The sequence below is a fragment of the Chryseobacterium sp. PTM-20240506 genome (assembly GCF_048296755.1).
Lineage (GTDB): Bacteria > Bacteroidota > Bacteroidia > Flavobacteriales > Weeksellaceae > Chryseobacterium > Chryseobacterium proteolyticum.
The window spans coordinates 1,727,314-1,784,984 of record NZ_CP182581.1; the positions used below are offsets into that span (position 1 = coordinate 1,727,314).

Here is a 57,671-nt window from a genome sequence, read left to right on the forward strand (position 1 = left end):
CTTTTCTGTAACTTCACCTACCAACTTTGCGCAAAGAAATACAAACATAGGACGCATCTGCTTCCCCTTGGTCGTAACAATGAAACGTGTCACTTTATCCAGTAAAGGAACTTTACTTTGCATAGATTCATAAAACTTTTGTTCGAAAAGTTTCATTTCTTCATTGATCGGTTGCTTGATTTCTTCTACGATGTTTGCCACAATCTGTGAGTGATGGATAAATAATAATTAATATTCACAAAGATAATTTTTTTCAGGCAATTTTAGTAGAAAATTCAATCTTTGAATTCTTCTTTTGGAATAAAATACAGACTCTGCTTTACAGTTCCGAGTGGATAACGGAATTTCTCCCCGGAAATATAGACTCCTTTTTCATCTACGGCAATTCCTTCGATCTGCCCGATTGAGGTGGCACTTCCCAGATAATAGTGCTTTAATCTCTCTTTAAAAAAGATTCCCGGTTCAGTTTCATTAAAAATATCAAGGAAAACTTCTGTTTTTTTGGTGTATCCAACCAAATAGAGTTTATGATCAAAATAAGCAGCATCGGTTACTACAAAATCTGTTTTATAAGTTTCTATTTTTTCGGCTTTCTGCAATTCATCCGCTTTTGGATCGATGGTATAATGTGAGGTTGCTTTTGCGGACCATTCTTTGGTAAAAATATGCAGTTTACCATTCAAATAAATCATAGCTTCCGCATCGAAATCATTATTGGTGTTTTTGGGGACAAATTCTTTTTGTTCAGGATAATAAAAAGAAAGGGTTCTAATAGAGTCATTTTCCATCCTGCCATTAGAAAAAGGAACTTTATAAATTTCAAGGTCTTTTCTTGTTCCTGTATTATTTCCAAAATCTCCGATATAGAAATGAGAGTCATCATGAGTAAGCGCTTCCCAATCTTTATTTTTAGCTTTAATTTTCAGGATACTCAACACCTTTCCTGAGTCCTTGTCTATTTCAAAAAGCTCCGGGCTATTACCACTATCATTAAAAGTATAAAGTTGACCATTAAAGAAATCCAATCCCGATGTTTCTTTAACCTCATCTTCTAAAAAGGCTGTTCTGTACCTTTTTATTTTAAGAAAATCTGTCTGTTGGGAAAATGAAGTCTGAAAAAACAGAAATACAAAGATGAGGATAACCTTTTTCATTGAATAAAAATACTAATTTACCGGTTTAGCATAGCAAAATTGATGCTGTAAACGATGCACTTATCATATTGCTAAAATAAAACGGGCTTTTGGGCCCGTTTTACTGATTAAAAAAGTTGTTTGAAAAAATTTATGCTGACTTTTTATGTTGTTTGCGGATTTTCCTTGCAAAGTAATCTTTCTGATATTGCCTTACCGTCTTTCCTGTACCGTCATGTCTCCAGCCGGGAGAATTGAAAATATAATTGATCCTGTCTGAGAATTTCAATCCCGGTTGTTTGATATCTTTCCATATTTTTCGCCATTCATAGAACAGCACCGTATCAGGTCTGTCATCGGGCATTTTAGGGTATATCCCGTATTTCACAGGAATATTCGGATCCTCTTTTTCAAAAGTCCCGAACATTTTATCCCAGATGATCAGGCACATTCCCATATTTCTATCGAGATATTTGATGTTGCATGCATGATGTACACGGTGATGGGATGGAGTCACCAGAATATGTTCCAGGAAACCCATCTTTTTTACCGTTTGCGTATGAACCCATGTTCCATATACCTGTCCGATAGCGTACACTACCATAATATGCCATGGATTGAATCCTAAAAAGGCAAGCGGAGAAAAATAGAGGTACCGGTACAACGGTTGTAAAACAGGACTCCTGAATCCCGTTGTCAGGTTAAAGTATTCGGAATTGTGGTGGGTAATATGAACTGCCCAGAAAGCCCTGGAATGATGATCTACATAATGAAGCACATAATATGCAAAATCCGTGATAACAAAGCAGATCAGCCAGTACCAGATGGTGAAATCCCAAGAGAAAAGACGGTGATTGTAAAAGAAAAACATCACCCCCATTGCAAAAACCTTCATTACCAGATCCAAACCAAAATTCAGAAGAGCTAAAAAAACGCTTGTTGCTACATCTTTTTTATTATATAGTTTAGCCTCAGAAACGTGGCTATAAATCATTTCAGCTAAAATTACGGTGGCATGAAAGGGAATTGCCCAGGCATAGACATTTTCTAGTCCATCTTCGCCCAAAAAGTAATTCATCGTTACTAATTTTTGTACAAAGGTAGGACATTCTGAAAATCAGAGTCCCATTTTAGATAATTTTTTAAGGAAATTTTAATCGGTCGTCTTATTGGCCAATTGTCCGCATGCGGCATCAATATCTCCACCTCTGCTTTTTCTGATCATTACTGTAATACCCGCATTTTCAAGCTGACGAACATAATTTTCTTCTGCCTGTTTATTGCACTGGTCATATTTACCATCACCGATCGGATTGTACTGGATAAGATTAACTTTGGAAGGAACCTGCTTGCAATATTTGATCAGCGCTTTGATATCTTCATCACCATCATTAATGCCTTTCCACACACAATATTCAAAAGTGATCACGTTGCCGGTCTTTTTGTACCAGTATTGAAGAGCCTCCATAATATCAGTTAAAGGAAACTTATCTGAAAAAGGCATGATTTCGTTTCTCTTGGATTCTATCGCAGAGTGAAGCGATAATGCCAGTTTTACCCTAAGGTCATCATCGGCAAGCATCTTGATCATCTTTGGAATCCCGGAAGTAGAAACCGTAATTCTCCTTGGAGACATCCCCAAGCCTTCAGGCTGGGTAATTTTCCGGATCGCTTCTACCACATTTTTGTAATTCATCATTGGCTCTCCCATTCCCATAAAAACGATATTGGTAAGAGGGCGGTCGAAATACATTTTGCTTTGACTGTCAATAAGTGCAACCTGATCCACGATCTCGGCGACTTCAAGATTTCGCATTCTTTTTAGTCTTGCGGTAGCACAGAATTCACAGTTTAACGAACATCCTACCTGTGAGGAAACACAAGCGGTAGTTCTTGTTTCAGTAGGAATCAGAACAGATTCTACCATAAGACCATCGTGAAGTTTCACCCCATTTTTAATGGTTCCGTCCTTACTTTTCTGAAGCAGGTCCACAGATACCGGATTGATGGTATATTCTGCTGAAATTCTGTCACGAAGCTGTTTTGAAAGATTGGTCATCTCATCAATAGAATGGAGGTTTTTACTCCACAACCAGTCATAAACCTGTTTCGCGCGAAATGGTTTTTCTCCTAAAGTCAAAAAGTAGTCTTTAAGCTGGTCCAGTGATAAAGTTCGAATATCTTTCAAAATAGAGTTGAGTATAGATTTTAAATTATAAATTTTAGATTAAAATCCCCAAACGAAGTTAGGACTTAATCTAAAATTTACAATCTATCATTTAAAATTATTATAAAATAAGCATTGCGTCCCCGTAAGAATAGAACTTATACTTTTCTTTTACGGCTTCTTCATATGCATGCATTACAAAATCTCTTCCAGCAAATGCCGCAATCATCATAATTAATGTAGATTTTGGAGTGTGGAAGTTTGTAATCATTGAGTTGGCTACTCCGAATTCATGAGGCGGATAGATGAATTTATTTGTCCAACCGTTGAATGCAGAGATTTTTTTGTTGGAAGAAACAGAAGTTTCCAATGCTCTCATTGTTGTAGTTCCTACAGCACATACTCTTCTGTGTCCTTCTACTGCCCTGTTGATGATTGCAGCATTTTTCTCATCAATGATGATTTCTTCAGATTCCATTTTGTGCTTGGAAAGATCTTCAACCTCGATCGGATTAAATGTTCCCAGACCTACGTGAAGAGTTACTTCTGCAAAATCGATTCCTTTGATCTCCAATCTCTTCATCAGATGTTTGGAGAAGTGTAATCCTGCAGTCGGTGCTGCTACTGCTCCTTCTACTTTTGCATAGATCGTCTGGTATCTTTCAGCATCTTCAGGCTCTACAGCTCTTTTGATATATTTTGGAAGCGGAGTTTCTCCTAATTCTTTTAATTTTGTTCTGAACTCTTCATAAGAACCATCGAATAAGAATCTTAAAGTTCTTCCTCTTGAAGTGGTATTATCGATAACCTCAGCTACCAAAGATTCATCTTCTGTAAAGAACAATTTGTTTCCAATTCTGATTTTTCTTGCAGGATCTACCAATACGTCCCAAACACGTGTTTCTTTATCAAGCTCTCTTAAAAGGAATACCTCAATCTTAGCACCTGTCTTTTCTTTATTTCCATAAAGACGCGCAGGGAAAACTTTAGTATTATTGAAAATAAACAAGTCCTTCTCATCGAAATAATCCACTACATCTTTAAACAACTTGTGTTCTATAGTTTCGGTTTTTCTGTTAAGAACCATAAGTCTAGCATCATCTCTATGCTCGGACGGGTGTTCTGCCAATAGTTCATCAGGAAGGTCAAAATTAAAATCGGATGTTTTCATTTTTTTAAATTACGGTTTAAAAATTATTGAAATTACTGGTGTAATTTTCGGTGTGCAAATATACGACATTGAACACCCCTTTGTCAAGCTTTATTTGATAAAGCTGTCAAATGGTTAATAATTACTATGTATTTTGGTCTGAAAAAGATGTAATTTGGTCGCACAAAATTGATTAATTATGAGCAAATATTCGTTAGAATCATTCATTAAAGAAACCAAAGAAAATCCTGAAGAGCGGGACTATTTTGAACTTGAAAAGCCTCAGCTTTTAGAGATAAACCTTACCAATCAATCGGTTTGGACTAAAAGGGGAAGTATGGTGGGCTACATCGGAAATATAAATTTTGAAAGGCAAGGCATGCTTGCAGGAGGTATCGGAAATCTTCTGAAAAAAGCAATCAGTGGTGAAGGTACGAGATTAATGAAGGCAGAAGGCACAGGAAAACTGTATGTGGCTGATTCAGGAAAAAAAGTACGTATCCTTTACCTGAATAATGAAGCATTGTGTGTGAACGGCAACGATGTCCTGGCCCATGAACAAAGTATAAAAAGTGATATTACCATGCTTAAAAGTATTGCAGGAATGCTGTCGGGCGGATTATTTCAGGTAAAACTTTCCGGAACGGGACATGTGGCTATTACAACCCACGGAGAACCTTTAACGCTTATGGTAACTCCTGAAAACCCTGTTTTCACAGATCCTAATGCCACAGTTGCATGGTCCGGGAACTTAACTCCTGAACTTAAAACGAATGTTTCTTTTAAAAGCCTTATGGGTAGAGGAAGTGGTGAAGAATTTCAGATGAAGTTTTCAGGAAACGGATGGGTTCTTATCCAGCCCTATGAAGAAGTATATGCAATAGAAAAATAATAATACCTATAATGGGCTATTAACAAAATTAACTTCATATTTTTATTAAGCTTTAAAGCCGAAAATAAAATGAAAAATCTTTTAAAAATATTTTTTGCACTGATTCTTCTTCCCAATTTGGCAACTGCCCAATCGTCAAAGAAAAACTATCAATACAATATCGATCTTATTCATACGGATAATGACCAGGTGACGGTTTCTTTTACTCCACCCAAAAATAAGCTGGAAAAAGGTAAGTTTATTATACCCAAACTCGTTCCCGGATTTTATCAGCCCCTGAATTTCGGGCAATATGTTTCCGATGTTACAGCAATCGATAAAAAAGGGAAAAAAGTGGTTACGGAACGCTTAGATACCAACAGCTGGTTAATCCACGATCTCAGGCATGTAAAAAAGATATCCTATCGTGTTGCCGATGGCTGGGATTCCCTAAAGGAGCATACAGAAGGAGCAAAGTCAGCAGGAAGTACTTTTAAAAAAGACAGTGTTTTTGTGATCAATTATAATTCATTGGTAGGTTACTTTGAGGAAATAAAGGATAAACCATATGAAATCAGCATTAAGAAAAATAAAGATTTTTATGCTTCTTCTGCGTTGGATTATGAAAGAAAAAATGACAGTACAGACATCGTCCGGGCAAAAGATTACAGAAGCCTCGTAGATTCTCCTGTACTGTATTGCGTTCCTGATACGACCTGGTTAAAAATAGGTACCACTGAGGTGCTTGTATCATTTTACAATAAAAAGGAACGGCATTATTCCAAAAAAATAGCAGATCATATAAAGACGATTTTAGAAAATCAACAGGCCTACCTGGGTGGAAAATTGCCTGTCGAAAAGTATGCTTTTCTGATTTATTACGAATCTTCAGATAAAAAAGGGTTTATGGGAGATGGCCTCGAACACTCCAGGTCGACCGTATGTCTTTATCTTTCCGGGAATATCGGCTATCTGCCGGATGCATTGGACAGGGTTGCCTCCCATGAGTTTTTCCACATTATCACTCCGCTTCATATTCATTCAGGAGAAATCCAGCATTATGGTTTCTTAAATCCTTCGATGTCGAAACATCTCTGGCTGTATGAAGGTATGACGGAATACGCAACGATACACATGCCCATAAAGCAAAAGATGATCGGTATTCCTGAATTCGAAAAAAAGCTGGAAGAAAAGATAGCCGGTATGAAGGAGTTTGATCCTCATTTGTCCTTTACCGATCTGAGTAAAAACGCTATGGAAAAACAGGACCAGTACATGAACGTTTATCAGAAAGGCCCATTAATCGGGTTATGCCTGGACATCAGATTGCGTGAGCTTTCGGGTGGAAAAACGGGAACCCAGGATCTGATGCAACGCCTTATGCAAAAATATGGAGAGGATCGCTATTTCAATGACAATGATTTATTTGATGAAATTACAAAAATGACTTTTCCGGAAATCCGGGATTTTTTCAGGGATTATGTAGAAGGAACAAAACCACTTCCCTTAAAAGAATACCTTGCCAAAGCCGGTTTTGCCTATGATGACACTACGGGAAAGGTTACCGCCTTAGCTCATCCTGATCCGAAGCAAATTGCATTGAGAAAAGCCTGGATCGGCCAATAAGTTGTATGTAGGTAGCTCACTGAAAATACTTTTCCTCATGGATTAAAAATATTGAGTTTCAAAAATTGTTCTTTATTAAAACTGTTTACTATGAAAAAAACCTTTACCACATTTCTTTTATTAGCAATAAATGTGGTCTATTCTCAAATTTCAAATGTGGAAAAAGTAATTGATTCCAGTGTGAAGAATGATAATTTCAACGGAGCAGTTCTGATTGCCCAGAATGGCAGGACCGAATTACTTTCGTATAAAGGATTATCCAACAGACATTATAACATCAGCTTTTCAGACGAAACCAGATTTCATATATTTTCTCTCACCAAGTCATTTACTGCAGTCCTGATCATGCAGCTATATGAAAGAGGTAAAATCAACCTGGACGCTCCCATTGCAACTTATCTTCCGGATTACAAAGGGGAAGCCGCTAAAAAAGCAAGCGTAAGAAACCTTCTAACCTATAGCAGCGGGAGATTTAATAAGGACATCAGTTCTCCGGAACTCATTCACGAGGCATATGACAATACAATTTGGAACCTGGATGATTTTATCAAAACCTTTCTCTCTGAAAAACTGATCGATAAACCCGGAACAAAATTCAGCTATAACAATGGTGATTATATCCTGCTTGGAAAAATTATTGAAAATATATATGGTAAATCTTTTGAAGAAGTTCTGAAAGAGCAGATCCTGGTTCCTCTTAAAATGAATAATACAGGTCTTTTGCACCACAATGATATTATCCAGAATATAGATGACGGATATTCGGAAACAGATTCGGACCCATTTGCTCTTCATATCCCAACCAACACCTATATCGACAATTTTTATACGGCCGGGGGCATATACTCCACTCCCAAAGATCTTTTAACCTTTGACCAGGCCGTTTTCAATCATGTTTTATTAAAAAAATCAACTGTAGACACCATGCTTACTCCTTATAAGGAGCTTGGGGATACTGCTTTTAGCTTTTGGGTTTATCCTAAAAAATTCGGAAATATGACTACCCTATTTGTAGAACGTCAGGGTGAAGGTTACGGACATAGTGCGAACTGGGTGCATTTACCTGAAAAAAACCTGACGGTGATTATTCTGTCCAATACCAAAAACATCAACTACCTCAACAAAATGAGAGAGAGGCTAATAAGTGCATATTACGGACAATAAATAAAAATAAAATCAATTTTAAGAGTAAAATGATTCACTGGTTATTGATATTTTAATATCTTTAAATTTAAATAACATATTTAATCAAAAATATCATTTATGGATAATTCACGTAGAGACTTCATCAAAACAACTGCATTAGCTTCATTCGGAGCACTTGTTTTACCTCATTCTTTATTTGCCTATTCAAAAGGTTTTGTATCTGATAAAAAAGTAAGAGTTGGTTTTATAGGAGTCGGATTACGGGGACAGGAACATGTAAAGCTATTGGCTAAAAGGGACGATGTTGAGATCGTTGCTTTTGCAGACCCTAGTCCAATTATGTTATCTGCCAGCCAGAAAATCTTAAAAAGCAATGGTAAACCGGAAGCCCGTGAATTTTCAAATGGAGAATATGATTACAGAAATCTCCTGAAACTTGGCAACATCGATGCGGTTGTTATCGCTACTCCGTGGGAATGGCACCTTACACAGGGAGTTGAAGCGATGAAGGCTAAGAAAATTGTTGGAATGGAAGTATCCGGTGCCATTAAACTGGATGACTGCTGGGAATTCGTAAAAACTTATGAGGAAACAAAAGTTCCCATTTTTATGATGGAGAACGTATGTTACCGTAGAGATATCATGGCTATCCTGAATATGGTCCGTAAAGGAATGTTTGGAGAATTGGTCCACGGAAGAGGAGGTTATCAGCATGATCTTCGCGGGGTTTTATTTAATGACGGTGTTACGCCTTACAATTCCGGAGCCGAATTCGGGGAAAAGGGTTTTAGCGAAGCAAAATGGAGAACGGAACATTATGTAAAAAGAAATGGAGAACTTTATCCTACCCACGGCCTTGGTCCGGTTTCCGTTATGATGGATATTAATCGTGGAAACCGATTAACACGCTTATCTTCATTTTCTTCAAAATCCCTCGGCTTGCATCAGTATATTGTGGAACATCCGAAAGGTGGAGCCAACCATCCTAATGCCAAAGTGAAGTTTAACCAGGGTGATATCGTTACGACACAAATAGCTTGTGCTAACGGAGAAACTATTCTTCTGACACACGATACCAGCTTACAGAGACCTTATGATCTTGGATTCAGAGTGCAGGGAACTGACGGAATCTGGCAGGACTTCGGATCAGGAGGCGCAGATCAGGGACATATTTATTTTGAAAAGATAATGAATCACACCCATAAATGGGATAATACCGAGAAATGGATCAAAGATTACGACCATCCGATATGGAAGAAATTTGAAAGCAAAGCAACTGGCGCAGGACATGGTGGAATGGACTTTTTCGTTATGAACACCTTTATTGAATGTATAAAACGTAATATAGAATTCCCTATGGATGTATATGATCTTGCCACCTGGTATGCAATCACACCGCTCAGCGAAAAATCAATTGCTAAAGGAGGACAGGTTGTTGAGATCCCTGATTTCACAAAAGGACAATGGAAAAATCGTAAACCTATATTCGGAATGACAGATGAATTCTAAAAAAACACTTCTCATAGTAGCCGGAGGCTTAGGCACCCGCTATAAAGGCCTTAAACAAGTAGATGGAATATTGGGCAATGGCTCTCCTATTCTGGAATATTCTATTTATGATGCTCTAATGGTCGGCTTCAATAAAATTGTGATTATTATTAATCGTTTCATCCCTGAAAGCTATATAGAAAGGCTGGAAAACATTTCCAAAACCAACAACTTTGAGTTGCAATGGGTCTATCAGGATATGGATAAATACATTCCTTCAGGGTATGATTATTCGTCCCGGGAAAAACCTTGGGGAACAGGCCATGCCGTACTTTGTGCAAAAGAATATATTAGTGAACCTTTTGTAATGATCAATGCAGACGATTTTTACGGTAAAGAAGTTTATCAGTTAGCATCGAGTGAAATCGACAATCAAAATGTTTCTGATTCCCAATTTGAACTCATTGCCTATCCGCTTTCTACCACGTTAAGTAACAATGGTACGGTAGCCAGAGGTATTTGCACGGTGGATGATGATCATTTTTTGCTAAAAGTAGAAGAGCAGACTTCCATCCGAAAAGAAAATAATACTATTGTCTATACCGATGAAAACGGGAAAGACATAGAAGTAGCACCAGATACTTTGGTTTCTATGAATTATTTTATTTTCCATCCCATTATATTCGATTCATTAGAAATCTATTTTAAGGATTTTATTACATCCAATCCACAACCCAAAGAAGAATTTTATATTCCTACTGCTCTGCAGAAAATGAACGAGGAGAATACAATCAAAATTGCAGTCAGAACCTCGCCATCTCATTGGTTGGGAATGACCTATCCCGATGATAAAATTATTCTAAAAAGTTACCTTGAAAAAGAAATCCAAAACCAGCGATACCCTGAAGATCTATGGAGCTGAAGAATATTATCTCAAAATTTATAGGCACTGACAACTGTACAGTTACTCAGATCAATAACGGTTTGATCAATACTACCTATTGTGTAGAAAATAATCAAAACCGGGAAAAGTATATTTTACAGAAGATTAATACACAAGTCTTTAAAAGGCCGGAGCAGGTTATCAACAATCATTTGAAAATAAATAAGATTCTTAAAGAGGGTCAATATCATTTCAAAATGACACAACCGATTGCTTCGTCTTCAGAGGAGTTTTTAATCAGGGATGGAAATGGAGATTCATGGCGAATGACCAGCTTCATTGATAACAGCATTACCTTTCTTACTGTTCCTTCAGCAGAAACAGCTTCCAAGGCAGCAAGGGCTGTGGGTTATTTTCTTAGCATCATTAACACGCAAAGTCTTCCCATCATTGAAGATCCACTACCCGATTTTCTCAATTTTGAAAAGAGACTTACCGACTATAAAATTTCATTAGAAAGCGGATCATCTTCTTTAAAAGAAAATGCAAAAGCTGAAATAGAAATGATGAACCAATTGTTGTGGTTACCTGATCAATGGATCAAAATGCAAAATAATGGCCAACTTCCTAAAAGAATTGTTCATGCAGATGCGAAAATCAGTAATATTCTTTTTGATCAGAACCATGACCCGATGGCTATAATTGACCTGGACACAATCATGACTTCTACTATTCTCTATGATTTTGGAACCATGATCCAATCATACACCAATACCACTAATGAAGATGATGGAACAGCTCAAAATAATTTCAATTCAGAAATTTTCGAATCGGTAAAAGAGGGCTTTCTATTTCATCTTAAGGATCTATTGACTCCAGACGAGTTTGAAAATCTTGATTATTCCGCACAGGTGGCTATCTACATTCAGGGGCTTCGTTTTCTTACAGATTATTTAAATGGAAGCACTTATTATTCTACAACCTATCCGGAGCATAATCTCGACCGTACGAAGAACCAGCTGGAGCTTCTCAGGGGTTTACGCAGTTATTTAAAAGTAGATTAAAGTGCACATCTTATGATGATGTTGCTGGAGCATAAAGGAAATAAGGAAGGAGGTTATTTTAGAAATTCCATGATCTTTGACCATCCTTCTAATTTCTTTTCCAACGAAATGGTATGCAGCGGGCTTGTCGAAGGCAGCAGAATCACAGGAAGCCGATAACTTTTTCCTAAAACTTTCTGTAGGTTTTTATAAGATTTTCCTCCATTACAAAATATGGCAGTGATATTCGGATATTGTTCTAAAAGTTCTTCAATCTGATTGGCTTCTTCATTTCTGATCTCCGAATCAAGACTTCCTTTTCGCTCACAGGAATCAATCACATCCCAAAGTGCGATGTGATGTTTCTTCAATGTTTCAATCCTTACTGTATAATCTTCCGTAAATTTTTCATGAAGCAGCTCAAAAATAATCTTCCAGAATTTATTTTGAGGATGTGCATAATATTGTTGTTTTTCCAATGATTTGACCCCGGGAATAGAACCTAAAATTAAAATTCTGGAATGGACATCAATAATAGGAGGAAATGAAGAAATACGGTTTTGCATAATTCAAATATAAAAAAAACGGGCCAAAAGCCCGTTTTCGTTTTTATTGTTTGTTATAAAGTTTCTTTTAACCAGTCAAAGAATTCTCTTTGCCATACCAAACCATTTTGCGGGTGAAGCACCCAGTGGTTTTCGTTCGGGAAATACACTAATTTTGTTTTAAGGCCTCTTAATTTTGCTGCCTGGAAAGCCTCTTGTCCTTGCTCATAAGGCACACGGTAATCTATTCCTCCTTGGACAATCATGATCGGCTTATTCCATTTTTCAACAAAATTGCTAGGGTTAAATTCTGTATAAGCTTTTGGAAGCGGCTTCTCCCATGGAGACCCTAAATCCCAGTTGGCAAACCAGAGCTCTTCAGTGGTCAGATACCATGATTTCATATCAAATAGCCCGTCGTGAGCAATAAAGGTCTTGAATCTGTTATCGTGAATCCCCGCAAGCATAAATACACTGTATCCTCCATAACTTGCTCCTACTGCAGCTACTCTTTGTCCGTCCACATAAGGTAATGTCTTAGCATAATCTGTAGCGGCAAGATAATCCCTCATAGGTTGTCCACCCCAGTCTTTAGAGATTTCTTCATTCCACTTTGTTCCCCAGCCCGGCATTCCTCTACGGTTCGGCGCAACTACAATGTATCCGTTAGCCGTCATAAGAGCAAAATTCCATCGTACACTGAAAAACTGAGTCAATGCAGATTGAGGTCCACCCTGGCAATATACCAAAGTAGGATATTTTTTATTCGGATCAAAATTCGGCGGATAATGGAACCATACTCCCATTTCTTTTCCATCCGATGTTTTCACCATTTTTAGTTCAGATTTCCCTTGAGCCAGTTTGGAATAAGTATCTTTATTGGCTTCCGTAACCTGTTTCATTTCACCGTTTTTAATGTTTACAGAAAATAAATCTGTAGCATGGTTGACATCGGTTCTGCCTACCAATAAGGTGTTTTTATTATCAGCAAAGATTTCATTTACATCAAAATCTCCTTTTGTGATCTGTTGAACCTTTGCATTTTTAGGATCTAAGGAAAACAATTGTTTTGTTCCTCTGAATGCCGCTGTAAAATAGATGGTTTTGGAATCACCACTCCAGAAAACATCACCGGAAACACTTTCGTCCCAGCCTTTTGTTAGGTTCTCTGTTTTTCCGGACTTCCAGTCCATGATTTTCACATCATTTTTATCCGCTTCATAGCCATCTCTTTCCATGCTCTGCCATACCAGTGATTTTCCATCCGGACTGAATTTAGGATTGACATCGTAGCCTTTATTTGATTCTGTAAGGTTCTTTGTAGCACCGGAAGCAAGATCATAAGCAAAAATATCCGTATTTGTACTTGTAGCATACTCTTTCCCGCTTTTAGGCTTGGTAACATACAAAAGCTGAGAAGAATCAGGACTCCAGATGAAATCCTCAGCTCCACCAAACGGCCTCTGCGGAGAATCCCATGTCTTTCCTTCCAGTAAGTCTCTTGATGATTCCACTTTATCTGAAGTATTTACTACAAAAACATGATTGTATTTTCCCTCATTGAAATAATCCCAGTGTCTGTGGTTCAAGTCAGTATACACCTGTGCTGTTGTTTTAGGAGTATCGCTGTATTTATCTTTCCCCATTACCTTCTCCACTAAAACCTGCTTGCTGAAAGCGATTTTCTTTCCATCAGGGGAAATTACAATATTATCAACCTCACCGATGGTATAAAACTCCGCCCAGGTTTTTCCGTTATCTTTAGAAAGGAATATCTTATCTCCTTCCTGTGCGTAAATTCCATTCTTATCCCACTGAATAAGAGCTTTTTTACCTAAGTCTAATTTTGAAGACTGATTATTGATAACATTAAGGAAATAGTTTTCGTTTTTCGTTTTCTCTGTTTTCAGATCTACTTGTCCTACTTTATAAATAAGTGAAGACTGATCAGGTGAAACTGCCTGTACTCCCACTTTTTTCAAAGTCCAAAGAATTTCAGGCGTCATTAACTGTTGTGCATTCATTAAAAGTGGGGCTGCTAAAGCCAGCAGGCTGTACTTAAGTTTCATAAATTGCTTTTTAATTCAAAGATTGCCAAATTTAGTACTTAAAATAAAAATATGCGAAGGAATTAACAATTATCTTGTTTTTTGTTAAAGTGATGAATTGATTTACCTGTGATACATTTGATGATAAGACGCTTGTACAGTTGCTATTTATGTTATTTATATCCTTTTTGATGGACCCAATAAAAAATCCGCCAGCTCAACTGACGGATTTATATTGTTATGCTATACTTCTGTAAGCTTAGTCCCCATCTGAGAACATAGAATTGGCCAGTGAAGTGATCAATGATAAGGCGATACTAAAAATGAATGCCCACCAGAATCCATCTACAACCATACTGTCTATGAAATAATCTGCCAGAAGGATGATCAATGCATTAATGACTAAAGCAAATAATCCTAGGGTGATGATCGTTAAAGGAAGTCCCAAAAGACTTAAAACAGGTTTTACAATTAAATTCAAAAGTCCCAAAACAATCGCGAAAATAATCGCAGATGAAAAGCCTTCAAAATGTACTCCCGGTAAAATTTTCGTTAAAAGAAACGCAACAAGCGCAGTAATCAGTAAACGGATAATTAAGTTCATATGTTAATATTTTTAATAGTTTGTATACAAGTATCAAAACTCATTCCATCGGATCTCGGTTTGAATGATTAATAAAAGTCTTTATCCATCATGAATTGCTAAAGTTTATATTTTCAATACAATAAGGGAAAACACTGATTTTTCAAAAATGGGTATTTTCCCTTTGGGTTATGATCTTTTTATTCCTGAATTTTAAGTCTGCAAACCCCTTAAAAATTATGATCATGGACGCAACACACACAACCAATCTCACCAGAGTTGATGCAGGAAAAGATTCATCCTGGCATATTCACAAGGATCACCTGAAGTATTCCAATATTCAAAAAACAAGAGTGGACTTTAATGGACGGAGCCTTGAAAAAATTATGCAAAAAATTGCAGACAACGCATTTATTAATGCACCTTATCTACAATCTGATGAGCAAAACCGCTATTACCAGGAATGCCTTAGATGGATTGAAGAGAATTATGATTAATCATTTTTTTTAAATGGACAAATTGCCTAAGGTATCCTTAGGCATTTGTTTTTTTGGCAAGTAAGACGGCTGAAGTAAAAGTTACGTGTCTTTTTTTTAATTTTATAACAGCTAATAATCTTATATGAAAAAAGAATACACCCATTATTTCAGATATATTATGCTTGCTTCTATCCTACTATTAATCATATCAATGATAGTGCAGGTTAATCTGTTGGTCATTAGTGCTCTTTCTGTGGTTTTTATTTTATCTCTTATTCTTGTGCTTGACCAAAGCGAGTAGATTTAAATAACGGTGGATGCCCTGTAAATCAATTCGGTTTCCATAATAACCGTCTGATCCGGTGATGACGCATTTTGTATTTTTTCCAGCACGAGACGGGCAGCGGTTTCTCCCATTTTTTCTAATGGCTGCTGTACTGTTGTCAGCTGCGGATGCACAATAGTTGCTAGTTCTGTTCCTGAAAAACTTGCAATCGCTATCTCTTCAGGAATTTTTATATTCTGCTCATGAAGATAATTCATTGCACCAATAGCTAATGTATCGGAAAAGGCAAAAATACTGTCGAAATGGATGTTTCTGTTTAATAGTTCCTGTACTGCCTTTCTGCCATCTTCAAAAGTCATTCCCTCTGTAGAAACAATCAGATCAGGATCAGTAAGACTATATTTCTCCATAATACGCTTGTATCCGTTCACTCTTTCAGTTACGTTCCTTATCGTTAAAGGCCCCATAATGTGTGCGATCCTTTTTCGTCCCGTATTAATCAGATGCTCCACTACTAATGATGCTTTGATCTGATCATCTACGATCACCCGCGAAGCCTGTATTGATTTCCCGGGTATCCTGTCAAAAAATACCATGGGAATATCATTATTGATCAGCTTTTTGTAAACTTCTTCATTAAGACTTTCATGACAAAGATTAATAATGATCCCGTCCACATTAAATTCTTCTAAAAGCTTAAGATTCTCTCTTTCTATCAATGGATTTTCATCCGATTGTGTTATGATAACACGATACCCTAACGGATCCAAAATATTCTGAATCCCCTTCAGAACTTTTGAAGAAAATGGTGTGATCATTTCCGGTACCACCAATCCAATATTTTTGGATTTCCCATACTTTAAATTCAAAGCTGTTGCATTGGGTTTATAGCCCAATTTCGTTGCTGCTTCCAATACCCTCTTCTTAGTTTCCGGGTTGATATTTTTATCATTAAGCAGTGCTCTTGAGATGGTAGAGGTAGATAATGACAAAAATTTCGACAAATCTTTAATGGTTACACGCTTCATCAGGGACTCTTTTTTATCAAAAATAACAAAAAAATAAGCAAATGGGAACGTTCCCAAATTCTGGGAACGTTCCCATTATCAATTTCATAACAAAAAATACCGCGCAATAGATTTATTAATATAAGTTTAGCAAACGATTAACATTCAATTAAAAACTATAATATATGACTCCCAATTCTTATCCCTATAACCGTGAAAATATTAAAACCGGCATTGTACATATTGGTGTCGGAAATTTCCACAGGGCTCATCAGCAGTATTACACCCACCTTCTGCTGGGAGACAAAAGTCAACAGCAATGGGGAATCTGCGGAATTGCCTTACTTCCTTCTGATGAAAAAATAGTACGTGATTTAAGATCCCAAAATCTGGACTATACCCTTACGGTTTGTGGAAGGGATGGAAAAGATGAAATCTATACCATAGGTTCACTCACAGAGTTGATATGGGGAGTAGAAGATCCCCAGGCAGTAATTGCTAAAATCGCTGATCCGGCGATAAAGATCATCAGTCTTACCATTACGGAAGGAGGATATAATCTCAATAAAGAAACGAATGAGTTTAATCTGAACGACAGCCACATACAAAACGATTTAATGAATCCGGGTACTCCTGAAACGGTTTTTGGATTTATAGCAGAAGGTCTGCGATTGCGTAAAAAAAATGGAGCCGGAAGTATCACGATCCTGTCTTGTGATAATCTTCAGCATAATGGCAATACCGCAAAAAGGGCATTCACCAGTTTTATAGAATCTCAGGATAAAGATCTTGGAAACTGGATCAAATCCCACGTTACATTTCCGAACAGTATGGTGGACAGAATTACACCTGCTACCACAGCCAAAGATATTGAAAGGCTTAATGAAAAAAGCGGCTGGAATGATAAAGCCCCCGTTTATTGTGAAGATTTCATCCAATGGGTGATAGAAGATCAATTTATCGCAGGAAGACCTGAATGGGAAAAATCCGGCGTAGAATTCACGAATGACGTCACTGCTTTTGAAAACATGAAACTCAGTCTCCTGAATGCTTCGCACACCCTATTATCCTACCCTTCTTTCTTAAAAGGCTACCGCAAGGTAGATGAGGCCATGCAGGATCAAAGTATTGTAAAGCTAATCAGGGATTTTATGAATATAGATATTACACCATATGTTCCGGCACCTGCCGATACTGATTTAGATCTTTACAAACGTACACTGATAGAAAGGTTTTCCAATCATAGCGTAAGTGACCAGGTGAGCAGATTATGCTTTGACGGTGTTTCTAAATTTCCGGTATATATTATGCCCAATCTCGCAAAAATAATCAGTGATGGAAAAGATCTTATGCGTCCGGCATTTCTTATAGCTTCTTACAGGCATTATTTGAAATACAAGACAGACGATAAAGGTTTTACATATGAAATTGGCGAGCCATGGCTGGCTTCGGAAGATGAAATTTTAATCCAAAGTGATAACCCCATTGATTTTTTAGATCTTTCTGCCTTTAAAAGCATCGATTTGAGAGAGGTAAATGCATTTACCGGTCTGTACTTACAGTTTGTTGATGATATTAAAAATCAGGGGATCGCACCTGTTTTAGAAACTATTGTAAACTAAAGTATTATGCAAACAAATTCCGAAATAAAAGCTTTGAAAATAAAGTCTGACAGCAGTATCCTTCCTTTTGCTATTATTACTTTCATTTATTTTATCGTTGGTTTTCTGACAACTGTTAATGAACAGTTGCAGGCTCCTTTAAAATTTACTTTTCTGGCTCATGCGGGAGGTCTGAAAAACACCTTCACCACGCTCATTTCTTTCTTTTTCTTTTTAGGATATTTGTTAAACGGCACTTTAGGAAGCAAATGGGTCAATGCCTTTGGATATAAAAATACGATCCTAAGAGGTTTGTTTTTTATGATCTCCGGATTGATGATGTATTTATGTTCTTCGTGGGTGGGTTATCAGTTTCCTTCGGTGGATTTCAGGATCGGTGATGCCATTATTCCCTTTGGGTTTATCATTTTTGTAGCCGGATCTTATTTAATGGGAACTTCTGCAGCAATTATTCAGGTGGTGGTAAATCCTTATGCTGCCTCTTATCCTTTAAAGGGGACACAGCCCGTACAACGACTGAATATTTTAACAGCCATCAATTCTATTGGTACGACCTCAGCACCTTTCTTTGTGACCATCGTGATGTTCAGTGGTATCTCCATTGAAAATATTGAAATAAAACAGCTGCTACTACCTCTCTCTGTACTGATCATCTGTATTGTTACGGTGATGGCTATCACCAAGAGACTGCATCTTCCTGATATTGAAAATACGAGAGCCGTTGCAGGAGAAAAACTGGAAAGAAGCATCTGGTCATTCCGCCATTTTGCTTTGGGTGTGGTTGCCATTTTCTTTTATGTAGGAACCGAAGTTGCCATCGGAGCCAATATCAACCTGAATGCTTTTGAGCTTATGGAATCGGGAAAGCCGATCACTTTCTTCGGAAAAACGGATATTATTATCGGCGGAATGGACCTTGGAATTCATGCATTATTATCTACTTTATATTGGGGAGGCTTCCTTGTTGGAAGATCTATTTCTAGTTTTTTCAATAAGATCTCAGCGAGAACACAGCTTGCAACGACAACAGTTCTTGCTACCATCCTGGCGATTACTTCAATGATCACCCAGAACCTTTGGTTCCTTGTTGCCATCGGGCTTTTACATTCTTCTATGTGGAGCTGTATTTATACACTTTCTATAAAGGGTCTGAATAAATATACCTCAAAAGCATCCGGTGTATTCATTTCTGCTGTATTTGGCGGTGCGGTATTTACTTTACTTCAAGGAGGACTGGCTGATCTTTTCGGCTCATGGAGATGGACCTGGATATTAACGGTCATCTGTGAACTGCTTATGCTTTCTTATGCACTCTTCGGATCTAAGATCCGGGAGAAAGATATTATTAACTAACCATTCATTTCTTTTATACATTCCTTTTTTCCGGTATTCATTTACCGGACAGGAATGTTGTAATCAAAAAGACACTCAGCATTATGATTAAAATTAAAAAGTTGATGATTATTTCCATCATCATTGGAAATTCATGGGTTTATGGCCAGAAACTGCATTCTGCATTGCAGCTCAGAAACAGTCATTTGTGGCGAGGTCAGGAAGTTTCCTCAGGTTTCATATATACCGGTGATGTTCATTTAGATGGTAAGAATTTTTACGGAGGATTCTGGGCCGGAGGAAATGCAGATGGCTCCTATAAAGAGTTTGACAATTATATTGGATACAAAAATAAGCACCTTATGGTGGAACTCTGGGATATTTATAATTTTTCACCTGGTGCCACTTATAACAACAAAGAATTTTTTAATTACAATGCAAGTGAAACAGGGCGCTTCTGGGATTTCAGGTCATATTATACAATAAGTGAGAAACTACCCTTAGTCTTAAGCTGGAATACGGTAGTCTTTGGCCGGGATAGGGATAGGGACAATACACACAATAAATATTCTTCTTTTGTTTCAACAGAATATCCTTTCTATACAAAAGAAAACCTCGCGGTACGAGGGAGGATCGGATATGCCTTTGCCTTACATAATCCCAAAGGTGAAAAAGGAAACTTTTTTGCTCAAGAAGCAGGTTTTAATGAGATCAGTCTGATCATTACCAAAACATTTTCCATTGCGGGTTATCAGCTTCCGGTTGGAATCTGGGGAATGTTTAATCCTGTAGGAAATAATGCTTACCTGCAGTTTTCTGTTCAGGCTTATTCTTTTTAAATCTTATTTAAGTCTCATCATCGTAACCAATGATGTGGCAACATGAGTTTCGGATGATCCGTTTTCGTCCACTGTATAAATTTCAGTTCTGATCACGCTGATCTTCCCGCCTCCTTTTACTACGTATGATTTTGAAATCAAAGCATCTCCCATTGCAGGCCTTAAATAATTAACCTTAAGTTCTATGGTCACTACGTAACAATCATCTTTATAATTGCTTACCGCAGCATATCCCGAAGAAACATCAACCAGAGAAGCGATCATTGCCCCATTAAACATTCCTGCCTTACGGGTCATCATTTCCATCTTTGGGATTTTAATGGATATGAAATCGGTTTCTACTTCAAGAAGCTCAGCTTTGTAGAATTTTAAGGTTTCGGAGCGGTTGAAACTGTCTATGATCAGTTGTTTTTTCTCAGGTGTCATGGATTGAAATATGATTCTTACAAATGTAATAAAAGGATTGAAAATCCCAGCAGCACTTTTTAAGGTAAACGCATATAAAATATCAAATCACAAAAATCAAAGATCAGAAAGATCTTGTCCTCTTGTGATTAATCAAAAAAAACTTCAGTTCACAATGATAATGTGAGTTAACCTAGTTGCACCGTAAAATCATCAGATAATGACAGGACACCTTCCGTAAGGGCACCCGGATGCGTACTGAAACCTTTTAATTTAGATGTTTTTGCCTTAAGAATAAGATCCAGAAGTTGTTTTTCGGATAACTTTTTTCCAAAGAGCTCAAACGGTATTTTAAAACCACAATTTTTAAAATCTGAACATCCAACTGCGGTTTTCCCCTTAATCAGATTGTGTTCTTTGCATTTCGGGCATTTTGTTTCCTCAAAAGACTGAAGTTCCTTTTTAGGAGCAGGTTCGCGTTTTTTCTTTTCAACCACTTTCTCTTCTTCCTGTAAAGTGATCACTTTTCCTTTCCCGTCCACTACTTTTCTTGTAAGCTCAGAGACCATCTGGATCAGTTCTTCTTTAAACTGATTGGCTTCATATTCACCACTTTCTATTTTCCTAAGCTTTAACTCCCACTCTCCTGTAAGTTCAGGGCTTTTCAGCAATTCATCTTCAATAGTATCAATTAGTTGAATTCCGGTGTGCGTCGCAATAAGATTTTTTCTTTTCTTCTCAATATATTTTCGTTTGAAAAGAGTTTCTATGATATTGGCCCGGGTAGAAGGTCTTCCGATCCCGTTGTTTTTCAGCATTTCACGCAGCTCTTCATCATCAACCTGCTTTCCGGCAGTTTCCATTGCCCTTAACAACGTTGCTTCGGTATATGGTTTTGGAGGGGATGTCTTTCCCTGATGGATTATTGGATCATGCGGCCCCGTTTCTCCTACTGTAAATTCAGGAATGGTTTGCTCTTCTTCTTTTTCTTTATCCTTATCTGAAGACTCTTCTTTCGGTTCTTTGGCATATACAGCTCTCCATCCCGGCTCTAAAACCTGTCTTCCGCTTGTTTTAAAAGGAATAGTTCCCACTTTTCCTTCTACCAATGTATTGGAAATTTTACATTCGGGATAAAAAACAGAAATGAAACGCTTGGCGATCAGATCATAAATAAGCTTTTCCTCCCTGCTCAGGTTCTGGGATGGTGGAACTTCGGTGGGAATAATTGCATGGTGATCCGTTACCTTCGAATCATCAAAAACAGCTTTGGATTTCGGTATAGGAGCTTCCAATAGTGGAGCAATTAAATCCTGATAAAAGTACATTTTCCGAAGGATTCCTTCTATTTTAGGATATAAATTTTCAGATAGATACGTCGTATCCACACGCGGATAAGTCACGTGTTTTTTTTCATAAAGGCTTTGAATATAATTAAGCGTATTTTCGGCTGAATATCCGTATTTTTTATTCGCTTCCACCTGAAGTCCCGTAAGGTCAAAAAGCCTCAGGTTCTTTTCTTTTCCTTCTTTGATCTCAAATGAAACGATTTCAAAGGGATTTACTTTAAGATATTCCAATCCTTTTTCAGCTCGGTCCAGTGTCTTTAAACGATCAATCGCAGCATTGAAAATAACATCGCGGTATTTCGTTTTAAGTTCCCAATACTCTTCTGTGGTAAAAGCGTCAATTTCTTTCTGACGCTGAACCAACATTGCAAGGGTTGGAGTTTGTACCCGGCCGATAGAAAGAACGGCTTTATTCCCTCCGAATTTTTTCGTAAATAAGCGTGTTGCATTAATACCAAGCAACCAGTCTCCGATAGCTCTGGCATTTCCAGCCAGGTACAGATTTTTGTAATCTTCCGCAGGTTTCAGGTTAGCAAATCCTTCTTTAATCGCATCTTCGGTTAGGGACGAAATCCATAATCGTTGAATCGGCTTATTGCACTTTGCCTTCTGCAATACCCAACGCTGGATCAATTCTCCTTCCTGTCCGGCATCCCCGCAGTTAATGACCTCATCACATTCTTCCACCAGTTTTTCAATTACTTTAAACTGATTTTCAACTCCTTTATTCGGAATCAGTTTTATTCCAAAGTTATTGGGAATGATCGGTAATAAAAACAGATTCCAGGATTTGTACTGCGGACCATAATCATGCGGTTCTTTCAGCGTACATAAATGTCCGAATGTCCAGGTTACACAATAGCCGTTTCCTTCCATATAGCCCTGTTTAGGTGTAGTAGCACCTAAAACTTTGGCGATATCTCTGGCAACACTGGGTTTCTCGGCAATACAAAGTTTCATGAATGTTCGGGATTATTGAAAGGGTTGCAAAAATCGGGATTTTTTTTGACTTTAAAAAACTTATAGCTAATCAATACCGGGAAAAGATTAAACATTGGTAACTGATCATTATAAAGTACAAAAAAAGCTCCCACAGGAAGCTTAATCAATTATTATATTTATTCTTTCAACCAGACATCATTATATTCTTCCGGATGTCTTTTGAACTGCGCAAAAACATAAGGACATAGAGGAACTATTTTCAAATTATTTTCCCTGGCATAAGAAACAAGTTTCTCCAATAGTATTTTAGCAAAACCTTTTCCTTCATGTTCAGGATCTACCTCTGTATGATAAACGGTTAATTTTTGTCCTATAACTGAGATATCCATTTTTCCTATCTTCTGATCATCAGAAAATAACTGAACTTCTCCCCTGTTGTGTGTATTAATAATTACTTCTGTTCTTTCCATTTCTATATTTTTTATCTGTTTTACTATTTAATAAAGTAAAGATAGAATGATTGTTTGTACTACGTCATATCCTATGATAACTTCTCTGTATTTTATATTTATTGTATTCCAAATGGGTTTACAAAATCAAAAATCCCTTTTAAACCGAAGTTTAAAAGGGATTGGGTTTATCTTCTAATAGAATTTAGAATTAAGGTTATAGTTGTGGAGTATTTGTTACAATCAGTTCCAGATCTCCTTCCTTAATAAGAGTTCCGTTTCCTACACGCATTGAATCCACTTTAAAACTGGAGTAATACACGTTCGGTAACTTAAACCAAAGATAAATATGGGAATCCGCTCCTACATATTGCCCCGCAGTAATCGCGGTACTTGTATCAAGACATAGATAACAGTTTATAAGTTTCGAAACTAAGCTTCTATAGCCTCTGAAAATCTTGTAATAGAATTAATGTTAACAGATAAGTTAGCGTCTGTACTACTTGCAACTACTTCTAGTATATATCCATTCGCTGAAGAGATTGAGGCTGCATCAGCAATAGTATCATAATATAAAGAAAACTCGCCTGAACTTTGTTGTGGAGCAACCGTAATTACTCCCATTAGAGAAAATCCACTCACAGGATTTTTCAGTCTGATTCCAAGGGTTAATGTATCTGATAAAGCATTTGTTCTATCAGAAAAACTACCCATAATTCTCCATCTATGATTCTGTCCGGGAATTGGATTTTCTATTAATCTACCGGAATAAGTTGTTGATCCTCCATTTCTTCCCGAATCAAAGATTCCTTTATAATTATTTGGTGTACTATTGGGATATTTTGTGACGGGTGAAGATACAATTGTTGGAGTAGCAATATTAATATTAAGTTGCTTATATGTATTGGCTGTAAAATTAGAAACAGACAATCCTGCATAACTTACTTTTATCTGCCCAGATTCATTTTTTCTGGCGAATGCAACATTCCAGTTGTTAATATTTTGCTGTGAAAAATCATTTGAATCCCAGTCTTTTGTCCATGGTGACCATGTTCCATTATAATAATACCTTCTGTAGGAATCATTGTATATTGAATACGTGATATACTCCTGAACGATATGAGTGCTTGTTGCAAATACTTTTAAAAGTCCAGCGAGCAATACGGGGTGATTATTTTCAGGAGTAGCATTAGCAGTACCTCCTTGTATCCGAAATCCAGTTGTCGTAATAGTATTAAGGTCAACATTACCAACTAATCCTCTGTATATCAACCCCTGTGTGAAAGCATTGTTCCATTGAGAGGAATCTCCGTGATTTAAGGTAGTAATAGTACCTGTATTATTAATCTTAACAACTTCTGTTAAAGACACCGAACTCCCGTTGGTTCCAGAGTTTGTTGCATAATTAAATGAAAAATTCTTATGATTGTTTACTGTAAATCCCCATGATGCTAAACTTCCTCTGGGCTGAATAAAGTTTGTTCCATTGAACTGCAAATTATGTCCCATCCATAAACCATATCCTGGTGTTGCACTTGCTACATTAGTATGAAACAATGCAGATCCAGTAGTCGTCTGGGTACCAAAGTTTAGATTGTAAGCATCAACATATTGTGTGCCAGCTGAACTAAGAATAACCTGACCTGCACTGGTACTATCGCCCTGTGGTCTTAAATATATGTTTCCTGCGGCTGTCTCTCCAGAAAGAATCAAACTATATGTATTGGTTCTCACTTTATTTGTACCTTGCCTTTGAAGAATTAATTCTCCGGTGGTGCTGTTTATGTTTCCACTTAAATCAACATTTCCTCTCGTATATTGATTTCCTACAGTGTCTAGGGCATATCCCGTAGTTGGAACAACAGAAGAACTGGCTCCGACAACGACACGTTGGTCAGAGGTCCATCTGATTGCATTTTTACTGTTATAGGCTGATCCTCCAATATATCCCCAACTCAAATTTACAGCTCCGCTACTTGTAACGGTTCCGTAGTATCCAAATGTATCTATATCTCCGTTAGAACCTATTAGCTTTGTAAAATATCTTGAAAAATTAGAGCTAGTTGTTACACCGGACATATCTCTGGATATTCCGTTTGTATTTGTTTGCCCAAGATTTATGCCGCCCGTCATTGTTCCTCCTGAAAGAGGTAAATAAGGTGCATTATTTGAATCTAGGTGCACATAGCTATCTATAAGGTCTCCAAACTGACTTTCAGTTGGTCTTTTTCCTGACTTAAAATAATTTTTTAATTCTGTGATGGATTTCTTTGCCATGATTTATTTAATTTATTAAATTTTTTAATCTCTCAATTTCTTCATTTTGAGAAATCATATAAAGAGTCAGTTCTTCAATTTTCTGAAGTAATTTCATCTGGAAATCTCCGACTTTAATTCCACTTTCTATAATATTATCTCCAGATGGAATTTCCGGAAGGTGTTTATTTTTTTTTATAAATGATTTCAGCTCATTTAACGTAGGCATTTGATAATCCGGTCTGATGGAAGAAGTATTATCAAAATACTTTTGAAATACATAGTCGGCAGGAACATTGGTATCTACAATTACATCTTCTGCATGTATTTTTCCTTTTACAGTTAGCTTTTGATCCGGATTTTGGGTTCCAATTCCCACATTACCCGCATCTCTGTTTAGCACTAAGGTATTTCCTAAGGGATTAATATGCAATTGAGATCCGGCATGACTCTGAATCCAAGTGTTCTGTGTATTATATCCCATTCTTAAGTTAGGTAATGCGGTATCTCCAATGATAACTGCACCTGGATCTTGCGGTTCACTAAAGGAACTGATAACCTGTAATCTGGATTGAGGATTCGCGGTTCCTATTCCAAAATTATTGCTATAATAAACATAGTGTTTGTTCTGACCTGCAACAGGCTTGGCATATATTCCTGAAACTTTTGCATTATCTACAACTGCTGTTCCTTGGGATTGCTGCACGATCCTGATACTGTAAGGATTCCCTGTCGCTCTGGTATGATAGATACTTAATTTATATTGATTTAAGGTAGCATCCCAGATAATATCTCCTATATAAATATTGTCAACAATGGGTCCTGAAGCTTCCATAACCCTGGAAACCGATGGATACCAAATATTGTTATCAGGATTTCCCCCGAAAATAATCTGTTTTCGGATTATTCCAATCGTATTTTCATTACTGTACGAGCCTACAATCTGAACTTCAAATTCACCATTGACATAACCATTTCCCAGTAAGATATCAACGGCAAGGTCATTCTGCTGATGAGGAAAAAAAATGAAGAAATCCTTGTATTTGTAATTTTCAGAAGATAATCTCGGATCGTCCAAATGTAAATAACTATCAATGAAATCACTAAATTGACTTTCAGTTGGCCTCTTGCCCGTTTTAAAATAATCCTTTAACTCTTGTATATCTCTTTTTGCCATAATTAGTTTCGTTGTAAAACACCAATTTCTTTTTTTAGAGAAATGATGTATAATGTTAATTTTTCTATTTTCTGAAGTAATTTGAAATCTCCAAGCTGGCTTTCTGTCGACCGCTTTCCAGCTTTAAAATATTCGTTTAAAGCTGCTATTGTTTTTTTTATCATAATTTTTATTTTTTCATGATCAGTTCCTCCTCCCATAAAGTAGGGAGGAACTGATTCATTTTTATTAATTACAATTAAGGGTTAATTTGGACTAACGATAAAAGTTTGCTCTATGATCATTCCATCTGTTCCATCTGAAGAAATCCCTCCAATATCTGTCCAACTTCCAGCATCATAAACAGTTAAAACCTTATCTTCCTTACTTAACATACCTGCCGTATTTTCAGTGATCATTTTAAAATGATGATAAATTGGATTTCCATCCGGATCAGCAATTGAAAGAGGATCTAGGCCAAGTTTTTCTAATCTTAGGAATAAAGTATGATCATTAACATCAAAAACTTCTTTAGGCATCCACATTGGTATGTTGGTGACAGGATCATTTTCAAAAAGATAGAGCTGAACTTTAGAAACATTATCCGCAAGAATATTCATTCTGGCAATTTCTTTCCAATTCCCTTGATTATTCAATTTATAAAGATGGTATTTCCCTTTATAACATTGCTCTTTCCAGTTAAGTATTGCAGACGTAACCTCATTCCCGGTTATCGCATCGGACTCGAATTTTAACTCGGGAGATGAAGGCAGTATATTTTCAGTTATTATTGTTATCATAAGCTTAGATGCTTCCGAAGGTGCATATTCCGTCACAATCACATCAGCAGAGCCATCGTAATTTGCATTAGCATACTCTACTTCAGCTTCTACAGTAACTTTATAATATAACGGATCACCAAAAGGTACCTCCGGCAGATCGGAAAAATCATCTTCCATTGTCCAGATTTCGCTATTTAATACTCCCTCAGCTTCAAGATCAAGTTCCTTTACAAGAGTCATCGTACGTATGGAGGTTGCATCGGCCATATTAAGAGCGCGATAAAGTTTTGCTTTCTTAACATTATGGATTTTGTCATACGGATTAATATTCACCTGCATTTTCGCTGAGCTGCTTAAAATAGTGTTTTCCAATACCGGAATAACACTTTTAATTTCCGGAGTTCTTAATGGGAATGAGTTTACCATCTTTATCGGTCCGATTGCCGGACTCGGCTCACTCTGAACCATTTGTGCATTGGTTTCTCTTACCGAATAAAAATAAACACTCGTCGAAGCTCCATCCAGGGTATAATCTACAAAAAGGGTCTTATGACTAGGAGTTGTTGATAACACTTTCATCATCGGAGCCATATCAAACTCTGGAGATGTAGGGTTAAGGAGCGTACCATTTCTGTCTCTAATGACTTGTGCTTTAGGAATCGGCTGATAGCTTCCACCTTTGATATGTTGGTAAATAACAGGTATTTCCGTTAATGGAACGTAAGTATTCTGAATGGTCTGCTTTACGAAATCATAGAATTTCAGCTGACCATACCTTCCATTAGGATCGGCTGGAATAATAATATGATTCATTGAATTGACCTGTGAAGAAGAAACATCTGGTAAGTTTTCCTGATAATGCTGATTATGTTGGCTGATAAACTCATTGATTCCATCAAAAAGCCTCGGATTATTAGGTATTGGCAAACCGTATCCATTATACGTTTTAAACTGACCAGTTCCTAAATCTATTGTCGAATTGGCTAAATCCGATAATCTTGAATTAAAAAATTCATCTCCGTTCTTCATCCTGATATCTTCTACAGAGTTAAGCTCAGGTACTACCCCATAATCTTCAGTATTTTTATATAAAGATGTTAACAGAATATCATCATTACTTCTTAAAAATGTTACACTGAACGGCCTATGGGCATATTCTGTAGTAAATGCATAGCTTGATCTTCCAAAATAATCCGGCCTTGTTGCATATTGGGCACCTAGTGGCAACTGAGGAACCATTGGGGCTTCTATTTTTCTTCCAAATAACAATGACGGTGTAGATATCCTTGACTGATAGGCATATTGCAGATCAGAGCTTCGCAATCCGAAAATGGAATATTTTTCAAGCGTATCCGCATCTTGTGGAAGAAGATGACCTTCAGTAAGGCGGCACGGAGCATTATAATAAAGGTAAGCTCTATAGCCCGGATAAAAATTAACATCTACAGTTCTGCTCACTGAAGCCTGCAACGGATCTGTTGCAAAAGTTTCATCCTGTGCATATACTTTTAATTCTCCCGTTCCAATATTATCAATCCTAAGAACCTTTAGCGTCTTTCTTTCCCCTCCCGGATCATTATCTCTGGCAATACGAACACTTCCTCTATACCATTGTATACTATCAGCACCTGGAACATTGGAATACTGCAAGTGATTATTTAATGTGAATCCAGGAAATGTAATCTCATACACCCCAGAAAAAACAGGTGTAAATTGATCCGTATATTGCTTAACAGATGCATTTCTGTTGATGCCTCTGAATTTCCTGAAATATGTATTTTCAGTTATATCCGGAGCTTGCCCTGAAGTAATGTTTATCTCTTCTGTATAAATAGGCCAGTTATTCCCTATTTTCACTTTTACCTGATGTGGATTAACAGATCCCCATGTACTTGTGTTCTGCATGTTTTCTACAATCATAAAAGCTTCATCTACAGATGGGGTCACAAAATTCAAAGGATCAAAAGGAGCTGTTGTACTTTGACCAAAAGCATTTCCTACCTGCTTTTTCAGAATATGAAACACAGGATAAGTAGGATTGGATCCTGAAACAATATCATGAATAAAATATTCATCATTTCCTACTTTAAATACTCCTCCTATGTAATTCTGAAATTGCCCGGGAGGAATGGTCGGGGAAAGGGACTGATTAGCACTCGTTAGGGGAAGGTCTTTTGATTGAATAACCGAAACCAAAGGATTTCCGGACAGATCAGAGATCGCATCAATCATCCCGAACACCTGTTTCGGCATTTCTGGCCTGAAGAAAACTTCTATTTCATCTGCAAATAATTCCTCGTTATCAGGAAGCGGATTAAAATCAACCAGCTGCTCACCATTGATTGCTTTTTGATAAGAGACCATATCCTGAGCAGCATCATATTCAAAAGTCAGTCGTACAAGGGTTTTATCGTTTCCTGTGATCTGGGCAAGCAATTCCTGCTCATTCTGAGAGGTCAGCAACAAAGGTTGTTCTTTCTGAATAAGGAATGCATTAACACTTGAAGGAGGCAAAAGTGTATTAGCAGGCTTAATATCTGATTCTATTTCCCAGGTTATGGATGAAACTTGTGATCTGGAGAACCAATTGACTCCATAGGACCCATATACATGTTTTCCTGATTTTGTTTCTTTGTGCAAATAGGCAGGCACACCAAAGTCAGGAATACCGATAGCAACCGTTTCATTTTTAGAATCGTTTCCATTATTGTCTACATTAACGAATCCAGGGTCATGAGGAAGTTCAGGAACTCTCCATTGACTTTCGCCAATATCCCTGTATTCAATACCCACATATACCGGATACGTAAATTTAGACATATCAAATTCTGCATTCGAAAAATAAAACGGACTGTCTTCCGGCTCATCAGGATTGAGTTCTTCAGCTAATAAGCTAATATACCTTCCTGTACCATCATGAGTATAGCCTTCAGCATCAATAATACCTGAAGCTGAACCTCCTACTGTAGGATCTGCAGAAAAAATCCCAGGAACAGGTTCCTTTAGATCAACTGGTAAGCTAGGTCGTTCATCCTCAATGGAAGTTGGTAATGTGATATAGGCATGATGTACTTCTTTTATTCCTTGTCCGTCCTTAAGATCTGCAATAGTAGTATATTGAGCAGCATATATGAATTTCTCCCCTTTATACACCTGATCATTAAGATCGAGACAGCCCAATCCCAACATCCTTGCCACATGATAATCCAATGACGCCATCTGTAGAATGGCTAAATGTGAAACCTCCAAAGGGGTGTTTGGGTCGCTTGAATCATCATTCAGATAATAGGACTCCAGTGCCTGAGGGTTTGCAGGATCATCACTTAATTGTAAATATTGTTTTACAGAATCTTTGATTGTATTCCTAGGATCGGGTAAATTACTCCACTTCTCATGATAGTTTCTTATGTTCACATACTCGCCGTCATTATACCTGGACCATGTTGCATGGACAGGACGGTTGCCAGGATCCGGCTCCAGCCTTCGGTCTATTACCTCACTATCATCCAACGAAAGGCTGTACTTTCCTATTTCCTCCCATTTTGTTCTCAGGGAAACCTGATCATAAAATTCAAAATCAATTCGTTCTATTATACAATTGGCAGGTACAAAACGGATACTACGTCCATTTTCAGCAAATATTTTTTCTGAAAAATCAACAATGTTTTTTCTGAATGTTACATTCTTAGGAAGATTCAGTTTATTGGTTTCTACAGAAAGAACTTCTGTTTTTGAAGAACCATTGGAAGATGGATATAACTGTGATGCAAAAAACAACATTTCTTTACATTCAACCTCTATAACATTACTACCGTAGTGCTCGAAAAAAGCAGCAGGATCTGAAAAAGGATCAATATTAGCGCGTACTTGTTGATACTTGCTGGTGTTTCTGAAATATACATAAAACTTTCTTCCTTCTTTATTTCCATATAACCATAAGGCCTCATTGTCAATTACCGTAGTGGGTTGTTCTTTCAGAAAAAGAGATGTTACTACCGGATAATATGGTGCCCTGAAAATGGAGATAAAATCGTCTGGTTTATTAAAACCTTCAGGAGCATTTTGAAAATGATCTCCTTTTGGAAGGTGTTCAGCAGCTGGGCCTTTTAAGGCCCATCTGAGGTGAATTCCTGCTGTACTGTCATTTCCTAAAGAACCTGCAGACTGAATATAAAGACAATCTGATTGTAAAAATGAATCATTGATAGGAGATGCAGCAATCATGCTTGTATTATTTTTAGTTGATGACATTATTAATTTATTTTGATATTGTATACTATTCTTGAATCCGATATTTCATAGATGGTTCCGTTCCACACCCTGTAAACAAATTGGAAGTTCAATTCTTCTGCAGTAATTGATTTACCTGCATTCATAACTATTGCCTGGGCATAATCTTTGGAATAGATCACCTTATAATTTTGATCTACAGCTGGTTTTCCTCCTCCTGCTGCAATTTTCATTACATCTATCATCCCATATTTATTATTTATACTCCTATTGATATATTCTAAAGGAATTTTAGGATGATTAAACGGTTCAGGATTTCTGATCAGTAGAGCAACTACATTGCCTGTAACAGGATCCACAATTTTATTAAATTCCGTAGTAGGAGCATCTTCTAATGGGGAAATTCCAAATAATCCCTGAAGTATCCTGTCAAAAGGATGCTGGTATTGAAGAGCAATAGCCTCACTCAAAGGATTAGAAACTCCCTGAATAACATTCCATGCTGCTTCAAGTTTGTCTGCTGTAATCGATTTTTCAATTTTATAAACTGCCTGTTTGGTTGCCTCATCTCCATTTTCATCAAAATATGGTATAAAGCAGCTTTGTACCTGCTCATTAAAATCTTTGTAACGGGAAGTCTGGAATACAAACTTGTGAACTTCTTTAGCATATCTAAGCTTAAGATCTTCCGTAATTTGAGAAATATTTACCTGTTGATCTTTCCCCCAATAGAAATTGAGTACCTGTGCAGTATATAATTTCTGAGGCTTAAGTCTCTTAGGAGTTACTATACGATAGAAAGACTTTGGCTTTACCAATGTTACAATTCCTGTACAATTCTCTCCACTATTCAGCATATTAAAATACTGATTCAATACCGGTGGTATGGCCGGATTATCATCTTGTGACCATTCTTCGATAGTTTGTGGTATATCTACCTGTGAAAGCTGAATATTTTGTTCTGTTGTATCTAATCTAGGCGGATTAACAATAGACACCCCTTCTACAGGATCTTTAATGATAATCTTCATGGTTCCTCCAAGCTTTCCTAATCCCTGATAATCTTCCCAACCGTCAAGTAACTTAGATACATAGCTGGAAGTAAAATACATAGAAATTTTAGTCGTTACATCGTCGTAAAACAATGGTTTGGCATTCACAATATTTCCATCCGCGTTAGGATACGATCGCTGATAATCAATATAAGCCCTCAATGACGTATGCGGATATAAATCAGGATGTGGTGTAAGATCGTTTTGAACAACATTGCCGTTAGTGTCTCGAATGATCCCTACGGTATCTTCAAGAATATGACTAGAGTTGGCTACCGGAATATCTCCATAGGTAGAATCTTTATCCAAATGGAAAAATCCAAGTGGACCTCCTGTACGGAATGCATAAGCATAATCAAAAGTCTGCTGTCCTTGCCCGTTATCTACTGTATCTTTTAGTTTAAATCTTACAAAATAAGATGTATCGGGCCTCCAGATAGGCTGAATCGATTTGGTAATCGCATCAACTGCCGCTTGGGTATCCTGTGTGATAGCTCCTTGTGAAGGGATACTGATATTATAAGCATAATCTTCTACAGATAACCATTTTATTTCATGAAATAAGGTAAAACAGCTTTTATTTGCGGAACAGTTTCCGAGATCCGCAAGAGTTGAAATAATTTCTTTACAAGCATTATCGAAAATTACTTTAAAGTGATTATAAGTACCCCAGCCTTCTTTGATAATAGTTTCAAGAGTAGCTATCTGCCTATGTAAAATTTCATATAAATAGTTATACTCAGGATTTTCCTCTATAAACTTGTATAAAGTCTCTAATAGTGGAGAACGGCTTACTGGAGGTTTTGGACTGAACTCTCCAAATTCCTGATAGGAAAGGGAATCACTTAAATTACAAAGCTTTCCATCTTCACAAGGATTCATATTTTTCAACAGGTTATTAATCTGTTTGAATTTCGTTCTCAAATTATTAAAACGTCCAACAATCTCTTCTAAATTATCAGGATTCTGATCAAGATACTCCTTTAAATTCTTTAAATAGTCGTAATACTGCTTTACATAAAGTTCAAATAAACTTGACGGAATACCTGCTGATGCCAGAATGTTGAAAACCTCTTCAAAAATTCCCGCTTCTATATTTTCCCTGATAAGCTGTACATAATTGTATTGTTCTACTCCCGGCGATACCCCTTTGGTATTGAAAGGCAGGAAGAAATTGTTATTGTAATACCTTACCAGATCAGGAAATATTTTACAGACAATTTCATATTTTTCTTGTCTGCTTTCACCACCACATCCCTGAGATTGTAATTCCTGAAGCTGTTTCACCAACTCATTATATAAATCCGGGTTACTCGGTTTCACATCATCAATAATCCCTCCATGAGCTAAGGCATCCTGATATCCCTGATCCATAAGCTGTGCCATCTGTTCTAATATCAGATTAATTGCAACACTATCTGCTACATCAGGAGTAATTACAATTTTAGTAATCCCGTTTTGTAAACCACCTGGTGCTGTTACAGGATTGATAAGTTCATCTCTGTAATAATATTTTTCTGTAATATCATATTGTACAAAGGACTGGCTATCATCGATTATCGGACTATAGAATGCAACAGTTACCCCGGAACTGTACGTACTTAATTTAAGTTCAATATCAGTAGAAGGTGCCGGCAACATGATTGTCAACTTAGAATGGTTTTTAAACTCTAGTGATTGTATGAAACCATAACTATTGATAGCATCAGATACTTTTGCAGAATCTCCCTGCATCGTAATACTTCCATCAGGATTTACCGTGTACTGTACATCTCCTGAAATCTGATATGACGCTCCTTTACTTTGAAAGAAATTATTTGTAGATGCATAATACAGGGTATTCAATGGTTTATCTAAAAAATCTGAAACAGAGTTTTCTACATGCTGTCCCTCGCAGAATAACGTAGATGCATTTACTCCGTATTGCTCAGGTATAAACCATCCAGGATTTCCTTGCTCCGTATAAGTGAAAGGAGTGGTTGCCAACAATCTGATTGCATTATATTGATTATCTTTTTTCTGCCACTGTCCGGCTTTAAGATTATCCAAAAGAGAGTTAGCAGGTTCTATTGCCTTGAAAGGATTATAGTTGATCCATCCGGATCCGTTATGGGCTTTTATTTCAATATTTTCCAGAGTATACTGATGTTTTACCTGTCTTAATTCCAGACCCTTCATTACCTTATCGGGTGGAACAAGATCTACATAATAGTCTGCAGGGTTTGTAAATCCACCAATCACTGCATTTGTAGCCGCAGCCGGCAATAAGCCTTTTGTGGTTTTGATATCAATGTAGGTATCCAGCGGAACTACATTATGAATCGTATTAGGATTAAGATTATCTGCACTGGCGGCATTCACTTGCAACAAATCAAAAGTTTCATTTGTTAGCATACTGATTCCTTTTACAAGTCCTTCCACCTGTTCTGGTACTTCCGTAAATGGATTGACAGGCGTTCTGTCTACATCCTTATTAAATTCCCATTTTAATTCGATCTTCGCTTTGAATTTAAGTTTAAAGAATAAAATTTTCACTTTAAATTCTACTGTAAATGCACCATAAATCATAAATGGCCGTGGAGACTCTACGGCGAGCAAGATAGTTACTGCTGCGTAAATACGAATGATCTTCACATTGATATCAATGGCCAGTCCTGCTTCAAAATAAGCTCCCATCTGAGGCTTTTGGAAACTGATCTTTCCTCCCAGTTCAAGGTAAGCCAATACGAAAATACTTACAGGTCCGAACTTTCTGTCAAACCTGAACTCTCCTCTTGCTCCGGCCTGGATTCCTTTTCCTGAAATCATCAAAAATGCTTTCAATGTAAACAGATCCTTTAATAATTTCGCAGAAATCGGTGCCTGTTGTGTTCCAAAATTAATATACCATGCAGAAGGATTATTAAAGAAGAAACCAGCCTGAATCTCCGCGTAGATTTTAATGATATCCCCTGAACTTTCCGGGAACTTATAATCAGCCCCAAAACCGAATTCCAAAGAATTATCCCCAAAAATAAAGAAGGCAAAGAACGGTGGATCATCTGTGAAGGTTACCCTTTTTGATAAAAGCTTCATTCTTGCATCTACCATCACCATGGAAGGTAAGGATAATAAAAGCATAGCATTTGCTGAAATAATACTTCCGTTCGCTACGGTATCTCCCAGTAGTGCGCCAACTCCAAGAGAAAACGGAAAACTGTAATGTTCCGTCTGATCAGGTCTACTGAATTTATTAACGTTTACACCTCTTTGTGGTGCTGTATAATATTGATACCAAGTGTTTTGAGAAGTCATTCCTATCGCCTCTTTTTCAGCTACATAACGGTATCCTAATAAGCCTCTGAATCCGAAAATAGAAACGGGACCTAATGGAATCGGATTAGGAAGTTCAATATTAGCATCAATAAGGAATCCAGGATATTTAGGAGCTAACCGCATATCTACCCCTCCGGCAATACGTGGATTTTTTACTTTTAAGCTCACTCCCCCTTTATATTCCTGGAACTCTCCCGGTTCAGGAATAGATAACCAGCCTTTAATGGCTACATTCGGATCACTGGAATTTGCAGGAATAACCATATCCACGTAGATCGTCTGAATATGAAGATAAGCATCATGCGATTTTCCGGGACCATCATCTATGGTATAATAATATTTAATCCCATCTCCACGGGCATCAACACCGGCTATACCTATACTTACGCCGCCATCGAAGCCAAAATAGTTATATTTACGGATCATTCCCCCTTTCTCTCTTTCATGCGACCCAAAGTGAATCGCTGTAACAGATACATCAACAGGACCAATCGGGATCTTAATAGGTTTAGGTAATGTCAGATTTCCACCATTTACACGGAAATCAATATGACCATCACTATAGATTCTTAGGGTAGATATACTTAGAGTTTGACCTTTTAATAAATCACCAAGGAAACCTAAAAACTCCACATCCGCAGAAGCGCCAATGAAAAGTTTCCCATCTTCTTTCCCAAGTTCTACAGACTTTAAGTGAAGTTTGAAAACATTGGGTAAAGTTAAAGTAGGATCAAATGGTGGTACTGCCGCAGCAGTTAAAAGAAAGTCTCCGTTTGCATCAATATGCCCCAGAACATCTATTTTAGCCCCATTCCCATTAGAATCCGTGAATCTTGGAATATCCAGTTGGGCCCTGATATTGGAAGAAATCACATCATTTTGTTTGAAAGTAATATCAAAAGAATTAAAACCAATTCTCCAGCTTCCCATATCTGCATACAGATAATCATCACTTGTAGTAGGAGTACCGTTTACAGCTTCCAGGCCAATTGTCCCGGAAATACCTCCTGTTCCAACCAGCATGTTATATCCTGCAATACGTAATGTTGTATTATTAACATTATTAAACCACTTAGAAGGAAGTGTGATGGCTGCATACTGTGCATAAACTCCCATGAAATTCTGAGGTCTTCCATCTAAATCTGCTTCCAGAATATTTTTATTTTTACTCAGATCCAGCTTTGCTTTAACGATATCTATTCCCAATCCTGTGTTTCCGATCTGTGAGGGATGATTTAAGCTAACAGCCATTTCTTCCTGAAAATTAATTCCTCCCTGAGTACTGAAATCCAGGTTTCCTACATCAAATACCAAAATACTTTGTTCCGGTTCTGGGATAGCATTTCCGGAATTATCCACAGGAAGTAAAATATTTCTCGGGAAAGCAAGACCAACTGATAAACCTAAAGAGGCTTCAATTTTTGGAACAATAATTTTTTTGATGTAATCCTGAATACTTTCTCCTGTTACGCTCTGAGCCAGGGTATTTAAGTTATCAGTATAGGTGGAGTTGTTACCGGATAAGATATAAGCCTGATTGATTACCTCCTGAATATCATCTGTAATGAAAGTATTAGCCTCTACTGCCAAGCGTATATCCTCAGCCATGTTTAAAGAATCATCTTCAACAGGATAAGGAATTGAATTACTTCCTGAAAGTCCATAATGCAGGTTGATTTTATCAACAAGATTTTTATAAGCCTGAAGATCCTGATTTCCTTCAAAAACTCCTACTGCAGTCTGCACTAAATCAGAATCACTCAGATTCAGGGTTTGATTAAGGATACTTTGTAATTCGGCCGGTAGATAGGAAAAAGTTTCGAGATTAAAGTTACTGATCAAAGCCAATACAGGCCAGTTATAATTTAAAGTAAGCGGAATCAGGGTTTCACCTGCGCTTCCGGGATTGATCACAATAGAAAAACCTGATCCGAAAAGATCTAATTTCAATTGCTCTCCGGTAACCAGGACAATGTTATAATAGCCCTGGGAACCGTCATTGCTTTGAACATATTGCAGTTCTTTGTAATAAATTTTGTCTAATACATTTTGTAGTCCGTTTTCCAGAAATTGTAGTTCTTCCGGAAAATTGTCAATCGTAACCAATGTACCTATATTGGGGTAAAAGGATTTTGTTGCCATGGTGTTTTGGTATTTGTAAGTTTAAGCGACATGCTTATTTTGTTAGTTTGTTACTTGGTTTGATAAATTCTATACGATCTATTGCATTGTTTTAGTTTGACTGAATATTAAAAAATTAAAAGATTTTTGCCCCTGAAATAAGGCACTGGGAATAATGTACTACTGAAATGAATCAATAATAAATTGTATTCCGGATTTGAAAAAATGAATAAAAGAACTAGAATGAAGAAATGATCGGAATTATTTATGATGAAAGATCTCTATTACTCTGAAGTTTCAATAATTGTCTTATTTCATGACATTATAATACTCTCCACAGAAATCCCATGAATGTAATTCTATCCTATAGTTAGAGAAAAAAGAGTAGACAGAGCTATTCTGTATTTAAGATAAAGTACTTAAATTTTTGATACTATCACTAATCGTCAATAATCAAGTCAGAAATGATATTAATTGATCTTACGGAAGATATCACGTAATTTTTTCGCGGATATCATTTTCGCATTTGAAAAAGGAAGCGTTACAACCTTCTTTCCGATTTCCTGATGAGTATAATTAGCTTGTTCTTCAACCTTTAGAAAGTAGGTACCCGGTACAAAATAAAAATGATCCAGGTAAATGACTTCTCCTTCCGATAAATTACGATTAAAAGAAAAATAAACCGTCATTACTTTGTCATTATGAACTATCTTTAAAATACTTACATCATTGCTATTATTATAATTAGGGTATAAAGGAACGTAAATATATTCTGTTTCTCCCGAATTATGGTTTTTATAATTGTTTATCGTTTGCTTTGTTTTTGCTTGCTCTTCATCATTCGAAAGTTTATATGAATAAGAATAAAATGAATAGTTTTGCTTAACCGATGGCAAATCCGAATTCATATCTGAGATTTTTATCGCATATCTTTGAGGTACAAATTGTGCATGGAGAAAGCTGGTTATAAAAAGTCCTAATGCTATAATGTAATTTTTCATAGTTTATAAATTTGTAATGACCTGTTTTAAAACATCTTTTATTATAGGTACATTTGATCTCTTTCACTTCCGCTAACATCACCTTTATTAAAGCCAACATGAATATGCCCCGTTTTAAGACTTGGATTATATTTTGTCCTTAAAAAGGCAACTCTATAATAAATTTCATTTGATAAATAATCTCCTCCCGTACCTTCCAGTGCTTTAAGTTGATCTGCGGTACCAGCCCTAAATAGAGAGGTATTATTCTACCTGATAATTATTTATTTTATTTTCTGGGGTTGTAAAATTTATTCGTTCAATTTTATTCACTCCGTTTAATAGATATTTTAATTTATTTAAACTATTTTTATTTGCACAGATATCTTCGACTGATATAAATTGATTGGATTTCTTAAAGCTGCGCATCGATTTGTTATTTATTTTTAAAACAAAATTTGAAAACGGTGCTCCTCTTTTCACTCTAGGAATCCATGAATCTGTAATCCATTGGTAGTATCCTATGAAATAGTCATTTCTGTTAGATATATTTACATCCAAATTTACCAGATCGGAGGAATCATTAGTATTTGTTTTTTTTGAATTTGAAACTTTAGCGAAAGATGTTGCATTGATTCTTATTTTACTGTCGATTTCCTTTTTATCTTCAAAAAAATTCACAAGGTAGGTTCCTTCTTCAATATCAGCTGTTTCTATTAAAAACCTGTTGATATAGAAATCTCTTAATAACCAGTAGTCTTTATGCAGATGTATATAAATGGCTGTCTTCTCACCATTGTTCTTATTTACAAGTGTTACCAGATAAGTCTTAAGAAAATCATCATCCCTGTCTATTAAGAATAATTTCAAAAATTTTTTGTCCTTTAAAATTTTCCCACTAGGAGATGAACTATTAAAATAAACAGGTTCCTCATTACTTACTTTGTATTTTTGGATCGAAAGTAGATGTTCAGCCGAATAAGAAATAATTTCTATGTCCTTTAATTCGTACTTATTATTCTGTTCGAGTAAAAATTCATAAGGCTCTTTGGGAAGCTGGCTTGGCTGTGAGTATAATTTTACTGCTATCAGCAACATGCAAATTAAAATAGTATTTTTCATGCTTTATATAATATCATTAAACTTTTTAATCATTTCTTCAATATCGGCTAACATTAAATTTCTCTGATTTGCAGTAAGCCATCTTGGATCATCTTTCAGAAAACCAATATGAATATGTCCCGTTTTTATACTACTGTTATGTTTTTTTCTTAAATAAGCAACCCTATAAAAAATCTCGTTGGACATATAAGTTCCGCCTGATCCATCCCTTCCTTCTATTCTTATATCATTATAAAGTAAATCTAAGTTATTTTGTTTATAATTTGTCCATGTTGGATGAGGAATATAACTCGAACTAGATTGTTTAAAGTATTTTGTTTCAACATTATCGCAGCCAAGAAGCCCCTGATAGTAGAATGGCTTGTCAAGATCTAACTTCTGGGTTTCTTTTACAACAAAAAGTTTTTGCCCATTTGAAGTAGTAATAGTACCAGTGGTAGGCTGTGTAAATGGAGGGAATAATCCTGCAGGCATGCCCATTGTCAGCTGATCGGTAATATTCACTTCTGTACCTGAAGCATTTTTTCCAAAAACTTCCCACTCCAGAAAACCGTAATAAAAATTATATTTTGTTCCATTCACCGTTTGTGAACCAGCAAGCTTCGCTCCGCCATGATTTACCACAGCATCGTAATTCGTTACCTTAATCTTGCCTGTAGTCCCTACTTCCAGCTTATCAAAAGGTAATGTAGATTCGATAAATGTCCAATCCCGTTCATCTGTGCTTCCCGGTGCAGGAGGAACTTTTGGTAAATTAACAATGTAAGACGCATTATCTAAATTTGATCTTGTCGTTTCCTGGAAAGAATTGGTTGAAAAATATTTCGATGAATTATTATTATCTCCACCATTGCTTCTCCAATTACAGGCAAATCTTTCAAGATGATAATCATGAGGCATATTCTTATCATAATGAATACCGTAGCTTATTGTTATAATCATATGAGGTTTATTAGGATCGTTATCCGGTAAATCGATATAACTTTCAAAAAAATCCTCAACAATGTTACTATCAAAGTCTTCCCAACGAACAGGAAAAATACCGGATCTGATTATTCCTTTAACTGTAGTACCGGACTTCAGTTCTTTCCCGTCTAGTGCTAAAGCAATATTCCCACTCGTATTAGAAAGATCTCCATCCTTATCTATACCATAGTTTCCTATCCCTAGATTAAATGGGTCGAATCCTGAGATTAATACTCTTTTCAGATTCTGAGGATATGCGGAAAAATTCGCTTTTGAATCTCCTTGTAACCCTCTACTGGTCTTTTCAAAATGCCCAACAAAAGTTTTTATCTGTGATGATAAATTAGTAATAATCTTTGGATGATTTTTGATAATAACCTGCATTTTCAGTCTTACCAGGTATAAAATCCCATCCTTATTGGTGTAGGGTTTATTGACTTCGCTAATTTTTTGCTTGGCAAGGACGTAGAGTTCCGTTCCTTTTTGTTTTAGCAATGTAGAAATATCGTCTGCATTTTCAGCTACCAAATTAAGTTCAGTCCGCAATTCTGAAATTAATCCTGTCAATTCTGTATTTTTCGCCAACAATCCTTTATTAATAGTAAATACCTGTGAGCTTTTATGTAACATATTCATTTCTTCATAGGTATAGTTTTTTAGCTTTGAAATATCATTTTGATTTAAAAACAGATCTAGGGCTTCATTTGCCTTTTGTTCTGAAATAGTTTCACTTTTTGCATATTCCGGAGAAGTAAAAATCATACCATCTCTTGAATAAATCTCTTTAAATGTTGTTGTTTCAGCGTAATTACCAGCATTATTAAGACCCGCTACTACAACATTATATTTATAATAAGCTTCATAATCCTGATCTCTCAGCCGGTTTCCCTGAGGTTTTAATTTTAAAGTCTGAATATGGTAGGGAGATAATTGTGTAGCTGCCGCAGTTTTCAGATCTTCAAATTCTGATTTTTTAAGACCCAAAATGAGAATATTTTCCCGCACATTTGTCGCTGAATTATAAGCTAGTGTAGCAATAAAATTTCCAGCAGTTGGTTGCAGGCTATATTTTTCAATCTGAAAGTCTGAAGAAAATTTCTGAATGGCTTTAATAAAAGACTCATTTTTGCTGGTTGCTCCCTTGAAGTTAAATGCATTATTATTTTTGCCTCCTGTATTTTTAAAATAATATTGCGGAACTGCATAAAACAATACATTATCGTTATCCGGAGGATTAGGCCCGGTAGCAAGATCGGTTTCTACAGCCATTCCTGTAAGCATAACACTTCCAAAACCTTGTTTATCAAAATTATTTAAAACAATCTCTGTATTTCCACTGATTAAAGAAGAGCTTACAATAGTTTGAATTGTTTCAACCGATTTTTTAACCATCAACTTTACTTTTTTCCCAGCTCCAAAAGCTGAAACATTGGAAAGGTTGATATTTTTTGCAATAACTTTTTTATTCTGATAATCAAAGATTACGGCTGCTTCGATAGCAAATGCTAATTTATCTCCTGTCTGTAAAGATGATGGAAAGCTTTCAAGGACTGTAATTTTTGTACTTGTCAACGTCGGGTTCTCCACTTTAATTACACTGTATTCTCCCACATTCTGCGTATTTGCAGTATTTACAATGTTTACTTTATTGGTAATCTGAGCATCTATTTTTTTATTGATGGTAATAGTTTTCAAAGAAATGTCGAGAGCGCTGATGGTTTCTTCCATTGTTCCGGAAATAAATCCCTGGTTCAAACCATCAAAATACTTATAGTGATCGCTTCCTATCCATTGTACACCATCCTGGCTATTCCAGGGAATACTTATATTGATAGGACCAAACAAATAATCGGTGGAATTTTGTTGAGGAAAAGCATCCACTCCGTCGTTTATCCTTATCTGTTTAATGTAGTCTAGTTTTATGATCGTTGCCATCTGCTCAGCGGTAGAACCAGGCACATTAGGGATCTTAAAAGACACAGTATTGGTAAATTCGGAAGCAGAAGCAGCCAGTAAGTTGGTTTCGTCCGCAAAATAAACCCTATTAGTAGTCGTATTACCTAAAGGTGGGTTTACTACCACATTAGGAGTAAGAGGAATATTCCAACCCGCAAGCAACGGTTTTTCATTATCATTAACTCTTAAAGCCAGAAAAACATCATTTTCAGCTGTTGTTCCGGGAGTGACAGCTACCATATGGACCGCCCAACCATCCGTATAATATTCCTTATTGGTCATGGAAGCAGCAGACTGTCCAATCTTAATATTCTTAAAAGCATCGGTTCCAGTTCCTTTATAATTATTGTAGTAATTATAAGAATATCCGTTTTCATTTCTTATATCGAGATATACTTTATTTTTAGTAGAGAATTTCTGTACAATATTTTGAAAAACTAAAGCTGGCGTATTGGCTACTAACTTTGCATTAGTATTTGATCTATATTCTATTCCGCCATCAATATTGTGATGGAATCCGTAAAAAGCGGCAGGATCAACAAAATGCCTCGCCAGATCCTTGATCCATTTTTTTTGTACCGGATCAGAAATAGAGGTTACGTCTAATTCGTGATTTCCTCTTTTTGCAAGTTCTACTGTTACAAAAAATTCAGGATTCTCAAGAACAATTTCTATACTCACGTTATCTGTAAATTTACCGAGGTCTGTTCCGCAATCAATAGTAAAAAGCTGAGAAGAAGGGGCCAGATTTTTAAAGAAGAATTCATCAATATTCTTTGTCGATGCTGGAGCGAGCTCATTTCCAAATAATGCTTCTACCGGGATTGCGGTGCCTGCAGCTCTTTGAGCCTGGATGGCCTGCATTTTTGTTAGCAATTCACTACCAGATGTTTTTACTTTATTAGCAGTATCAGAAATATTTGTACTGTCTAAAAATTCTGAAGTTTTTAAACCCCTGTAAATAATATATTTAACAGGCAGCTTGGTATCTTTTTGATCGTGGGGACGCAATATAAGGTTAACCTTATTGATATCGGTTTGTTGTTGTAATAAAATCGTTCCCTTCAATACGGCATACACATTCTGATCTCCGGTAGCTGTAAAGGGACTGCTGACTTTAAACTTATCCGGACCAGAGGCACCATACGACTGTCCAGGTGTCTGGACAGGAGCTGGGGATGTAAAATAGGCTAATGATGGCATATTATAAGTTTTTAATTAGATATTATTTTATAGGTTAAGTTTGAAACAACTTCTCAAAAGTTGAATCACAAGAATTCATTGAACGCTAAATACCGTTAAATCCTTATTGTAAGGCGCCATTTACAATGAAGTGATCTATAAGCCGGTCAATTATTCAGTTCTAAGATGAGGGCAAAAAAATATGGAAAGTCATTAGAGTATTCATGATTAATAATAATTTTAGTGATTAGTGGATGTATTGCTTTGTTGAAGGTGAATAAAAGATCTGCAGATCAATTTCAATCAGCAATTGATTATTGATTTTATAATGTTTAAACTTTTACAAATCTATCAGGCTGTAACGACAAAAACTGACGTGTTTTTTATTATTTTTTATTCTTAAAAGTTTTCATTAAAAATCAATAATAGCTTTTAATTTTTATTATTCTTTGATTCTAAAGCAAAGCTATTCACCGAGGACGCCAAAACTCGACGTATTAAAATTTTGTTTAACTATTCGTAAGTGATTTGAGGTAGTTTTTATAATAATTTCAGGTATACCCAATTTAAAACACGCATATAAATAATTAAAAACCAAACATATACACATTAAAGCAAATTAATTTTATAAAAAGTCTACTTTTTCAGTAGACTTTTAAAAATTTATGTTCTATATTTGCAAACGTATTCAGGAAATAAAAAAATGAAACCGGAATTTAAACATACCTATTCGCTAAATAAACAAGCCATCACTTCTGTGATGATGCAGTGCAGTATGCCTATGTTCCGACATTGCCGTGGTTGACCTTACTTTTATTATGACATATTTTATAAGGCCTTACCACATTGTAAGGCCTTTTTTATTTACATGAACAACATTAAAAAAACATACAATGAGTACAACTAGCTCTAAAAATAATTGGTTGATCCCAATAGCATTTACCAATATTTATGTAATCTGGGGGATTACATTTTTGGCTATTTCTTTCGGATTACAGGGGTTTCCTCCCTTTATCCTTTCAGGTTTCAGATTTTTGGTTGCCGGAATACTTATACTGGGCTATTTGTCGGCCAAAGGAGAAAAAGCCAATTCTTTGGGTAACTGGAAAAAAAACGGTATTACCGGAATTCTCATCCTTACCGGTGGAACAGGGCTTGTGGCCTGGGGTGAACAATATGTGACGGCTTCTGAAGCAGCCATCACGATAGCAACGGGACCGTTTTGGTTTATTGCTATCGATAAAAAAAACTGGAAATATTATTTTTCAGATAAGTTTATACCTATTGGACTTATTATAGGCTTCATCGGACTGATTTTATTTTTAAAAGGAAGTGTTAGCGCTAATGTTCATCATGCTGCCGTCAGTGATTCTGTTCGGGTTACGGCATTTGTTGTACTTGCATTAAGTTCGGTTGCATGGGTTCTAGGATCGTTATATTCAAAAAAGAATCCTGCCAGTCAGTCTACTTTTATGAATATTGCCCAGCAGCTTATTATCGCAGGAGTAGCTTCCTTTGTTATTGCATTTTTCAGAAATGAATGGAATAATTTTTCCTTAACAACAATTCCGTTATCGGCTTGGTTGGGAGTTTTATTTCTGATTTTCTTCGGATCAATCATCGCTTATCTTTCGTATATCTGGTTATTATCCGTAAAACCTGCGGCTCTGGTAAGTACGCATACTTATATTAACCCAATTGTAACGGTATTGGCCGGATGGATTATCGCTAATCAGACCATCAACGGAAACCAGCTGTTTGGACTGACCATTATATTAGCCGGCGTCCTGCTTACCAATATCACCAAGTATTTCAAGCTTTCAAAACGATCAAAAGTAAAGATCAGGAGGGTGTTGCGATTTGCAAAAAGGAACAACAGGCCGTATCAGCCCATATAAAATTTCAAAGTAATTAAAACTATAATGATAGAGATCAAGAACATTTCAAAAACCTTTCACAAGAAGAAACAGGCCTTTAAGGCGCTGGATGATGTCAGTCTCAGTATTGAGCAGGGAGACATTGTCGGAATCATCGGATTTTCAGGAGCCGGAAAAAGTACATTAATACGAACTGTTAATCTGTTGGAAAGGCCCGACCAGGGACAGATTATTATCAATGGAAAAGATTTCGTTCAGCTAAAATCTAAAGAACTGGCTAAAGAGCGGAAAAAAATAGGAATGATATTCCAGCATTTCAATCTGCTTTCTTCAAGGACTGTTTTTGAAAATGTAGCGCTGCCACTGGAACTGGATCATGTGAACCGGTCAGAAATTCAAAATAAAGTCAACGAACTTTTGAAAATTGTAGGGCTTGAAGAAAAAGCCAGTGAGTATCCTAAAAGCCTTTCCGGAGGACAAAAACAAAGAGTAGCAATTGCGAGGGCATTAGCTAATGATCCGTACCTTCTGCTTTGTGATGAGGCAACAAGTGCATTGGATCCCGCTACAACCCAGTCGATCTTACAATTATTACGCGATATCAATCAACGATTAGGAATTACTATTTTATTGATTACTCACGAAATGGATGTAATCAAGTCGATTTGTAACCACGTCGCTGTTATTGATAAAGGAAAACTCCTTACCAAAGGAACCCTGCAGGAAATTATTTCGGATAAAGAACATCCGGTTATTAAACAATTTATAAACCCAGGCATCATGACTATACCTCAGGAGCTTAACAAAAAGCTGCAAAAAGAGCCAAAAGACGGTCTGTTTCCGCTTGTGGAAATAGAGCTTAATGAACATATTACAGTAGAAAAACTACTTTCAAAGATCTATGACGAATATAAAATTCCATATAAGCTATTGAAAGCTGATGTAGAATATTTGGGAGATTCCAATTTTGGGAAGCTTCTTCTGCAGCTTCAGGGAGAATCCGAAGAAAACCAGAAGGCGATCTATTATTTTAATCAAAATAAAATTCAAAATACAGTAAAGGGCTATGCTTAGTGATTCGGTAATTTCCCTTTTATCAAAGGGCATTTGGGAAACAGTATATATGACATTTGTTTCCGGTTTTTTTGGTTTTGTTTTAGGTCTTCCGGTAGGGATTCTTTTGTTTCTTACGAGGAAAGGACAGCTCCTTGAAAATAAGATCTATAATAGAATTGTATCCATCCTGGTTAATATTTTCAGATCCATTCCATTCATTATTTTGATTGTATGGATGATTCCTTTCACAAGAGCTTTGGTGGGAACCTCTATTGGAATTAATGCTGCCTTGGTTCCGTTGAGCATAGGAGCGGCACCGTTTATTGCCAGATTGGTTGAAAACAGTCTTCTCGAAATCCCTTACGGACTTATTGAAACCGCAAGGGCTTTAGGAGCTACTCCACTTCAGATCATCAAAAAAGTACTGCTGCCGGAAGCGCTTCCTTCACTGATCAATAATGCAACCATCACGCTGATCACTTTAGTAGGCTATTCTGCCATGGGAGGAGCTGTTGGTGCCGGTGGATTGGGACAAATTGGTTATCAGTATGGATACATCGGCTATGATGCTGTGATCATGAACCTTGTTTTGGGGCTTTTGGTCACTTTGGTTTTTATCATTCAGTTTTCTGGAGATAAGCTGGCAAAGAGATTTGATCACCGATAAAGAGTTGGAGCGTGTTTGTGTTGGAGCGTATATGGGTTCAATGGGACCAACAGTAACTCCACTCCCACAATTAAACAGTTTTGCTTTAAAAATTTACTAAAGAGTTGGAGAGAATATGTGTTGGAATTCAATGCGATCAACAACTCCACTCCCACAATTAAACAATTTTGCAGTTCCGCAATTCGCGATTCTGCCTTTAAATAAAAATAGTATATAATGAAGAAATTAAAAATCTTAGGACTTCTTACAGTAGGTTTGCTGGTATTTAATGCATGTAATTCAGCTAAAAAAGATGATCCTAATTACATCAAAGTAGGAATTACCTCAGGACCAGAACAACTGATCGCTGAAACAGCGAAAAAAGTAGCTAAAGAAAAATACAACCTTGAAGTTGAACTGGTTGCTTTTAATGACTATGTAGTCCCAAATGAAGCATTGAACAATGGTGATATTGATGCCAATGCCTTTCAGCATGTTCCATACCTGAATGAACAGTCCAAACAAAGAGGCTATAAACTGGCCGTTGTAGGAAATACCTTTGTCTATCCTATTGTTGCCTATTCAAAAAAGATTAGAAATATCAGTCAGCTACAGAATGGAAGTACTATTGTAATTCCCAATGACCCAACGAACGGAGGGCGTTCATTGCTGTTATTACAGAAAAATGGTTTATTAAAACTAAAAGAAGGTGTAGGACTTCTTCCTAAAGTAACCGATATTACAGAAAATCCAAAACAATTGAAAATCCTGGAAATCGAAGCACCACAATTACCAAGAGTGCTGGATGATAAAGAAGTGGTGATCGCAATCATCAACAATAATTTTGCGGCACAGGCAGGATTGGACGAAACAAAATCCGGGATTTTTAAAGAAGATAAAGATTCACCTTATGTAAATGTAGTGGTTGCAAGACATGACAATAAAGATGAGGAAAAGGTAAAAAACTTTTTAAAAGCTTACCAGTCTGATGAAGTGGTGAAAAAAGCAGCAGAGATCTTTAAAGGGGGTGCTGTGAAAGGATGGTAATTTTTTAATCTATCAATATAGCAGCTGACATGATGTACTATTTCAATTGCTATATTGATGTTACTTTTTATCTTTTATCCTTTCCGAATAAAAAAATATATGATTTTTTATTACCCATGAAAATCCTTACAATACGGAGTTTTGTGATTTGTTCGTTTGAATAAGAACCTAGTATAATTGGCTATTTCTTAAAAATTTTCATTATCTCAATTTGAGATAATAAATAAATTTCCTATTTTTGTTACGAATCAAAAAAAGGTTTTATGTTTAAGAAAACTGCCATAGTAAGTTTATTCACTCTTATTTCAATTTCTTCAATGGCTCAGAATACTACCCTCCCGATCTATTTAGATGAATCGAAACCGGTTGAACAACGTGTTAAGGATGCTCTTTCCAGAATGACACTGGAGGAAAAAGTAGCCATGCTTCACGCACAATCAAAATTCAGTTCACCAGGTGTTCCAAGATTGGGAATTCCTGAATTCTGGACAACAGACGGACCTCATGGGGTACGTCCGGAAGTAATGTGGGATGAATGGAATCAGGCAGGCTGGACCAATGATTCAATTATTGCTTATCCGGCATTAACCGCTTTATCCGCTACATGGAATAAAAAAATGTCATGGAACTACGGTAAAGCATTAGGAGAAGAAGCGCGATACAGAAAAAAAGATATCCTTCTCGGACCTGGAGTTAATATTTACAGAACTCCACTCAACGGAAGAAACTTTGAATATATGGGGGAAGACCCTTACCTGACTTCCAAGATGGTGGTTCCTTATATCCAAGGAGTCCAATCGAACGGAGTTGCAACGAGTGTAAAACATTTTGCCTTAAATAACCAGGAAATGTTCCGCCATACCAGCAATGTTACCGTGGACGACAGAGCCCTGTATGAAATTTATTTACCGGCTTTTAAAGCAGCAGTAACTGAAGGGGATTCATGGACGATCATGGGCGCTTATGATATGTATAAAAACCAGTATGCCAGCCAGAACCAATACCTTTTAAATGATATCCTGAAAGGAGAATGGAAGTATAAAGGAGTTGTCGTTTCAGATTGGGGTGCGGTAAACAATACCGAACAGGCGATTCATAACGGACTGGATCTTGAATTTGGAAGCTGGACCAACGGTTTATCGGCAGGAACAAAAAATGCATACGATAACTATTATTTAGCAAAACCTTATCTGGACCTTATTAAATCCGGAAAAGTAGGAACTAAAGAACTGGATGACAAAGTGAGCAGACTTTTAAACCTGGCTTATAAAACAACAATGAACCGAAACAAACCTTTCGGAAATATTGCTTCCGCTGAACATCAGGCTGTAGCCAAGGAAATCGGTGAAGAAGGAATTGTTTTATTAAAAAACCAGGGGAACGTATTACCAATCGATCTCACCAAAACTAAAAAAATAGCAGTGATCGGCGAAAATGCGATTAAGATCATGACTGTTGGTGGTGGTTCTTCATCATTAAAAGTAAAATATGAAACATTACCCTTAGACGGAATCAAAAAAAGATTCGGAAAGCAGGTTGATGTGCAGTATGCAAGAGGATATGTTGGAGATATCGGCGGAGAATACAACGGGGTAAAATCCGGACAGGACCTGAAAGATACCCGCTCTGAAACCGAACTAATCAATGAAGCTGTAGAGCTGGCAAAAAAATCTGATGTTGTTATTTTCATTGGAGGATTAAATAAAAGTGATTTCCAGGACAGCGAAGGAAATGACCGTAAAAGCTATGGACTTCCATACAACCAGGATCATCTGATCTCTGCGTTGGCAAAAGCCAATAAAAATCTTGCTGTTGTTTTAGTTTCCGGAAATGCAGTAGCGATGCCTTGGATTAAAGAAGTACCTGCCATTGTTCAATCCTGGTATCTGGGTTCTGAAGCAGGAAATTCGATTGCTTCTATCCTAGCAGGCGACGCAAACCCTTCAGGAAAATTGCCATTTACCTTCCCGGTGAAACTGGAAGACAATTCCGCGCACCAATTAGGGGAATATCCCGGTCAGAAAGACCAGTTGGCAGCAGGAAAAGGAAAAGATCAAAAGAACCCAATCAATATTACCTACAACGAAGGAATTTTTGTAGGATACCGTTGGCATGATACAAAAAACATCAAACCTTTATTCAGCTTCGGACACGGACTAAGCTACACGACTTTCGAATTTGGAAAAGCTAAAGCAGATAAAACAACGATATCCCAGGATGATAAAATTACATTTACCGTACCGGTAAAAAATACAGGGAAGAAAGCAGGTGCTGAGGTCATTCAATTGTACATCAGTGACCTTAAATCCTCTGTTCCCCGTCCGGCAAAAGAGCTCAAAGGTTTTGAAAAAGTATTTTTAAATCCTGGAGAGCAGAAAGAAGTAAGCATTAGCATTGACAAAACAGCACTAAGCTATTTCGATGCCGATAAACATGACTGGGTAGCTGAACCGGGAGATTTTGAAGCCTTGATTGGAAATTCTTCAGATGCCATTAAAACTAAAGTGAAATTCACTCTAAAGTAGATAATTTTTTTTTTCATCATTTGTGTTTTTTGACCTCCCGAAAGGGAGGTTTTCTTTTTATATAAAATCAAAGATTTTGTATAATAAAACCCTCCAAAACCATCAACTTATTACAATCAATATTAAAATAAAATGCCCAGACTAATCCGGGCACACCTATAGCATTTACAAGGAAAAAATTAAATATGCTGTTCTATTCCTTCAAAATAATGGATCACTCCAACATCAGGCAGGTTTTGTTCCTCGTCAGTATAAAAATTACTGCTGCTCTCTGTACTTTCAAGGAAAGAATTGCTGAATAAGGCATAAGAAGGTTGCTTTGCAAAATCGTTTTTCAACAGCTTATGAGCTTCCACCACAGGTGCACCATACAGCTTTCTAAAATTTCCAATCTTATATTGGGAAAACTTTCCGTAATGAACAATAAATTTTAACGATAGATCGATGGAAATGCTTAATGCTTCATTGAGCTCAGCTACTTTTCTGCTAAATGCATTCTGCATATTCCGAAGCATAGTGGAGATTTTTTTAAAAGATGGGTTTTTATCATATCTGAAAAATAAAATGGCATCCCCTTCAATTTCAGAAATTTCAAAATACCTGTTATTAACATCGATCAGAATTGATAATAATTGTCTTACAATATACTCTCCCGTGTATAATTTCGTATTCAATACAAATTCGGTAAATCCATTGAAATCCGGAATCAGTATAATACCCTCTTGTATATTTGCATCCATGATGTTGAGTTTAAAAACCTGTTGTATCTAAAGACGTAACAAGTTTCATTTTACTTTATTCATACACCACATAATGATTGGCAAGGGGTAGTAATATTTAACCCTGTATCTTGAAGGATCCAAGGTTCGATTCTCTCTAAGGTTGCATTTACGGTAAAAAATACTACAATATCAAAAACTATATTTATCTTTATCCTTTTAATGCAGGGTACCCCATGAAAACAGTCATAGCCATTCTTTTTGCTTTTCTTCTCACATCAAATTTTTTAAAAGCTCAACAAAAACAATATATTTTCTTTCTCCATAACAAGTTTCTTGAGGGGCATTCATTGACCGAAAAACATCCGCAATACGGTATTGCTGAATATACACCGATCCTGAATAAGCTGAAAAGCAAAAACAATGTAGTGATCTCAGAAAAAAGAGCTGATCAGACCGATCCGGAAGTCTATGCCCGAAAGGTCATTGCTCAGATTGACAGCCTGCATGGAAAAGGAGTTTCTTCCCGTAACATAAGCATAGTCGGAACATCGCAAGGCGGCTATATTGCACAATATGTTTCTTATTATGCTAAAAATCCGGATCTGAAATTTGTAATTATCGGCTCGAGCTTCAAGGATGATTCGTTAAATAAAATTGCCGGTTTCAAACTGTACGGTAAAATACTTTCCATCACGGAAAAATCTGATGAGGGCCATGTCCCTTTATCTTCCGAGAAAAGATATCAAAACTCAAAATTAGCGGCATTTAAAGAAATAGAACTTAACACTGGAATGAAGCATGGATTTTTGTTTAAAACTTTAGATATTTGGCTTAACCCTACCAAAGAATGGATTTATAAGAATTTTTGATCCGGGTTGCCGGATAACAAGATTGCAGCATATGCAGTAACAACAAAACTCTCAACTCTCAACTCTTAACTCACAATTCACAATTCTCAACCTTCAACAAATTTCCGCTGTGCCGCCCTCATTCCGAAGAAAAACATCAGAATGACTGAAGTTCCAAGGAAAGCAAATGAGTATTTCCACGACGGATCCCAATCGTGCAGCTTTCCAAAAACAGCAGGCCCGAATGCAGCAATCAGATAGCCTACAGACTGGGCCATTCCTGAAATTTTAATGGCATTGGCACTTGATTTTGTCCGTAAAGAGAAAAATAAGATCGATAAGCTAAATGATAACCCATTTGATAGCCCCAATAAAATTGCGGTCGCATAAATCCATTGTGACTTCAGCAAGGCAAACATGACAATACTTGCAAACATTAGGACACAAAGGAAAAGGATCATTATTCGCTGATCTTTCATCTTATTGGCAATGATCGGTCCTACAAAAGTAATGGGAATCATGGAAATCTGAATGACGAACAATACCCAACCCGGAGCATTTCCATTCATTCCATAGTCATTAAGAACAGCAGGCAACCAGGAAATTAAAGAATAGTATACCAAAGACTGTAATCCCATAAAAATACTGATATTCCAGGCCTGAGCCGATTTGAACATATTAAAATCAGACTTTGCCATTGAGCTGTTAGCCTGTCGTACGCTGTTTTTATTTAACAATAACTCCAAAATAACGACCAATAAAGCCAAAAGGGCAATCACCACCCATATTCCAAGGGAACCACGCCATCCATACCCTGTCCATTCTCCAAGGCTCACGCTGTATCCCGAAGCCAAAGCAGCAGTAAGATTCATTGCCACTGCGAAAATACCGGTCATTAACCCGATCTGTTTTGGAAAATTATTTTTGATATAACCGGGTGTAATTACATTCCCTACACAGATTCCTAAACCGATAAATACGGATCCTGTAAATAGGGTCCAAACCGACCCGAAGACCCTTAAGAATAATCCAAAACTCAGAATAACCAATGCGTACAATAAAAACCTGTTGATACTGAACCGGTGAGAAAACCGGCTTACGAGTACAGAACAACTTGCAAACATCAGCAAAGGTATGGAAGTAAGCAGGCTGCTTTGAAAATTATCCAGGTGTAAAGACCGGCTGATCTGGTCCAGTACCGGTCCTACTGAAGTAATGGGTGAACGCAGGTTACTGGATACCAGAATAACCACCAAAACATTGATCAGTAATAGGATATATGATGCTTCTTTTCTTGTTTCGTTTTTCATAATGAGGATCAAAATTGTTACAGCAAAATTAATCATGTTATTTTGCATACATTTGCCATAATATTAATCTAAAACGACATGATGTCTTCCAAACCTCTATTGAATGTCGATGATGTCAGCAACCCGTATTTTGTTTGGTTTGAAGATAACTGGCGGCATGATGATGTTCTTCATATTCATGAGAAAAAAGGACAGCTTGTGTATGTGGAAAGCGGATTTCAATATCTTACAGTAGAAGGGAAAATGTATCTTTTACCCCAAAACCATGCGGCCTGGATTCCACCACAGGCTTTGCATAAAACCAATTCTCATTCTGAAAGTATCCGGCTGATGATTATGTTTTTTGATGTTGATACAGAAGATCCTTTTTACCATCAGGTTCATGTATTTTCAGTACCAGCAGTGTTGAGAGAAATGATCAGGTATGCTGAAAAATGGTCGATGAATACTACCGAAAACAACGATGAAAATATTTTCCTAAAAGCATTGTATAACGAGCTTCGTAACTTTGTGGCCGATTCTATTCAGCTTCACATCAGCCTTCCTCAGGATAAAAGATTAACGCAGGCTATCAATTACCTGAATACCCATTATACCGAAGATCTTAAAATGGAAGATCTGAGCGATATTGCTTCATTGTCACTCAGGTCCCTGGAAAGAATTTTTAAAAAAGAAACAGGACTTACGCTGATCAAGTATCAGCAGATGCTTCGCATCATCAAAAGTATGGAATTACTAAGTGCCAATGAATGGACCATTTCTGAAATTGCTTTTCAGGTCGGGTATAAAAGCCTGCAAGCCTACACCAATAGTTTTCAGTCTGTCATGCAATACAGGCCCAGTGATTTTATCAAAAACTTATGATCAGACCTCATCCTTAGAGATCCATTTTTCAACATTTGGAGCCTCGTAATTCTTCATTTTCATTAAAAGGGTATCAATGTTGTCATCTACGATCAGCATCTTTTGATTGGTTTCTTTTAAAAAACCTTTATCAACCATGTTCTGAGACATCTGTAACAGGTCATTATAGAACCCATTGACATTCAGAACAGCAATTGGCTTTTGATGCAGCCCAAGCTGTGCCCAGGTCATCATTTCAAAAAGTTCTTCCAGTGTTCCATAACCGCCCGGCAGAGCAATAACCCCATCGGATAATTCGTTCATTTTCGTTTTACGTTCGTGCATCGTTTCTACCAGAATGAGTTCACTTAATCCCAGGTGGGCAATTTCTTTCCCCTGCAGAAAATGAGGAAGTATCCCTATTGCTTCCCCTTTGTTTTCCATAACTCCGTTAGCCACTGTTCCCATCAATCCGCTGATCGCACCGCCATATACCAAACCTATCTGCTCTTTCGCAAGCTTCTTTCCAAGCGCATAAGCTTGTTCTTCATAAACCGATTCGTTTCCAAAACTTGATCCACAAAATACGGTTAGTCTCTTTATCATGATTTCTCTTTTTTAATAATTATTATCTGTACAAACACTTCTTATAAAACGGCAACCTGCTCTCTTTTCACTTTATGTTCCCTGATGATCAAATATACCAGAATTCCAAGTGCACACACTGCATAAGGAGATAAAATAATGATACTTAAACTGCCAACTGCCAGATCTGACGGGAACAACTGGCCCATCAAAGTCATAAATGAGAGACCGATTCCTGCTCCCAGAAAATAGTTGGTGCTCGTTAAGCTTGAAGCAATCCCATAATGCGATGCATCCACATCCCGGATTCCCAGAATGGATAAACTTGTAAAGCAAAAGGTCATTCCTATTCCGGATATGCATGCGGCACCCAATAATACAATCGTTAATGGATGTCCCCAATAAATAGCTCCCAACAGAGATAAAGCTCCTGCCAGCATAAAAGACCATCCGAAAATTCCCATTTGTGCAGGATTCAGCTTTTTGGAAATCGCAGGTAATACAAATTTAGCCACTAACGCAGACATAACGCTGAAAGGAACCAACATCAATCCTGCGGAGGCGGCACTGTATTCCATATCTTTCTGAAGCATCAAAGAGATCAGGAATAAAAATCCAATGAAAAATGCACCCAGTGTAAAAAAGGCAATATTGGAAGCCATGAGTGATCTGTGTTGGAATAATTTAAGATCAATCAACGGCTGTTTGATGGTTCTGAGACGGTAGATTACAGAACCTAAAAGTATAACCGCAACCACAATTGATCCGATGACTAAAAAAGGCTGTTCCATAATCAGAATAAGCTCGTGTGTTCCATAGGTAAGGCTTAAAAGGCCTAAAACCAGCAATATTCCTGAAACGGCATCTGTTTTCTGTGTACCTTCCGATTTTTCATCTGCCGGAAGATATTGATAAGCAAAAATAAGCGTCAGCAAAAGGATAGGTACATTGATCAGGAATACCCAATGCCAGCTTAGGTAAGTACTGATGATCCCTCCTATTGACAATCCGCTTCCAGATCCGATCGCAGCAAAAGAGCTGAAAACACCCAATGCTTTATTTCTTTCCTGATTTTCCGTAAAAGTATGAGTAACGATAGATAATGCTGACGGCATGATAAATGCCGCTCCGAGTCCCTGTAAAGCCCTGAATATAGCCAGCATTTCGAAATGAGTCGAAAGCCCTGCTCCCAATGATGTCAGCATAAAAATTAACGCTCCCAGTAAGAACATTTTTTTACGTCCGATCTGGTCAGACAGTTTCCCTCCGATAATCAGAAAGCCTCCAAAAAATAAAACATACAAGGTCTGAAGCCACTGAACAGTTTCTGCTCCGATATTGAACTGTTTCTGAATAGCAGGAATGGTAAGATTAATGATAGCAATATCCAAAGCCTCCACGAACGTTCCGATCGATGCGAGTATTAATATTAAATTTCTTTTTGTTCCCATACTATTCAAATTTCCTGCAAAATTAAAATTATTAGAACGTATGTGAAAATTTAGTTTTAAATTTGGAACAAAATATTCATACAAGACAAATAAAAGGACAAATGTTCTATTAAGATAATATTACCATAAAAAAACAGAACAAATGCAACCCGAAAAATATACCCTCGACGAAAAAGACCTCTCTATCCTGCGTTTGCTGCAAAAAGATGCCAAACTAAGTGTAAGGGATATTTCCACACGCATCAATCTT

The 57,671-nt window shown here is 36.8% G+C and carries 42 protein-coding genes (2 of these 42 only partly in view); 18 read left to right on the top strand and 24 right to left on the bottom strand.

Translation table 11 applies throughout. The features are described from left to right. From ACNFU2_RS07560 to queA, 5 genes are all read right to left on the bottom strand, one after another. Positions 1-201: the 5' portion of a polyprenyl synthetase family protein gene (locus ACNFU2_RS07560; protein WP_172279246.1), read on the bottom strand. Its footprint begins 777 nt before the window's first position; only the first 201 of its 978 coding nucleotides appear in the window; its start codon is at positions 199-201; its stop codon lies off the left edge, out of view. A 74-nt stretch (positions 202-275) separates the two neighbouring features. Then, positions 276-1,154, bottom strand: coding sequence for a hypothetical protein (locus tag ACNFU2_RS07565; protein WP_273648513.1), 879 nt, complete (start codon positions 1,152-1,154; stop codon positions 276-278). Between the two features lie 130 nt (positions 1,155-1,284). Further along, positions 1,285-2,211: a sterol desaturase family protein gene (locus ACNFU2_RS07570; RefSeq protein WP_172279250.1), complete on the bottom strand. Its 927-nt coding sequence runs from the start codon at positions 2,209-2,211 to the stop codon at positions 1,285-1,287. Between the two features lie 75 nt (positions 2,212-2,286). Further along, a complete protein-coding gene (gene rlmN / locus ACNFU2_RS07575; protein ID WP_172279252.1) occupies positions 2,287-3,321 on the bottom strand; it encodes a 23S rRNA (adenine(2503)-C(2))-methyltransferase RlmN in 1,035 nt (344 codons plus the stop codon). Positions 3,322-3,421: 100 nt separating this feature from the next. Then, on the bottom strand, positions 3,422-4,471 hold the full coding sequence (gene queA / locus ACNFU2_RS07580) for a tRNA preQ1(34) S-adenosylmethionine ribosyltransferase-isomerase QueA (RefSeq protein ID WP_172279254.1): 1,050 nt from the start codon (positions 4,469-4,471) through the stop codon (positions 3,422-3,424). 178 nt (positions 4,472-4,649) lie between these two features. Here queA and ACNFU2_RS07585 point away from each other — a divergent pair, with 178 nt between their 5' ends. The 6 genes from ACNFU2_RS07585 (at position 4,650) to ACNFU2_RS07610 (ending at position 11,528) form a co-directional block, all read left to right on the top strand. Beyond that, positions 4,650-5,342, top strand: a complete 693-nt coding sequence (locus ACNFU2_RS07585; RefSeq protein WP_172279256.1) for an AIM24 family protein — start codon at positions 4,650-4,652, stop codon at positions 5,340-5,342. A 69-nt stretch (positions 5,343-5,411) separates the two neighbouring features. Further along, positions 5,412-6,947, top strand: a complete 1,536-nt coding sequence (locus tag ACNFU2_RS07590; RefSeq protein ID WP_273648514.1) for a hypothetical protein — start codon at positions 5,412-5,414, stop codon at positions 6,945-6,947. A 90-nt stretch (positions 6,948-7,037) separates the two neighbouring features. Beyond that, entirely contained in the window at positions 7,038-8,111 is a 1,074-nt protein-coding gene (locus ACNFU2_RS07595; RefSeq protein WP_273648516.1) for a serine hydrolase domain-containing protein, read from the top strand. A 99-nt stretch (positions 8,112-8,210) separates the two neighbouring features. After that, positions 8,211-9,602, top strand: a complete 1,392-nt coding sequence (locus tag ACNFU2_RS07600; protein WP_273648517.1) for a Gfo/Idh/MocA family protein — start codon at positions 8,211-8,213, stop codon at positions 9,600-9,602. Next, positions 9,592-10,503 carry a nucleotidyltransferase family protein gene (locus ACNFU2_RS07605; RefSeq protein WP_273648518.1) on the top strand — a complete coding sequence of 304 codons (912 nt, stop codon included), beginning with the start codon at positions 9,592-9,594 and terminating at the stop codon, positions 10,501-10,503. Before ACNFU2_RS07600 ends, ACNFU2_RS07605 begins: the two co-directional genes overlap by 11 nt. Continuing rightward, positions 10,494-11,528 carry a phosphotransferase enzyme family protein gene (locus ACNFU2_RS07610; protein WP_273648519.1) on the top strand — a complete coding sequence of 345 codons (1,035 nt, stop codon included), beginning with the start codon at positions 10,494-10,496 and terminating at the stop codon, positions 11,526-11,528. Before ACNFU2_RS07605 ends, ACNFU2_RS07610 begins: the two co-directional genes overlap by 10 nt. A gap of 53 nt (positions 11,529-11,581) precedes the next feature. Here the strand turns inward: ACNFU2_RS07610 and ACNFU2_RS07615 are convergent, their stop codons facing one another. The 3 genes from ACNFU2_RS07615 to ACNFU2_RS07625 all read right to left on the bottom strand — a co-directional run bounded on the left by ACNFU2_RS07615 (position 11,582) and on the right by ACNFU2_RS07625 (position 14,704). Then, positions 11,582-12,073, bottom strand: a complete 492-nt coding sequence (locus ACNFU2_RS07615) for a DNA-deoxyinosine glycosylase (RefSeq protein WP_273648520.1) — start codon at positions 12,071-12,073, stop codon at positions 11,582-11,584. Positions 12,074-12,126: 53 nt separating this feature from the next. Next, positions 12,127-14,121, bottom strand: a complete 1,995-nt coding sequence (locus ACNFU2_RS07620; protein ID WP_418124515.1) for an alpha/beta fold hydrolase — start codon at positions 14,119-14,121, stop codon at positions 12,127-12,129. Between the two features lie 238 nt (positions 14,122-14,359). After that, positions 14,360-14,704, bottom strand: coding sequence for a phage holin family protein (locus ACNFU2_RS07625; protein ID WP_172279273.1), 345 nt, complete (start codon positions 14,702-14,704; stop codon positions 14,360-14,362). 224 nt (positions 14,705-14,928) lie between these two features. On the opposite strand from ACNFU2_RS07625, the gene ACNFU2_RS07630 reads away from it, so the two are divergent. Next, the gene (locus tag ACNFU2_RS07630) at positions 14,929-15,180 is read left to right on the top strand and encodes a hypothetical protein (protein ID WP_172279275.1); all 252 of its coding nucleotides are present in this window, start codon (positions 14,929-14,931) and stop codon (positions 15,178-15,180) included. Positions 15,181-15,465: 285 nt separating this feature from the next. Here ACNFU2_RS07630 and ACNFU2_RS07635 read toward each other — a convergent pair whose 3' ends face one another. Next, positions 15,466-16,476 carry a LacI family DNA-binding transcriptional regulator gene (locus ACNFU2_RS07635; RefSeq protein ID WP_273648522.1) on the bottom strand — a complete coding sequence of 337 codons (1,011 nt, stop codon included), beginning with the start codon at positions 16,474-16,476 and terminating at the stop codon, positions 15,466-15,468. A gap of 164 nt (positions 16,477-16,640) precedes the next feature. Between ACNFU2_RS07635 and ACNFU2_RS07640 the strand changes: the two genes are divergently transcribed. The 3 genes from ACNFU2_RS07640 (at position 16,641) to ACNFU2_RS07650 (ending at position 20,248) form a co-directional block, all read left to right on the top strand. Further along, positions 16,641-18,077 carry a mannitol dehydrogenase family protein gene (locus ACNFU2_RS07640; RefSeq protein ID WP_273648523.1) on the top strand — a complete coding sequence of 479 codons (1,437 nt, stop codon included), beginning with the start codon at positions 16,641-16,643 and terminating at the stop codon, positions 18,075-18,077. A gap of 6 nt (positions 18,078-18,083) precedes the next feature. Further along, the gene (locus tag ACNFU2_RS07645) at positions 18,084-19,430 is read left to right on the top strand and encodes an MFS transporter (protein ID WP_273648524.1); all 1,347 of its coding nucleotides are present in this window, start codon (positions 18,084-18,086) and stop codon (positions 19,428-19,430) included. An 83-nt stretch (positions 19,431-19,513) separates the two neighbouring features. Further along, a complete protein-coding gene (locus tag ACNFU2_RS07650) occupies positions 19,514-20,248 on the top strand; it encodes a hypothetical protein (RefSeq protein ID WP_273648525.1) in 735 nt (244 codons plus the stop codon). A gap of 3 nt (positions 20,249-20,251) precedes the next feature. On the opposite strand, the gene ACNFU2_RS07655 is transcribed toward ACNFU2_RS07650, so the two are convergent. The 11 genes from ACNFU2_RS07655 to ACNFU2_RS07705 all read right to left on the bottom strand — a co-directional run bounded on the left by ACNFU2_RS07655 (position 20,252) and on the right by ACNFU2_RS07705 (position 44,532). Continuing rightward, positions 20,252-20,674, bottom strand: a complete 423-nt coding sequence (locus ACNFU2_RS07655; protein WP_172279721.1) for a PaaI family thioesterase — start codon at positions 20,672-20,674, stop codon at positions 20,252-20,254. 167 nt (positions 20,675-20,841) lie between these two features. Continuing rightward, a complete protein-coding gene (locus ACNFU2_RS07660; protein WP_273648526.1) occupies positions 20,842-22,962 on the bottom strand; it encodes a type IA DNA topoisomerase in 2,121 nt (706 codons plus the stop codon). Positions 22,963-23,120: 158 nt separating this feature from the next. Then, positions 23,121-23,414, bottom strand: a complete 294-nt coding sequence (locus ACNFU2_RS07665; RefSeq protein WP_172279285.1) for a GNAT family N-acetyltransferase — start codon at positions 23,412-23,414, stop codon at positions 23,121-23,123. A 411-nt stretch (positions 23,415-23,825) separates the two neighbouring features. Then, positions 23,826-25,670 (bottom strand): pyocin knob domain-containing protein, encoded by a 1,845-nt coding sequence (locus tag ACNFU2_RS07670; RefSeq protein ID WP_306614708.1) that lies wholly within the window; start codon positions 25,668-25,670, stop codon positions 23,826-23,828. A 7-nt stretch (positions 25,671-25,677) separates the two neighbouring features. Beyond that, positions 25,678-26,826 (bottom strand): hypothetical protein, encoded by a 1,149-nt coding sequence (locus ACNFU2_RS07675; protein WP_273648528.1) that lies wholly within the window; start codon positions 26,824-26,826, stop codon positions 25,678-25,680. A 2-nt stretch (positions 26,827-26,828) separates the two neighbouring features. Further along, positions 26,829-26,990 carry a hypothetical protein gene (locus tag ACNFU2_RS07680; protein WP_273648529.1) on the bottom strand — a complete coding sequence of 54 codons (162 nt, stop codon included), beginning with the start codon at positions 26,988-26,990 and terminating at the stop codon, positions 26,829-26,831. 81 nt (positions 26,991-27,071) lie between these two features. Further along, on the bottom strand, positions 27,072-31,838 hold the full coding sequence (locus ACNFU2_RS07685) for a hypothetical protein (protein WP_306614711.1): 4,767 nt from the start codon (positions 31,836-31,838) through the stop codon (positions 27,072-27,074). 2 nt (positions 31,839-31,840) lie between these two features. Further along, on the bottom strand, positions 31,841-38,326 hold the full coding sequence (locus ACNFU2_RS07690; RefSeq protein ID WP_273648531.1) for a hypothetical protein: 6,486 nt from the start codon (positions 38,324-38,326) through the stop codon (positions 31,841-31,843). A 449-nt stretch (positions 38,327-38,775) separates the two neighbouring features. After that, positions 38,776-39,306, bottom strand: a complete 531-nt coding sequence (locus ACNFU2_RS07695; protein ID WP_273648532.1) for a hypothetical protein — start codon at positions 39,304-39,306, stop codon at positions 38,776-38,778. A gap of 243 nt (positions 39,307-39,549) precedes the next feature. Further along, positions 39,550-40,407: a hypothetical protein gene (locus ACNFU2_RS07700; RefSeq protein WP_273648533.1), complete on the bottom strand. Its 858-nt coding sequence runs from the start codon at positions 40,405-40,407 to the stop codon at positions 39,550-39,552. Between the two features lie 3 nt (positions 40,408-40,410). Continuing rightward, on the bottom strand, positions 40,411-44,532 hold the full coding sequence (locus tag ACNFU2_RS07705; RefSeq protein ID WP_418124522.1) for a hypothetical protein: 4,122 nt from the start codon (positions 44,530-44,532) through the stop codon (positions 40,411-40,413). An 872-nt stretch (positions 44,533-45,404) separates the two neighbouring features. Between ACNFU2_RS07705 and ACNFU2_RS07710 the strand changes: the two genes are divergently transcribed. The 5 genes from ACNFU2_RS07710 to ACNFU2_RS07730 all read left to right on the top strand — a co-directional run bounded on the left by ACNFU2_RS07710 (position 45,405) and on the right by ACNFU2_RS07730 (position 51,662). Then, positions 45,405-46,409: an EamA family transporter gene (locus ACNFU2_RS07710; RefSeq protein WP_273648535.1), complete on the top strand. Its 1,005-nt coding sequence runs from the start codon at positions 45,405-45,407 to the stop codon at positions 46,407-46,409. A gap of 24 nt (positions 46,410-46,433) precedes the next feature. Next, complete coding sequence (locus tag ACNFU2_RS07715; protein ID WP_273648536.1) at positions 46,434-47,462, top strand: methionine ABC transporter ATP-binding protein; 1,029 nt, start codon at positions 46,434-46,436, stop codon at positions 47,460-47,462. After that, positions 47,455-48,111: a methionine ABC transporter permease MetI gene (gene metI, locus ACNFU2_RS07720; RefSeq protein WP_273648537.1), complete on the top strand. Its 657-nt coding sequence runs from the start codon at positions 47,455-47,457 to the stop codon at positions 48,109-48,111. Before ACNFU2_RS07715 ends, metI begins: the two co-directional genes overlap by 8 nt. 216 nt (positions 48,112-48,327) lie before the next feature. Then, a complete protein-coding gene (gene metQ / locus ACNFU2_RS07725; RefSeq protein ID WP_273648538.1) occupies positions 48,328-49,137 on the top strand; it encodes a methionine ABC transporter substrate-binding lipoprotein MetQ in 810 nt (269 codons plus the stop codon). 263 nt (positions 49,138-49,400) lie between these two features. Then, positions 49,401-51,662 (top strand): glycoside hydrolase family 3 C-terminal domain-containing protein, encoded by a 2,262-nt coding sequence (locus tag ACNFU2_RS07730; RefSeq protein ID WP_273648539.1) that lies wholly within the window; start codon positions 49,401-49,403, stop codon positions 51,660-51,662. A gap of 179 nt (positions 51,663-51,841) precedes the next feature. On the opposite strand, the gene ACNFU2_RS07735 is transcribed toward ACNFU2_RS07730, so the two are convergent. Further along, positions 51,842-52,402 carry a DUF2652 domain-containing protein gene (locus ACNFU2_RS07735; protein WP_418124525.1) on the bottom strand — a complete coding sequence of 187 codons (561 nt, stop codon included), beginning with the start codon at positions 52,400-52,402 and terminating at the stop codon, positions 51,842-51,844. 215 nt (positions 52,403-52,617) lie between these two features. Here ACNFU2_RS07735 and ACNFU2_RS07740 point away from each other — a divergent pair, with 215 nt between their 5' ends. Continuing rightward, positions 52,618-53,253 (top strand): alpha/beta hydrolase, encoded by a 636-nt coding sequence (locus ACNFU2_RS07740; RefSeq protein WP_418124527.1) that lies wholly within the window; start codon positions 52,618-52,620, stop codon positions 53,251-53,253. Positions 53,254-53,339: 86 nt separating this feature from the next. Here ACNFU2_RS07740 and ACNFU2_RS07745 read toward each other — a convergent pair whose 3' ends face one another. After that, positions 53,340-54,542 (bottom strand): CynX/NimT family MFS transporter, encoded by a 1,203-nt coding sequence (locus ACNFU2_RS07745; RefSeq protein ID WP_418124529.1) that lies wholly within the window; start codon positions 54,540-54,542, stop codon positions 53,340-53,342. Between the two features lie 81 nt (positions 54,543-54,623). On the opposite strand from ACNFU2_RS07745, the gene ACNFU2_RS07750 reads away from it, so the two are divergent. Further along, complete coding sequence (locus tag ACNFU2_RS07750) at positions 54,624-55,406, top strand: helix-turn-helix domain-containing protein (protein WP_418124530.1); 783 nt, start codon at positions 54,624-54,626, stop codon at positions 55,404-55,406. On the opposite strand, the gene ACNFU2_RS07755 is transcribed toward ACNFU2_RS07750, so the two are convergent. Both ACNFU2_RS07755 and ACNFU2_RS07760 read right to left on the bottom strand, forming a co-directional pair. Then, the gene (locus ACNFU2_RS07755) at positions 55,407-55,991 is read right to left on the bottom strand and encodes a TIGR00730 family Rossman fold protein (protein WP_418124532.1); all 585 of its coding nucleotides are present in this window, start codon (positions 55,989-55,991) and stop codon (positions 55,407-55,409) included. Positions 55,992-56,032: 41 nt separating this feature from the next. Then, positions 56,033-57,421: an MFS transporter gene (locus ACNFU2_RS07760; protein WP_418124534.1), complete on the bottom strand. Its 1,389-nt coding sequence runs from the start codon at positions 57,419-57,421 to the stop codon at positions 56,033-56,035. Between the two features lie 142 nt (positions 57,422-57,563). Between ACNFU2_RS07760 and ACNFU2_RS07765 the strand changes: the two genes are divergently transcribed. Then, a protein-coding gene (locus ACNFU2_RS07765; RefSeq protein WP_172279344.1) for an Lrp/AsnC family transcriptional regulator crosses the window boundary here: on the top strand, positions 57,564-57,671 show its start. The gene runs 363 nt beyond the window's last position; 108 of the gene's 471 nt are visible here — the first part of the coding sequence; the start codon lies at positions 57,564-57,566; its stop codon lies off the right edge, out of view.

Coding starts and splice junctions, on each gene's coding strand:
- ACNFU2_RS07610 (WP_273648519.1), top strand. CDS start 10,494: ATGGAGCTGAAGAATATTATCTCAAAATTTATAGGCACTGACAACTGT.
- ACNFU2_RS07740 (WP_418124527.1), top strand. CDS start 52,618: ATGAAAACAGTCATAGCCATTCTTTTTGCTTTTCTTCTCACATCAAAT.
- ACNFU2_RS07735 (WP_418124525.1), bottom strand. CDS start 52,402: ATGGATGCAAATATACAAGAGGGTATTATACTGATTCCGGATTTCAAT.
- ACNFU2_RS07695 (WP_273648532.1), bottom strand. CDS start 39,306: ATGAAAAATTACATTATAGCATTAGGACTTTTTATAACCAGCTTTCTC.
- ACNFU2_RS07670 (WP_306614708.1), bottom strand. CDS start 25,670: ATGGCAAAGAAATCCATCACAGAATTAAAAAATTATTTTAAGTCAGGA.
- ACNFU2_RS07710 (WP_273648535.1), top strand. CDS start 45,405: ATGAGTACAACTAGCTCTAAAAATAATTGGTTGATCCCAATAGCATTT.
- ACNFU2_RS07595 (WP_273648516.1), top strand. CDS start 7,038: ATGAAAAAAACCTTTACCACATTTCTTTTATTAGCAATAAATGTGGTC.
- ACNFU2_RS07645 (WP_273648524.1), top strand. CDS start 18,084: ATGCAAACAAATTCCGAAATAAAAGCTTTGAAAATAAAGTCTGACAGC.
- ACNFU2_RS07715 (WP_273648536.1), top strand. CDS start 46,434: ATGATAGAGATCAAGAACATTTCAAAAACCTTTCACAAGAAGAAACAG.
- queA (WP_172279254.1), bottom strand. CDS start 4,471: ATGAAAACATCCGATTTTAATTTTGACCTTCCTGATGAACTATTGGCA.
- ACNFU2_RS07640 (WP_273648523.1), top strand. CDS start 16,641: ATGACTCCCAATTCTTATCCCTATAACCGTGAAAATATTAAAACCGGC.
- ACNFU2_RS07655 (WP_172279721.1), bottom strand. CDS start 20,674: ATGACACCTGAGAAAAAACAACTGATCATAGACAGTTTCAACCGCTCC.
- ACNFU2_RS07650 (WP_273648525.1), top strand. CDS start 19,514: ATGATTAAAATTAAAAAGTTGATGATTATTTCCATCATCATTGGAAAT.
- metQ (WP_273648538.1), top strand. CDS start 48,328: ATGAAGAAATTAAAAATCTTAGGACTTCTTACAGTAGGTTTGCTGGTA.
- ACNFU2_RS07760 (WP_418124534.1), bottom strand. CDS start 57,421: ATGGGAACAAAAAGAAATTTAATATTAATACTCGCATCGATCGGAACG.
- ACNFU2_RS07745 (WP_418124529.1), bottom strand. CDS start 54,542: ATGAAAAACGAAACAAGAAAAGAAGCATCATATATCCTATTACTGATC.
- ACNFU2_RS07585 (WP_172279256.1), top strand. CDS start 4,650: ATGAGCAAATATTCGTTAGAATCATTCATTAAAGAAACCAAAGAAAAT.
- ACNFU2_RS07675 (WP_273648528.1), bottom strand. CDS start 26,826: ATGGCAAAAAGAGATATACAAGAGTTAAAGGATTATTTTAAAACGGGC.
- ACNFU2_RS07750 (WP_418124530.1), top strand. CDS start 54,624: ATGTCTTCCAAACCTCTATTGAATGTCGATGATGTCAGCAACCCGTAT.
- ACNFU2_RS07700 (WP_273648533.1), bottom strand. CDS start 40,407: ATGAAAAATACTATTTTAATTTGCATGTTGCTGATAGCAGTAAAATTA.
- ACNFU2_RS07730 (WP_273648539.1), top strand. CDS start 49,401: ATGTTTAAGAAAACTGCCATAGTAAGTTTATTCACTCTTATTTCAATT.
- ACNFU2_RS07690 (WP_273648531.1), bottom strand. CDS start 38,326: ATGGCAACAAAATCCTTTTACCCCAATATAGGTACATTGGTTACGATT.
- ACNFU2_RS07685 (WP_306614711.1), bottom strand. CDS start 31,838: ATGTCATCAACTAAAAATAATACAAGCATGATTGCTGCATCTCCTATC.
- metI (WP_273648537.1), top strand. CDS start 47,455: ATGCTTAGTGATTCGGTAATTTCCCTTTTATCAAAGGGCATTTGGGAA.
- ACNFU2_RS07680 (WP_273648529.1), bottom strand. CDS start 26,990: ATGATAAAAAAAACAATAGCAGCTTTAAACGAATATTTTAAAGCTGGA.
- ACNFU2_RS07590 (WP_273648514.1), top strand. CDS start 5,412: ATGAAAAATCTTTTAAAAATATTTTTTGCACTGATTCTTCTTCCCAAT.
- ACNFU2_RS07600 (WP_273648517.1), top strand. CDS start 8,211: ATGGATAATTCACGTAGAGACTTCATCAAAACAACTGCATTAGCTTCA.
- ACNFU2_RS07755 (WP_418124532.1), bottom strand. CDS start 55,991: ATGATAAAGAGACTAACCGTATTTTGTGGATCAAGTTTTGGAAACGAA.
- ACNFU2_RS07620 (WP_418124515.1), bottom strand. CDS start 14,121: ATGAAACTTAAGTACAGCCTGCTGGCTTTAGCAGCCCCACTTTTAATG.
- ACNFU2_RS07605 (WP_273648518.1), top strand. CDS start 9,592: ATGAATTCTAAAAAAACACTTCTCATAGTAGCCGGAGGCTTAGGCACC.
- ACNFU2_RS07625 (WP_172279273.1), bottom strand. CDS start 14,704: ATGAACTTAATTATCCGTTTACTGATTACTGCGCTTGTTGCGTTTCTT.
- ACNFU2_RS07635 (WP_273648522.1), bottom strand. CDS start 16,476: ATGAAGCGTGTAACCATTAAAGATTTGTCGAAATTTTTGTCATTATCT.
- ACNFU2_RS07660 (WP_273648526.1), bottom strand. CDS start 22,962: ATGAAACTTTGTATTGCCGAGAAACCCAGTGTTGCCAGAGATATCGCC.
- ACNFU2_RS07570 (WP_172279250.1), bottom strand. CDS start 2,211: ATGAATTACTTTTTGGGCGAAGATGGACTAGAAAATGTCTATGCCTGG.
- ACNFU2_RS07565 (WP_273648513.1), bottom strand. CDS start 1,154: ATGAAAAAGGTTATCCTCATCTTTGTATTTCTGTTTTTTCAGACTTCA.
- ACNFU2_RS07665 (WP_172279285.1), bottom strand. CDS start 23,414: ATGGAAAGAACAGAAGTAATTATTAATACACACAACAGGGGAGAAGTT.
- ACNFU2_RS07615 (WP_273648520.1), bottom strand. CDS start 12,073: ATGCAAAACCGTATTTCTTCATTTCCTCCTATTATTGATGTCCATTCC.
- ACNFU2_RS07630 (WP_172279275.1), top strand. CDS start 14,929: ATGGACGCAACACACACAACCAATCTCACCAGAGTTGATGCAGGAAAA.
- ACNFU2_RS07705 (WP_418124522.1), bottom strand. CDS start 44,532: ATGCCATCATTAGCCTATTTTACATCCCCAGCTCCTGTCCAGACACCT.